The sequence below is a fragment of the Microbispora sp. NPDC049125 genome, from assembly GCF_040802045.1.
Lineage (GTDB): Bacteria > Actinomycetota > Actinomycetes > Streptosporangiales > Streptosporangiaceae > Microbispora.
This window is the reverse complement of record NZ_JBEZDW010000028.1, coordinates 1-57671: the sequence shown is the minus strand read 5'-3', so window position 1 is coordinate 57671 and position 57671 is coordinate 1. Positions and strand designations below refer to the sequence as shown.

Genomic DNA, 57671 nt, shown 5'->3' with positions numbered 1-57671 from the left:
GACGCGATCGTCACCGTCGCGGTCGAGCCGGCCGTCACCGGCGGGCCCGTCGGAGGCGTCCCCGACGCCGTCCCCGTGTTCACGATCGAGCCGGCGGCCACGTCGTCCTGGGTGCTGACGTACGTGCCCGTACATGTCGTCTCCTCCTGCGGAGCCAGCGTCGTCACCGGGCAGGTCACCACCACCGGGCCACCGGAGCCGGACGTCACATCGGTGACCGTCAGATTCGTCAACACCTGGTTGCCCGTGTTCACGACGTCGTACGAGTAGACGATCGTCCGGCCGGCCGAGGTCACCGTGCTCGGAGACGCCGTCTTCAGCATCGCCAGGCCCGGGGCGGACGCGATCGTCACCGTCGCCGTCGAACTCGCCATCACCGGCGGACCCGTCGGCGGCGTCCCCGACGCCGTCCCCGTGTTCACGATCGACCCCGCCGCCACGTCAGCCTGAGTGCTGACGTACGTCCCGGTACACGTCGTGGAGTCCCCCGGCGCCAGCGTCGTGACCGGACAGGTCACCACCACCGGACCACCGGAGCCGGACGTCACATCGGTCACCCCGATGCCGGTCAACGTCTGGTTGCCCGTGTTGACGACGTCGTACGAGTAGGTGATCGTCCGGCCGGCCGCGGTCACCGCACCGGGGAAGGCCGTCTTCAGCAACGCCAGCGCCGGACCCGGCGTTCCAGTGATCGTCGTCGTCGAACTGGCCGTCACCGGCGGACCCGTCGGAGGCGTCCCCGACGCCGTACCCGTGTTCGTGATCGACCCCGCGTCGATGTCCGCCTGGGTGACGGTGTAGGTCCCCGTACACGTCGTCTCTGCCTGCGGAGCCAGTGTCGTGACGGGACATGTCACCACGACCGGCGTCCCCGAACCAGACGACACATCGGTGACCGTCAGGCTCGTCAACGTCTGGTTGCCGGTGTTCCTGACGTCATACGAGTAGGTGATGGTCTGACCGACCGCCGTCATGGCCGACGGGGACGCCGTCTTCAGCATCGCCAGCCCTGGACTGGACACGATGGTCACGGTCGCCGTCGAGCTGGCCGTCACCGGCGGACCGGTTGGCGGCGTCCCCGACGCCGTACCCGTGTTCACGATCGACCCCGCCGCCACGTCAGCCTGAGTGCTGACGTACGTGCCCGTACATGTCGTCTCCTCCTGCGGTGCCAGGGTCGTGACCGGGCAGGTCACCGCCACCGGACCACCGGAGCCGGACGTCACATCGGTGACCGTCAGATTCGTCAACGTCTGGTTGCCCGTGTTCACGACGTCATAGGAGTAGATGATCGTCCGGCCGGCCGAGGTCACCGCGTTCGGAGACGCCGTCTTCAGCATCGCCAGGCCAGGGGCGGGCACGATCGTCACCGTCGCGGTCGAACTGGCCGTCACGGGCGGGCCCGTCGGAGGCGTCCCCGACGCCGTACCGGTGTTGACGATCGATCCGGCGTCCACATCCGCCTGCGTCGAGACGTACGTTCCCGTGCACGTCGTGGAGTCCCCGGGAGCCAGCGTCGTCACCGGGCACGTCACCACCACGGGTCCATCACTGCCGGTCGTCACGTCCGTCACGCCGACGCCGGTCAACACCTGGTTGCCCGTGTTGACGACCTGATAGGAGTAGATGATCGTCCGGCCCGCCGCCGTCACCGTGCCGGGGGACGCCGTCTTCAGCATCGCCAGGCCAGGGGTGGAGGCGATCGTCACCGTCGCGGTCGAACTCGCCGTCACCGGCGGACCCGTCGGAGGCGTCCCCGACGCCGTACCCGTGTTCACGATCGACCCCGCCGCCACGTCAGCCTGCGTCGAGACGTACGTCCCGGTACACGTCGTGGAGTCCCCCGGCGCCAGCGTCGTGACCGGACAGGTCACCGCCACCGGGCCACCGCTGCCGGACGTCACATCGGTCACGCCGATGCCGGTCAACGTCTGATTGCCGGTGTTGACGACCTGGTAGGAGTACGTGATGGTCCGGCCGGCCGCGGTCACCGCGTTCGGAGACGCCGTCTTCAGCATCGCCAGGCCGGGGGCGGCCGCGATCGTCACCGTCGCGGTCGAACTGGCCGTCACCGGCGGACCCGTCGGAGGCGTCCCCGACGCCGTCCCCGTGTTCACGATCGACCCCGCGTCCACATCGGCCTGCGTCGAGACATAGGTCCCGGTGCACGTCGTCGACGCCCCCGGCGCCAGCGTCGTGACCGGACATGTCACCACCACAGGACCGCCACTGCCGGAGGTCACGTCGGTCACGCCGACGCCGGTCAGCACCTGGTTGCCGGTGTTCCTGACGTCATAGGAGTAGACGATCGTCCGCCCGGCCGCCGTCACAGTGCTCGGAGACGCCGTCTTCAACATCGCCAGCCCGGGAGCGGACACGATCGTCACCGTCGCCGTCGAACTCGCCGTCACCGGCGGACCCGTCGGAGGCGTCCCCGACGCCGTCCCCGTGTTCACGATCGACCCGGCCGCCACATCCGCCTGCGTCGACACGTACGTCCCCGTACACGTCGTCGAGGCCCCCGGAGCCAAGGTCGACACCGGGCACGTCACCACCACCGGGCCACCGGAGCCGGACGTCACATCAGTCACGCCGACGCCGGTCAACGTCTGATTGCCCGTGTTGACGACCTGATAGGAGTAGATGATCGTCCGGCCCGCCGCCGTCACCGCGTTCGGAGACGCCGTCTTCAGCAACGCCAGCCCCGGGGCGGCCGCGATCGTCACCGTCGCCGTCGAACTCGCCGTCACCGGCGGACCCGTCGGAGGCGTCCCCGACGCCGTCCCCGTGTTCACGATCGACCCCGCGTCCACATCCGCCTGCGTCGAGACATAGGTCCCGGTACACGTCGTCGACGCCCCCGGCGCCAACGTCGTCACCGGGCACGACACCGCCACCGGGCCACCGGAGCCGGACGTCACATCCGTCACACCCACATTCGTGAGGGTGGTGTCGCCGGTATTCGTGACCCGATAGGAGTAGACGATCGTCCGCCCCGCCGCCACCACCGTGTTCGGGGACGCCGTCTTCAGCATCGCCAGCGACGACGTCTGCACGGGAACCACGGTCGAGGCGATGGCGGAGGACGTCCCACCCTGAGCCGGCGTGTCGGCGCTGGCGTAGGTGACGGTCGCGGTGTCGGTCACCGTCGTGCCGGGCGCCCCCTGTCCGAGCGTGACCCGGAACTTCACGCTGGTGGACTGGCCGACCGCCAACGTGCCGCCGATGAAGGGAGTCGCCCCGGTTCCCAGCTGCGCACGGACCTGGTTGCCGACGAACTCCCCCTGGTCGTCCCCGACGGCGTCCGTCTTGGGCCCGGCGTTCGGCCCCGTGGCGATGGAGATGGTCCCGGGAACGTAGGTGGTGTTGGCGGGGATCGGGTCGGAGAGCACCACTCCCACCGCGTTGTCGTCACCGATGTTGGTCGCGGTGATGGTGTACTCCACCACCGAGCCGGGCACGGGAACGCCGCCACCCAGCACCTGGGCGGTCTTGGTCAGCCGGATGTTCGCCTGGTGAAGGTCGATCTGGGTGTACAGCGCGTGCGGCCAGTACGAATCTCCCTGTGTGCTGAAGATGACCTGGGCCGACGTGTCGTTGTTACGGAACGCCGAGGACGCGTTGACGATGTTGGAGTCGTACCCCAGTGTGTTGGTGTACGTGGGATTCCGGTTGGTCACCTGGTTGCCCAGGGTGGCGATGGTCGAGTTGAAGAAGTTGTTCGCCGGGTGGAGTGCGTCGCTGAGCGTGGTCAAAGGCCCGTTGGTGGTCTTGATGGCCAGGGAGTCACCGACGATCGCGTTGTCACCGTCGTACGCGATGTCGCCCACTTGCGCGTTCACGGTGCCGGTGACCGGCGTCTGGAACCCGGACAGTGTGATCGTGGTGGCCGCCGCTCCGGCCTGCTGAGTCAGGAAGCCGTCGAACACCGAGATGTTCCGCAGCGGCAGGGACGAGTCCCGGTAGGCCACCACCAGCGACCAGCCTCCGAACGCGCCGAGACCGTCGAATCCCCGCGCGGCCTGCACGTTCCCCACCGCGTACGTGCCGCCACCCGCCGACGCCACCAGGGAGGTGACGTCCGCGGAGGCCCCGTACACGATGCCGGTCGGGGTGAAGCCGTCGGGGGTGTCACCGATGTCACCGGCCGAGGCGGTGACCGTCTGATACGCGCCCGCACCCGGGGCCTTGATCAGCACCTGTCCGCGCCGGGCGATGTCGGGGGCGAAGCGGTTGCCCGACGGCAGCCCCGTCGTGTCGGTCGTGGTCTGGCCTCGCGCACCCCAGTACAGCCGCGCGAACGCCACCTGCGCGCCCGCCGGTATCACGAGGTCGGCGGTGCTGGAGTCGAACGTCGCGGCGTCGCTGTCCACGTCGATGAAGGTGGCGGCCACCTCGTTGTTGCCGCTGCCGTCACGGCGCGCGGGGCACGCCGGCACCTGGGGCGGATAGCAGGTGACCACGGCGTTCCCCGCCCGGGTCACCGCCCCCCGGTAGCTGTCCACGTACCGCTGCGAGAACGTGATCGGCGCCCGGCGCGCCGCCGTGTTCGCACTCGATCGAGCGGTCCGGGCCTCGGACTGCCCCTCGAACCGTGTCTCTGACTGTGTCTCGGCTTGGGTCCCGGCTTGGGTCCCGGCTTGGGTCCCACCTCGGGCCCCGGCGGACGACGCGAGCCGAGCGGCCGTACGGTCCACGGCCTCGGACGCCGGCTCAGCCGTGGCATCGGCAGGCGCTCGGCGGTCAGCCGCCGGCGAACCGGTCGCCGAACCGGTCGGCGTACCGGTCGGTGCCGGTGCGGCCTCTGACCCGGCGGCCGAGTCCTGACAGGTCCGCCCCGCCTCGGCGTCGACCACCGGGACGGACATCCGCTCAGCGGGCATCCGGCTGGCGAAGCGGATCGTGGCGCTGTCACCGGCCGCGAGATCGCCCGTCCACCTGAGCAGCGGCTTCTGGAAGGTCAGCTCGCCCGAGGTCGCTCGCGCCTCGCCCAGGATCTGCTGCTGGGGCGCGGCGGACAGATCTTCCGCGAAGCTCGCCCCTTTCGCGTCGATGCTCCCGGTATTGGCAATCTCCGCCGTGACAATCGCCCGGTCGCCATCGCGGCGCACATGGTGGGTCAGCCGTAGTGTCGGACCTGTCCGGCCCGGCCCGCAATCGAGCACGAACGACCGGCCGCCGTTCCCATCGCGAGATTCCGCGGAGGAGGTATGCGCCATTGGCCCCAGGCCGACCGTACATGCGAGGAATCCCGCCAGACTGCTCCGAAAGGAACCGCTGCGCATGAAACCGCGGACCAGCAAACCGACCTCCGTTGGCGTCGCAGTAGACATCACCGAGTTTGCGAAACGGGGGGTTTGCGCTTTCTGTCCACATGATCTTCAGCGGGACGCAGCGAAGAATACCGTTGAGGCCGCCGTCACCCGCTTATGAAATGACCTTGCATATGCCTTATTCCAGCCACGGAAGCCCCAGGCGGTTGCTGGGCGCCGACGTGCGTGTCCTGGAGACGGCGAGGGAAGGGCGTCGCCGCGCACCCAGCGGGCCTGGGGCGACTCGGCCGACTTGACGGCCACGGGAGGACCAGGACGCGAACGGCACTCCGGACAGCCGGCCAGGGGGTCACAAGGCGTCCGCAGGTCGCGGAGTTATCCACAGTTTCCACAGAGTCGTACACAGGTTCGAATGGGGTCTCCGCACGTCAGCGTTCGGCGGCTGGAGCGGTTCGCCGAGAGCGGCGCCCACGCCCCGACCGTCCTGGCCCACCCCGCGTCCTCCGTCCGCTTGACCACTGGCGAACGCGGCGGCCGCCCGGTTGACTGCACGGGTGACCGAACTGCCCGTCCCCGCCGACCTGGCCCACTTGGTGGCCGGAAACTGGGTGCTCGACGGCGACGCGGTGCCGAGAGGGTTGCCGCAACCCGCCGTCGACCTGCTGGTCATGCCTGATGGGGCGTGCCGGCTGGCCGGGCCGGAGACGCGCGGCCGGCAGGGCGCGCTGCCCGAGGGCGGAGCCCTGGTCGGGGTGCGGCTGCGTCCGGGGACGGTGACCGGGCTGTTCGGAGTCGCGGCCGACGAGGTGCCACTGGACGGGGCGCCCATCGAGGCCGTGCGGCTGGACGGGTCGGTGTCCGAGCGGCTGGCGGGGGCGCTGGCACTGGTGCGTACGCGGGCCGGGCGATGCCGGGTCGACGAGCGGGTGCGCGTCGTACTGGCGGCCATGCACGCGGCGCCAGGTGCGCCGGTGGGCCGGCATGCCGCCCAGGCCGGGTTGTCCGAGCGGCAACTACGGCGGCGGTTCGGGGTGGCGGTCGGGCTGCGGCCCAAGTCCTACGTGCGGGTGGTTCGGCTGCACCACGCACTCGCCGCCGCGCACGCCGCGGTGGCCAGGGGCGAACGCCCGGACTGGGCGGACATCGCCGTGCGCAGCGGCTGCTACGACCAGTCGCACCTGCTCGCCGAGTTCCGGGACGCGGTGGGGGCGCCGCCGACGACGTTGCTGCCGGATGTCCGTTTTCTCCAAGCCTCGGCCGGCCAGGACTAACACACTCGCCGCATGGCTGATGACGTCGTCGGGGAGATCCTCGAATGGCACCGGGAGACCGCACGGGACGGCCTCGCCGGGGACGGGGTGCGTTTCGTCGAACCGCTCGGCGCGTGGGTGGTGCACGGCTACACCGAGGTGAGCCGGGTGCTCACCGACCACCGGGTGTTCTCCTCCGACGAGCTGCGCTACAGCGCGCGACCTGTGCCGCACCGGGACAACCCGCTTCTCGGCAGCCTGTCCGCGATCGACCCGCCCCGGCACCACCTGCTGCGCCGGCTGGTCGGCCGCGCCTTCACGCCCCGGGCGATCCAGGCACTGCTCCCTTCGATCATCGACACCGTACGGACGCGGCTAACCGATGTGGACGGTGAGCTGGACGTGATCGGCCGGCTCGGTTACCCGTTGCCGGTGCGCACCATTGCCGCGCTGCTCGGAGTCGAAGCGGACCGGCTACCGGACTTCGTGCGCTGGACCGAGGCGATCACCTCCTTCGCCGGCTCGTTCGCCGAGGACCCGGTGCGCCAGGCCGCGTTCCGCGCCGCACACGCCGAACTGGTCGAGTACTTCCGGGAGGTGTTCGCCGAACACCGCGCCCGGCCCCGCGGCGACGTGATCGACACTCTGCTGGCCGCCGAACCGGACGGCAGCCGGCTCTCGGACGAGGAGTTGCTCGACTTCTGCACACTCCTGCTCGTCAACGGCCACGAGACCACCAAGACCCTGCTGGTCAACACCGTGCTGTGCCTGGCGGCTCACCCGGACGAACTGGCCCGGCTACGCGCCGCCCCCGAACTGGTACCCGATGCCATCGAGGAGGTGCTGCGGTTCCTGCCCCCGGTCGGCGGCACCGACCGGTTCACCACCGGCCCGGCCGGCATCGCCGGGCACACCGTCGAGACCGGCCGGCGGGTGATCGCCATGGTGCTCTCGGCCAACCGGGACCCCAGGGTGTTCGCCGAGCCGGACGACTTCCGGCCCGGCCGAACGCCCAACGAGCACCTTTCCTTCGGCCACGGCGTGCACTTCTGCCTCGGCGCGCACCTGGCCCGGCACGAGGTCGCGGTCGCGGTGCGCGCACTGCTGCGCCGGTTTCCTGGTCCGTGGTCGCTGGGCCGGATCGTGACCGGGCGCACCCCAGTCGGCATCGACGTGCTCGACCTTGTGCTCGTCAGCCCGTGACCCCTGACCTCAACCGACGCGACCGGACGGCAGGCCTCATCAGGTGAGCGGGAGGCCGATCAGGTGGGTGGCGCCGAGGAAGAACGCCGCACGGACCCGGTCGTCGCCCACCAGGTCGCGGACCGCCGTCGCCGAGGCGCCCGCTTCGCCGTAGCCGACCTTCAGGAACGACGGGTCGGGCGTGACGGTCGCGTCCAGTCCGTGGAGCAAGATCTCGACACCGGATCTCACCTCGGTCACGTCCCTGCAGAGCTGGATGTAGACGTCCGTGGCCAGCAGGTCGACGAAGCCCTCGCCGATGATCTGGCCGTGCCGGATCTCCTTGGCCTTCGCGGTGAAGGCCGGATGGGCGAGCCGGTGCATCAGCTCGTGCACGAGGGTCCGGATCAGCCGCCAGCGCCAGTCGGCCTTCGTCCCCCACGAGGGGCTGGGAAAGATCGGCTGGATCGAGATCTTGCCTTCACCTCCCGTGTGCGCCCCGGTCAGCTTGACGAGGGTGCCCACCTTCTTGCTCAGGAGGGCGTCGGTGCTGAGGAGCTCGTCGAGGAGGACGTGCAGCGTTTCCGAGTCGCCGGGGCGGGTGCCGTCGTAGTCGGCCTTGGCGAGCAGCGCCCCCCGTTGCTTGTCCCAGCCGATCGCCTGGGCCCTGTTGAGGAGCCAGTTCAGCCGGTTGGGGTGCTGGTTGGGCAGCTCCCAGGTGCTCTGCAGGCGTTCCGAGTATCGGAAGCCGTCGAAATACGGCCCGTTCTCCCAGGCGTCCGCGTACGGCCGGAGCCGGAGGGCGACGTACTTCTGCAGGAAGTCGGCGATCAGCTGGAGATGGTGGATCGACTCCATCTCCTGCGGGACGCCCCTGGGCCGGACCCAATGGGCGAGCTGCTCGTCCACCACCGCCACCAGCTCGGGGATGAGCTCCTTCGCGAGGACGTCCTTCCGCAGCACCCCCACCTTGGCCGTCCCGTCTTCGCCCTTGTCCGAGCCCGGCGGGTTGTAGATGAGATTCAGGCGGGCGGCCAAGTCCTGCCCGGGCGGGGTGAGCGCCTTGACGACCACGGTCGACACCCAGCCGCCGGCTCGCAGCGCCTCACGTTCGAACGCGTCGTTCTGGGCGCCAGGCATGGCCGTACGCACGGAGGCGCGCCTCATCAGCCGGGCCATCGCGCCGGCGTGGTCGAAGTCGCGAGGCAGGGCGCGCAGGTTCTTGCCGTACAGGAAGACGGCGTGGGCCAGCCACGTGCGATCCTCTTCCCGGAACTCGGCGATGTGAGGCCAGATCTCCGTGTCGTCCGCGGTCAACAGGCGGAAGGTGCTGTTGAAGTAAGCGGGGTACTTGTCCCGGCCGAGGGCGCGCAGTTGGGAGTAGTCGACCGTCGCCTCCACCGTTCCGAAGGCGACCGTGCGCGGCTCGATCGGGGTGCGCACGACATCGTTGGTCAGGGACAATGCGACACTCCAATGACTGAATGTGGCGATGATCTCACCGAGGGTGTGAGCGCCATCGGAGCGTACGTCCGGCTCCGCCGCCCAACAACCCCGCTGTCCGCGATAGGACACGGCGGGGCGCCCGCGTGTCAGATCAGAGCCGGGACCGCCCAAGCCTCGCGTGCTGGGGTCTCCCGGAAGGCTCGCCTTCGACGCTGCGGGCGAGCCTCGCCAGCGCCTGCTCCGAAGGGCTTCCCGGGGCGGCGGACATGAAGAACAGTTGCTGGCCGGATGTCCCGTTGACGGTGAGCGGCTGCAAGGTGAGGGTCAGCTCGCCGACCTCCGGATGGCGGAAGCGCTTGTCCTCGGTCACTCTGGTCCGCACGTCCTGGCGCTCCCACAGCCGGCGAAAGTCGTCACTGTGGCTGGAGATCTCCTCCACCAGCCGATGCAGGCGAGGATCGTCGGGATCCGCCGCCACCGCGCTGCGCAGCTGGGCCGTCTTGGCGATGGCCGCATGCTCCCAGTCGGTGTACACGTGCTTCGCCTCCGGGCTAAGGAAGATCATCCGTAGGCAGTTGTCCATATAGGTCAGCCCTCCGTAGAGAGCGTCGGCCAGCGGGTTGGAGGCCAGGACGTCCAACCGGCGGTCGAGCACGAAGGCCGGCGCGTGGTTCCAGCCCCGCAGCATCCATTGAAGCGGCGGGCTGACCTGCTCGGGCCGATCGGCAGACCCCGGCTGCCGTACGCCGGGGTGGGCGAGTTTTTGCAGGTAGTCGGTGGCGTCGGCGTCCAGGTGCAGGGCTCCGGCCAGCGCGGCGAGCACCTGGTCGGACGGATGACGTTCGCGCCCCTGCTCCAGGCGGGTGTAGTAGTCGAGGCTGACCCCGGCCAGCCAGGCGACCTCCTCCCGGCGCAGGCCGGGCGTCCGGCGAGGGCCGGAGTGGTTCAGCCCCGCCTGCTGGGGAGTGGTGACCTTACGGCGCGCCTGCAGGAACTCTGCGAGAAGCTTGTCGCTGCCCATTTGATGACTGTATGTCGGTATTTGTTGAGGAAGGTGGCAGTCTTCCTCCCAGTCAAAGGCGGCCACCGACCGTTCGGGGCGAGGGGTCAGGAGGCCGTCGCGCGACCCTGGTCGACGAGCGCCGAGCCGAAGACCCACGGGGAGGTCTGGGTGATGAAGTCGCCGGGGAACCCCAGCGTGAACTCGGCGGCCTGCTCCAGGCGGGCGACGCTTTCCGGCGGGAGGGTGAGGTCGACGGCGGCGAGATTGTCGCGGAGCTGGTCGGCGCTGCGGGCCCCGACGATGGGACGGACGGCGCGGGAGCGGCTCGCCGTCCAGGCGATCGCCACCTGTGAGGGCGTGGCACCGAGGTCGTCGGCGACGTCCTGCACGACTTGGGCGACGGCGTGGTCCCGGGCCGACAGCGACTCGGCGTTCAGCCGTCCGCCGGTCGCGGCTGCGTCCTTCCGCGTGTACTTCCCCGAGAGCACCCCACCGCCCAGCGGGCTCCACGCGGTGACGCCCAGCCCGAGCGACTCGGCCATCGGCAGCAGCTCGCGTTCGATGTCGCGCTGCAACAGGCTGTACGGGACCTGGAGGCCGATGAAGGGACTCCAGCCGTGCCACTGCGCCAGCGTGTTGGCCCGGGACACGACCCACGCCGGTGCGTCGGAGATGCCCACATACAGCACCTTGCCCGCCTGGACGGCGTCGTCCAGCGCACGCATGGTCTCCTCGATGGGGGTGTCGCGATCCCACATGTGCACCCAGTACAGATCGAGGTAGTCCGTGCGCAGCCGGCGCAGGCTGGTCTCCAGCGACGCCCGCAGGTTCTTACGGTGGTTCCCGGCGGCGTTGGGGTCGGCGCGATCGCGGGACACGGTGTACTTCGTACCGAGCACGAACGACTCCCGCCGGCCCTCCAGCAGCTCGCCGAGAATCCGCTCGCTGGCTCCGTCACGGTAGTTGACGGCTGTGTCGATCATGTTGCCGCCGGCCTCGGCGTACAGGTCGAGCATCTTGCGGCACTCCGGCAGCGGCGCGCCGACCCCGCCCTGCTCGCCGAAGGTCATCGCGCCGAGGATCAGGTCGGAGACGCGTAGGCCGCTCGCACCCAAAGTCCGATATCTCATGACGTGGACCATACACAATGTATGGACGGTGTGTACAGACGATATGTCCGTACGCGCTGTCGATATGCTGGCCGCATGGGTTCCCGACGGACCGCGCCCGCCGCCCGGCGATCCGGTGCCGCGCCCGCCTCCGCCGAGCTGCGGGAGCGGATCCTGTGCGCGACCCGCGAGCTCCTGCGGCGGCGCCGTTTCGACAGCCTCAGCGTCGCCGACATCCTGACCGCCGCCGAGGTCTCCCGGGCCAGCTTCTACTTCTACTTCCCGAGCAAACAGGCCGTGCTCGGCGAGCTCGTACGCGAAGCCGTGGCGCAGGGGCAGCAGGCGGCGCGCCCCTGGATCGAGGGGCAGCGTGAGCCGGTGGCCGCGCTTCGGGAAGGCGTCAGGGACGGCGCCGCTCTGTGGCGCGCCAACGCGGGCGTTCTCATGGCGATCGTGGAGAGCTGGGGCTCGGACGACGGCCTGCGCGCCCTGTGGCTCGAACAGATGAATCTGTTCACCGAGGCCGCCGCGGCGCGCATCCGGTCCGACCCGCACGCCGGCCGGCGACTCGCCGACGCGGATGTGCGCGCCGTCGCCGCGTCGCTGACCTGGATGGGGGAACGGCTCTACTACCTCGCCGCGGCCGGGGTGCCTCCCTTCGACGACGAGGAGGTCCTCGTCGACACCCTCACGAACGCGTGGACGTCACTCCTCTACGGCCACGCCGCCACCCACCCGGGAACTCCGCCGAGCCAGGCGACGTGACCGTGTCGTCGTCCTTTCGCCGCGCGCAGGCGTCCGTCGCCGGGCACCGTCAGTACGGCCATCCCGGCACGTTGAGACGCACGCTGTAGAGCCCGAAGTTGCCCGTGTCGCCACCGCGCGACGCCGTCCCCGAGGTGATGTAGAGGGTCTGCCCGTCAGAGCCGCCGAACGCCACGTTGGTGGTGCTCGCCCCCGCGGAGATCGTGCCCAGGGCCGCGCCCGAGGGCGAGTACACGTGGACCTTCGCGTCGTTGTACGAGACCTGGTAGAGGTTGCCGGCGCAGTCCATCGTGGCGCCGTCCGAACCCGCGAGCGACACGAAATCGCTGCGGGAGCCTACGCTGCCGTCCGCGTTGACCGGGTACTTGTAGACCTTCCCCGTGGCGTTGCCGCCGACGTAGAGCGTCTTGCCGTCGGGAGAAAGGACGATCCCGTTCGGCTGCCTGATCGTGTCGTCGACCAGCGAGACCACGCCGTTCTTGACCCGGAACACGCCGGTGCGGCCGGACATCTGGTCGGGCCGGTTCCCGCGCTGGAAGTTGGGATCGGTGAAGTAGACGGTGCCGTCGGCGCCCACGGTCAGGTCGTTCGGGGAGTTGAAGGCGAGGCCCTGGTACGTGGAGGCCACCACGCCACGGGTCCTGTCAGGCAGCCGGAACGACGAGACGCTGCGCTGGTCGTGCGTCGCGGCGAGGATGGTGCCGCCGTCCCGGCTGAGCGCCAGGCCGTTGCTGCCGGCGTTGGGGATGAACGTCTCGAAGGTGTTCGGCGGGGTGAAGCGCAGGATGTCCGACGGCTGGACGTTCTGGGCGCCCGTGCCGTCGTGCATGTTCGACAGCAGCAGGGTCTGGGTCGTGGCGTCCCACACCGGGCCTTCGAGGAAGTTGAACCCGTCGCGGATCTTCGTGGCGGTCAGCGTCGCCGACGGCAGCGGGTTGCCGTACGTCGCGCCCGGTGTGCACGGCCCGACGCCCGGACGCGGCGTGGACGGCGTCGGGGTTGGTGTGGGGGTCGGGGTCGGCGTCGGCGTCGGCGTCGGGGTGGGCGTCGGCGTCAGCGTCGGCGTCGGGGTGGGCGTCGGCGTCAGCGTCGGCGTCGGGGTGGGCGTCGGGGTGGGCGTCGGCGTCGGGGTGGGCGTCGGGGGGGCGGCGATGCTCCAGCGCTGGTTCGCGCCGCCGTTGCACGGCCAGATCTGGAGCTGGGTGCCGTCGGCGCTGCTGTTGTTGGCCGCGTCCAGGCACTTGCCGGACTGCGGGTTGACGAGTTGCCCCGAGGTGGCGGTCCAGCGCTGTCCGCCTGTGCCGTTGCAGTCGTAGATCTGCACCTTGGCGCCGTTCGCGGTGGAGTTGCCAGAAACGTCGAGACACTTGCCCAGGGCCCGGAGGGTGCCGTCGGTCCCGGCGGTCCACTGCTGCGCGACGCCGCCATGGCACGTCCACAGTTGCACCCGGGTGCCGTTGGCGCTGCTGCCACCCGCCACGTCGACGCACTTGCCGCCGATACCGGTGATCGGCACACCGGCGGCGGCGGCGGGCGAGATTGGCGCCTGAGCCAGGGCGAAGGCCATCACGACGGCCGCGGCGGCGGACGCGCGGGGGTGTCGCGACAGCGGACCCCGGTGACGCTGCGGTGCGGTCATGGTGGCCTCCAAAAGGGGACGCGGCCGGCCCGGGCGGCGGACGGCCATCGGACTCCGACTATGAAGTCGGCCGCACCGATACCGCAACGACGCCCGCTCGTTACGCGGACGCGCCGAAACGGGTCGCCGTGCCGCGGATCCGCCGGAAGCACACAGCGGGTTCGCGCGCTGTGAAGCTGATCCCGCTCTCCAGGGCCCCTTCCGCCCGTCGCCCGCACCCCACCGTCACCCCCCATCACGCGCCCCGGCCGGAGAGCCGGCCGGCCGGGATGAGTTCGCCTCGCATGTGAAAGATTCAGATCACCTGCCGCGCCTCGGCCGGCATCGCGGTGCCGGGACACCTCCCTTCACACCACGACCTCGTCGAAGCACTGCGGGCCGTCCGGGATGCGGGAGGCCTTCCGGTCTCTGAGAGAGTTTGTCCCAACGGACAGGAGGTGGGCCGGTGGAACCGGACGGGGTGCTGGAGCCGCACAGCCTCGTCGAGCTCTCGATGCGGCGGATCCGCCACGAGATCCTCAGCGGCGCCCTGGCGCCGGGCGAGCGGCTGATCGAGGAGCAGCTCACCCAGCGGTTCGGCACGAGCCGGGCACCGCTGCGCGAGGCGCTGCGCTCGCTGGGGCAGCAGGGCCTGGTCGAGCACCTGCCGAGGCGCGGCGTACGCGTGGCGGAGCTGTCCCGGACGGACGTGGACGAGCTGTTCGGCCTGCGCGACGTGCTGGAGCGTTACGCCGTGCAGACGGCGCTGCCGGGAACGCCCGACCTGGCCGGGCTGGCCGAGGCCCTGGAGGGCATGGCCGCGGCGGTGGAGACCGACGACCCGCTGACCGAGAACGAGGCCCACCGGCGGTTCCACGTCGCGCTGGTCGGGCTGGCCGGCCACCGTCAGCTCCTTCTGGCGTACGAGCCGGTCATCATGAAGTTGCAGCTCTACATGGCCGCGAACCTCCGCAGGGAGGCCGAGCAGCGCGCCCCCTCCGAAGGGGTGCAACGCCATCGGCGGCTGTTCGAGGCCATCGCGTCCGGCGACCCGGCCACCGCCGTCGAGGCTCTCAACAGGCACGGAGCCCGCACCTACATCGGCTGATCTCGCCGCTAACAGAAGCGTAACCGGACGGACCGGCCGCCGACACAATTCTGTCGACAATCGACGAAAGGAGGATCCCAGGAACGGAGTCCACGTGTCCGATCCGCTTCTCGTCGAGGCCGAGCCGTACGCATACGCGTTCGACCCGCGACACACCGCACTGCTGCTCATCGACATGCAACGCGACTTCGTCGAGCCCGGGGGTTTCGGGGAGACCCTGGGCAACGACGTGTCCATGCTCCAGCAGGTGATCGCGCCGCTGCGCGACGTGCTGGACGGCGCCCGCAAGGCCGGGATGACCGTCATCCACACCCGCGAGGGCCACCTGCCCGACCTGTCCGACTGCCCGCCGGCCAAGCTCAACCGCGGCGCGCCCTCGATGCGCATCGGCGATCCCGGCCCGAAGGGACGCATCCTCATCCGCGGCGAGTACGGCCACGACATCATCGACGAGCTGGCCCCCATCGAGGGCGAGATCGTCATCGACAAGCCGGGCAAGGGCGCCTTCTACGCCACCGACCTGGCCCAGGTGCTCCAGGCCGGGGACATCCGCAGCCTCATCGTCACCGGCGTCACGACCGAGGTCTGCGTCCACACCACCGTGCGCGAGGCGAACGACCGGGGCTACGAGTGCCTGGTCCTGTCCGACTGCGTGGGCTCGTACTTCGCGGAGTTCCAGCGGTACGGGCTTCAGATGATCGCCGCCCAGGGCGGCATCTTCGGCTGGGTGGCCCCCTCCGTCAACTATCTCAAGGCCCTCGAAGCGCGGAGCTGAACAATGACCACGACAACTGACCCCGCCACACGGAAACTCCCCTGGTGGGTCAGCGGCGACACCAACGCCTTCTTCGGACTCGGCTTCAACGTGATGGTCAACGTGCTGGTGCTGAGCGGCCTGTGCCTCGGGGTCGTCCACCTGCCCGGCGCGGACGTCTTCGGCGTCATCCTCCCCGCCATGGGCATCCAGCTGCTCATCGGCAACGTCTACTACACCTACCTGGCCCGGCGGCTGGCCCGCCGCGAGGGCCGCGCCGACGTCTGCGCGATGCCGTACGGGCCGAGCGTGCCGCACATGTTCATCGTCGTCTTCGTGATCATGCTGCCGACGTACCTCGCGACCAAGAGCCCCGTGCAGGCCTGGGCGGCCGGGCTGGCCTGGTGCTTCATCATCGGCATCATCGTGCTCATCGGGGCCTTCGTGGGCCCGTACATCCGCCGCTTCACGCCGCGGGCGGCCATGCTGGGCACCTTGGCGGGCATCTCCATCGCCTTCATCTCGATGCGGCCGGCCGCGCAGATGTGGGAGGCGGCCTGGATCGCGCTGCCGGTGCTCGTGATCATCCTGGTCGGCTTCTTCACCGACCTGAAGCTCCCCGGGAACATCCCGGTGGGGCTGGCCGCGCTCCTGGCGGGCACGGCGATCGCCTGGATCGGCGGCTACATGGACCCCGCCGACGTCGGCACCGCCGCGCAGGACATCGCGGTCAGCCTCCCCACGCTGAACATCGGCCGGCTGGTCGACGGGCTCAAGGAGGTCTCGCCGCTGCTGGCCACCGCGATCCCGCTCGGCATCTACAACTTCACCGAGGGCATGAGCAACGTCGAGAGCGCCGCCGCGGCGGGTGACTCGTACAACCTGCGGTCGGTGCTGCTGGCGGACGGCGCCGGCGCGGTGGTCGGCTCGATGCTGGGGTCGCCGTTCCCGCCGGCCGTCTACATCGGCCACCCGGGATGGAAGTCGGCGGGCGGCCGCAGCACCTACTCGATGGCCAGCGGCGTGGTCATCGCGATCTTCTGCTTCCTCGGCATGTTCTCGCTGCTCGGAGCGGTGCTGCCGACACCGGCGATCGTGCCGATCCTGCTCTACATCGGGCTGCTCATCGGCGCCCAGGCGTTCCAGTCGGTTCCGAAGGCGCACGCGGTGGCCGTCGTGATGGCCATCATTCCCAACATCGCCGCGTGGGCGCAGGGATACATGGACAACGCGCTGGCGGCCGCGGGCACCTCGGCGCAGAAGGTGGGGTACGACGCGATCGCGCAGAGCGGCACGGTCTACGAGGGCACGGCTCTGCTGGGCGGCGGGGCGGTGCTGGCCGGGCTGATACTCGGCTCGATCACCGCCTTCATCATCGACCGGTCGTTCGTGTGGGCCGCCGGGTACGCCCTCGGCGGAGCCGCGCTGTCGTTCATCGGCCTGATCCACGGCGCGAAGGTCGAATGGAACGCCAACAGCCAGGTGTCGCTCGGCTACCTGTTCGCCGGGGTGGTCCTGCTCGGCTTCTCCCTGCTCAAGCCCGGTCTGACGAAGACGCCGGAACCCGAGACCAGTCCCGGGCCGGCCGCGGCGGAGGTGCCCGCCGCGTCGTGAACACTTCTCTCGATCTGGACAGCCTGGCCCGCCGCTACCGCGACGGGTCGGGATGCCCGTCCGACGTCGCCGCGGAGGTGCTCGGGCGGATCGCCGCACGCGGCGACGACCACGTGTGGATCACCCTGCGCCCAGCGGCGGACGTGCTCGGCGACGCCGCCGAGCTGGCCCGCCGCTGGCCGGACCCGGATTCCCGGCCGCCGCTCTACGGCATCCCCTTCGGCGTCAAGGACAACGTGGACGTGGCCGGGCTGCCCACCACGGCGGCCTGCCCCGCGTACGCGTACGTCCCGGACAGGAGCGCGCCGCTGGTCGACCGGCTGCTCGCGGCGGGCGCCCTGCTCATCGGCAAGACCAACCTCGACCAGTTCGCCACCGGCCTGTCCGGCACGCGCAGCCCGTACGGCGCGTGCGAGTCGCCTCTCGTCCCCGGCCTCATCTCCGGGGGCTCCAGCTCGGGATCGGCGGTCGCGGTGGCCGCCGGGCTGGTCTCCTTCTCGATCGGCACGGACACGGCGGGCTCCGGCCGGGTGCCCGCCGCCCTCACCGGCACGGTGGGGATCAAGCCCAGCCGGGGCCTGGTCAGCACGCTCGGCCTGGTGCCCGCGTGCGCCTCGCTCGACTGTCCCAGCGTGTTCGCCGGGTCGGTCGCCGACGGGCTCGCCGTGCTGTCGGTCATCGCCGGTCACGAGCCGGCCGACCCCTGGTCGCGTGCGCTCGCCGTGCCGCCGCCGATGCCGCCGGTCGTGAAGTCGCTCCGGGTGGGCGTGCCCCGCCGCCTGGACTTCTTCGGCGACGACCCCGCGGCCGCCGCCTTCGAGGAGGCGGCGGAGCGGCTCACGGGTCTCGGCCACCGGCTGGTGCCCGTCGATCTGGGGCCGTTCCTCGCGGCGGGCCGGCTGCTGTACGACGGTCCCTGGATCGCCGAGCGGCTCGCCGCCTTCGGCGACTTCGCCGCGCGGAACCCCGGTGAGGTGCATCCGGTGACCCGCGAGATCCTGAGCAAGGGCGCCGGGCTCACCGCGGTGGACGCCTTCACGGGGCTGTACCGGCTGCGGGCGCTGCGGGCGGAGACCAGGCGGGCCTGGGCGTCGATGGACGCGCTGGCCGTTCCGACCGTGCCGACGACGTACACGGTCGCGGAGATGCTGGACAGCCCGATCGAACGCAACACCGTCCTCGGCCACTACACCACGTTCACCAACCTGCTGGACCTCGCGGGCGTGTCCGTGCCCGCCGGCACCACGGCGACCGGCCGTCCGCACGGCATCACGCTCCTCGGCCCGGCGGGCTCGGACGCCCTCCTCGCCGGCCTGGCCGCGTCCTTCCACAGCCAGACCGGCGGACCGGCCCTTGCGCCCGCTTCCGCGGATCCGGACGGCGGGCCCGAAGCGGCGCCCGTGCTCGCCGTGGTGGGGGCGCACCGCTCCGGGCAGCCGCTGCACGGCCAGCTCACGTCGCTGGGAGCCACCCTGCTCGGGACCGCCAGGACCGCTCCCCTCTACCGGCTCTACGCCCTGAACGGCGGCGAGCCGGCACGCCCCGGCCTGATCCGCTCGGGCGGCGACGGGGTGTCGGTGGAGGTGGAGCTGTACAGCCTCGGCTCCGCCGCGCTCGGCGCCCTGCTCACCCGGATCGCGCCGCCCCTCGGGCTCGGCTGGGTCGCCCTCGCCGACGGCCGCGAGGTGCACGGCTTCCTCTGCGAGCCGTACGCCGTCGAGAAGGCGGCCGACATCAGCGGCTACGGAAGCTGGCCGGGCTACCTCCTCTCGTGGGAGCGCGACGGCCGGTAGGAGGGGTGGGACGGCGGGCACCCGGCTCCGAAGGCCGGTGGCGCGCGAGCAGTTCTCCGTCAAGCCGCCGGACCCGGAGCTCTGCGACGGTTCATTGGATATCGCGCGCTATGGCCGTCGATGGGCTGGAATAGGTTTCGGGCGAAAATGCTCTCAACCCTTCGGCTTCCAACGTGGCGGGGATCTGTGTGATCAGAATTTTGATTGCCGAGGACATGCTGATGCTCCGCAGGGCGCTGGTGTCGTTGCTGGAGCTGGAGGCCGACTTCAGCGTGGTGGCCGAGGTGGAGGCCGGTGACGCGGTGGAGCAGCGCGCCCTGGCGACCCGGCCCGATGTGGCGGTGCTCGACATCGATCTGCCTGGAATGGATGGGATCTCGGCTGCGGCTCGGCTGCACGAGACGCTGCCGAGCTGCCGTTCGATCATCTTGACGAGCCTCGGCCGGCCGGGGAACCTGCGCCGGGCCCTGGAGGCGCACGCGTCGGGGTTCCTGGTCAAGGATGCCGACCCCCACCAGCTCGTGGCGGCCATCAGGGAGGTGGTCGCGGGTGGCCGGGCCATCGATCCGCAGCTGGCGCTGGCCACCCTGGAGGCCGTCAGCAGCCCGTTGACGGCGCGCGAGAGCGAGGTCCTCCGGCTCGCGGCGGAGGGCGAGGACGTCTCGCAGATCGCGGGCCGCCTGTTCCTGTCCACGGGGACGGTACGCAACTACCTGGCCACCGTGGTCATCAAGCTGGGTGCCCGCAACCGGGTCGACGCCGTGAGGATCGCGCGTCAGTCCGGCTGGCTGTGAACGGCCGCCGCCAGCGGCAGCCGGGCCGCCAGGCGGAACTGCTGGCCGTCCAGCGCCTCGGCGGTGAGATCCCCGCCGAGGGCGGTGACGCGCTCGGTCAGGTTGCGGATGCCGTTGCCGCCCGGATCCCTGTGATCGGCGCTCAGCAGGCCGGCGGAGCCGACGCCGTCGTTCTCCAGAGTCAGGTGGATCGTGCAGTCGTCGGCCCAGGCCGCGATCCGGCAGCGCTGGGCTTTGCTGTGGCGAAGCATGTTGGTGAGGCCCTCACGCAGGATCGTCGCCAGCACCGTGTCGACGGCCGGCTGCAGGGTGCCGGTGTCCACACGGGTGTCGACGGTGATCCCGACCGCGGCCAGCGTCGTCTCGGCCACGTGAACCTCCGCCGCCAGTGACATGGTGCGGTACCCGACGGCCACCGACCGTACGTCCGTGAGCGCCTCCCGCGCCGTGTGCAGGACCTCGGTCAGCTCCTGTTGCGCGCGTTCGGGCTGCACGGGGACGAGGCGATAGGTCAGCTCACATTTCAAAGTGATGGTGGAAAGGCTGTACCCCAGCAGATCGTGCAGGTCGCGGGCGATGCGCAGCCGCTCCTCGGTCACCGCGAGGCGGGCCACTTCCTCACGGGCGTACTGCAGCTCCCGGACCAGGTCCGACAGACGACTCAGCCCGTACACGACCAGGGCGGTCAGCACGGTGGCGATGAGGTTGTACGCCAGATCGCCGATCCGGTAACCGACGAGGAACTGCAGGACCCCGGCGCTCGCCACGACCAGGGCGAAGAGCCCGTAGGCGAGCGAGCCGCCCATCACGAGCAGGACGGACGCGGCGAGGAAACCCGGCATGCCCAGCCACGCGGCTTTGAAGAAGAGGAACGGCACATAGGTGAGCGCCGCCTGGAGTGCCAGAGTCAAGCGTCGGTTCGGGGCCCAGCGCCGGAAGAGGGCGGGAAACGAATGCACGAACTGCAACGACAGGAGAACGGCCAAAGTGATCGTCATCCCGACCAGCGTCCACGGGCTGGGCTGGGCACTGAACGCGTACGTGAGGGCGACAAGGAAGAAACCGATGATCACCGTAGCGGTGATCACCCCCGCCACCCGTGGGGCGAGCGCGGCACCATGCGGGACAAAGGTAGCGTTCATGGGCTCTCCTTCCGAGAATCAGTCACAACCGGCACCAAAGGCGATGCAGGAGCTGAACTGCTCGGTCTCATCCCACTCGGTCCGGTGTTCACCACGGCCGGTTCGCCCGCGTGTGAACGCGCACGACTTCCGGACATGGGATGTCACCCGAACAAGCGACGCCCCCCATGGCTGACCGTTTCGGTACGGGTCGTACCGATTCTCAGGCCCACCAGAATCCGCATCTCCCCGTCGCGCAGACGCCGGTTCCATTGCGCCAACCCGGGAACGGCGAATGCTTTTCTCCTAAGGTGACCCATTCACCGCTGAGGATCAAGGCTTGGCGGGACACTGCATCCTGTCCGCCCGAGGCGGATCGGGACGACTTCAGCTCCGGCCGCGATGGGCCGTCGTCCTCCGGCGGATCTCCTCGGCGCATGACTGCCTCCAGTCATGGTCGTTGACAGATAACAGCAGATCATCGTCCGGTGTCACCCCTGTGGGCAGCGAGCCCAGCACGAACTCGCCGATGCTCGACTCCAGCCGCCAGTCCGTCCCCAGGGCCCGCGCCGACAGGTCGCCGTCCCCGGCGGCGAGTGCGCAGCAACCGAGCCTCATGGCCGTGCACACCAGGTACAGCGTCTGCATGAGCACCCCGACGTCCTTCAGGAGCGCGCTGTACGCCAGCCCTTCGTACTGCCAGTTCATGCGGCGGAACCGCGCGGTGATGACGATCAGTACGGGCGGCTCGGCCGGGAGCCCGGCCGACACCCGCGCGTCGTCGAGCAGCTCGCCCAGCGCCTCCTCGGACGCGCCGGTGGTGTAGAGCGCGTGGGACAGCGGGTCGTAGAAGTAGACGTCCCGCTGGAGGCCGGCGCAGTCGCTCACCGCGAGGTACAGCTCAAGGGCATAGGCCCCCCCGGTGCTGGGGTACGGTCGCGAGCTGCGCGGCACCGGGATCGGATCGCTGGACGCCGCCTTCGTCAGCGATCTGACCCGGGCCGTCCGGTACAGCAGCTCGCCGATCTGGGACAGAGTGAGCTGCCGGTCGCCGAACTCGCGGACGGAACGCCGCGCCTCCAGCACGGCCGTGACCGGCGGGTCGCGGTCCAGCAGCCGCTCCAGGTCGGGGCGGGGCAGCCGGATCACGAGACGGCCTGAGGGCTCCTTGACCGGGGGATCGGGATCGAGCCGCCCGGCATGCGGGAAGGTGGCGCCGAAGGGATCGTCGTGGCGGCCGAGCCTGCTGCGGGAGTGCATCATCAGGGCATGGGGCGACCAGGTGACCAGGGCGGAATCGCGGTCCTCGGCGAACCCCTCTCCGGGGACACCGCTGATCACCATGCCGGCCGCGATGAGATACTCCGCCGCGGCCCGCGTCAGCTCCTTCGAAAGCCCCAGCCTGGCGGAGGCGTCCTCCGGCGAGGACACGGAGCCGAAGCAGCTCACCAGCAGGAACGCCTCGGTGGTGTGGAGGTCGACCCGGTACGCCGACAGCGCCGACTCCACCCGGAGACGGTCGCCCACCATCCGGATCTGGGCGAACCGCGAGAGCCGCAGCGTCGCGCCCGGGTCGAGGGGCACCGGCGAGAAGGACGCCTTGCTTGAGATCGGCGTCGCCGACAGCAGCGGGATGCCGTCGGCGGTGGCCAGGGATCGGACGATCACGTGCTGGAGAGGGTCCAGGTCTGTGCTGTCATAGTCCGCGTTCCGCAACGAGATCGGGCCGAACGACATCCGCTCCAGTGTCGTGCGCAGCGCCGGGCCCGGCTCACAGAAACGCACCTCGCCCCAGCGCGTCGTGATCACCGCTTCGCCCTCGTTGAACTCTATGAGGGTGTCCTCACGGAGCGACCAAAGCTCGACAAAGTGCACGGTTCGGACCTTCCCGAACGTTCGATCACAGGAAAACCGGGATCGGGTTCAGTTCGTCATAGGAGGTGGGCGTGTCCTGCCAGCCGAGACTGACGGGGACGTCGTAGAGACGGCCCGGGGCGAACCGGGTCCAGAAGTGGCGCAGCCCGGGAACGATCACTTTCACCACGGGCAGTTCCAGATCGGGCCGGGTCTGGTCGAGGATCAGCAGCTCCATGCCGTGCCGCCGCACCAGATCGGCGATGGCCGCGACGTCGTCACGCAGGTCGGGCCGCCGGCTGAACGGATGGACGGGAGCCGCAGGACCGGGTGAGGGCAGCAGGTACGGCTGGTTCTCCACTGTCGCGGCACGCCACCATCCGACGGCCGCCGGGTCGTCACACGTGTAATCCGCGCCGTCCCCCACGCCGGCCAGCGGCGGAAGCATCTGGTTCAGCTCGGTCAGCGCGCGGCGAAGCGCGGTCCGGGGGGAGAAGTGCGCGCCGAAGCCCAGAGCGATGTCCTCCGCGGGCTTGTCGGTGCGCCGTGACAGCGCGGCGTACGCGGGGATCCCCAGATCGGTGGTGAGGTCGAGCGCCCATACCTCACGCCCCATCTCCGCGTGCACCTGGCGCAGCCGGTCGATCCAGGGGTCGGCGAGCGCGTCCAGGTCCGCGGCGGGACGGCGTGCGCGGTTGTACCACCACAGCGCGACGGCGTCCCGTTCGACCAGCTCGAAAAAGCCCTGGACGACGGCGTCCTCGACGCTGCTCCCGGCCGCCGTCCCGTTGGAGTTCGCCGAGCAGTAACGCCGTCCCGTCGGCGGGGAGTTGTAGTAGAGCAGAGAGGTCGCGACGAACCGGTGCCGTTCTCCGGTGAGCGACCAGACGGGCGTCCAATCGATCGCCGCGTCCGGGTCGAAGGGATCGCAGACCTGGTGGAACGGCCCGTGCGCGGCGTTCCACCGGTCCCGCCCGGCGAACTGCCGGGAATGGAAGAGCTGCATCGCGTCAGGGTGGACGGCGTCGCCCTCGATCTCCCGATAGGCCGCGCGGACCATCGGCTCATCGCCCTGGAAGAATCCGCTGTGCCGTTCGATGGCCTCACACAACGCGCTGACCTGGGCGTCCAGGGCGGTGGCGCCCTTGCCGGAGCTACGTGCGCGCAACCCGGCCCTGACACCGGCGAGCCCGGAGGCGGTGAAAGCGGGATTGTGACCGGCGTGGAAGCAGTTGAGGAACTCCGGCCCCCGGGGGTCTCGCTTCACCTCCCGGACGACGCCGGTGACGGGGCCGACCAGGTGGCCGTACCGGTCCATCATCTGCTGGGGAGACAGAGCACGGTCGCCGCCCTCGCACGGCTCGGCCTTGGGCCGCGTCCGCGGCACGACGGGCGTGCGCACCGTCGCCGCGACCAGCCCCGGGTCCCCGCACTCGTGACATTGGGGACGGCGGCGGACGGGGTGATGACGGCCGGCCAGGGTGAGGCTGCCCAGCGTCCAGATCGCGTCCTGACCGTCGTAGCGGTGACCGGCGATCCACTTGGCGGCCTCCAGCGCGGCCAGATGCAGCGCGATCATCCGGCTGGGGGCGAGCGCGGCGTCAGGTGCGCGCACCGGCTCCCCGGCGGTGTTCCACAGGTGCATCTCCGCCTGCCGGCCGAGGGAGAGCCGGTGGGCGAGACAGTGCCAGCAGGCGCCGTGCCCAGGGCGGAAGACGGGGCCGATCCATGGATCCGCCCCGCCTGAGCGGACGAGCATCCACGGGCGGCCGAGCGCGCGCTGGGCCGCGTCCACCTCGGCGAGCTCAGGATCGAGGTAGTCCGTGCAGGCGACGACGGTCAGCTCCGCCTCGGCGGGCGCGTCGCACATCCCCAGGCCGGCGGAGCGCAACGCGTCGCGAAGCCCTCCGGCGGCCGCCTCATTCGTCCCGTGGACGGCGACGCCGCCCTCGGCGATGCGCCGCGCGGCACGGTCGCCGTCCATCCCGGCCAGGTCCCAATAGGCTCGCCCGTCGGGGGGCGCGGCGGAGCAGGAACCATGTTCCGTGAGGAGACCGGCCTCGGTGAGCCGCGCGACGATCCGGTCCACGGGAACGCCGGGAGCGTCGGCCGCCAGAAGCTCAAGGTCGCGAGTGCCGTCGAGCAGGGGTGCCAGCGTCGCGACGCCGTGTCCGCGCAACACCGTCACCCCGCGCTCCGATATCAGGTATACGCCTTCCCCCGGAACCGCGATCGGCCGTAGATGCGACCGGAACCGTACTCCGCCGGTGGTCTCGCCGTGCTCCGTACCGCTCACTCCGGTCTCCTCACCTCGTGTCGTCTTCAGCGGTCAGCTCATGGCGAGCACGCGGTCGTTCCAGCAGATGCACGAGGCGGTCATGGACTCCTCGATGGGCAGGTGGGTCAGGTCCTCGACGACGATGTCCTCGATGCCTGCGATGGAGTTGGCGGCCATGTGGAGCTCCTCATCGGCTCGCGGCCCCCCTGCCGGGGACCCTTGTGCCGTCGAGTTTCATCCGGCGGGCGGGTCCGCGACAGTGCCTGGCTACCGATGACCCCGTGAGAAATCCATAGGTCCGGCCGGTGTGGGTCCATGGCGGTTCCGTTAGCCGGCCACTGGTGAGAAGGCCCAGCTCGGAGCCATGCTCGGATCATCAAGTGACGCATCGAGAGGACCCTCCATGGAGATCGGAATGGAGATCGGAGTGCTGGGGCCGCTGACGGCCCGGGTGGGAGGCGTGTCCGTGGTCCCGAGCGCGGGGAAGCCGCGGCAGATCCTGGCCGCACTCGCGCTCAGCCCCGGTGAGGCGGTGACTGTCCCGGCGTTGATGGACGAGATCTGGGGCGACGAGCCGCCCCGCAGCGCCTCATCCACGCTGCAGACCTATATCGCGCAACTCCGCCGCCACCTGGACGCCGCCCTGGAGCGGGAGGGGCGGGCCGCGGAGAACGCCAAAGACATGCTCGTGCACCGGCACGGCGGCTACTTCCTGGACATATCCGCTGAGTGCGTCGACGTCGCCCGGTTCGAACGGCTGGTGCGTTCCGGCCGTGAGGCGTGGGCCGCGGGCGACCGCTGGGGGGCGTCGGCCGGGTTCGCCGAGGCTCTCGCAGTGTGGCGCGGCCCGGCGCTGGTCGACGTCCGGGCCGGGCGGCTGGTGGAGACCCAGCTGCTGCGTCTGGACGAGATGCGCCTGGGCGCCCTGGAGAACCGCATCGCCGCCGACCTCGATCTCGGCCGCCACGCCGAGCTGCTGGGCGAGCTGGCGGCACTGGCCGGGCGGTATCCGACGTATGAGAACTTCCACGCCATGTACATGCTGGCGCTGCACAGGGTCGGGCGGACCTGCGACGCGATCGAGGCGTTCCGGCGACTGCGCGCCGTGCTGGTGGAGGAGCTGGGTGTGGAACCCACCCGGCAGGTCCAGCGGCTGCTCCAGTCAATCCTCGCCGCCGATCCGCAGCTGAGCCGGCCTCGCATGGGAGACCGGCTGGTGGGCTGAGGCGTTCACGCGACGCCCTCTGGCGATCTCGCCGGTGGTCCTTTCGCGTTCTGAGCGCATGAGCAAGGCCACCCAGCTGCGGAAGGGGGACCAGCCGGCCGCGATGCGCCGCAGCGCCGCGATGTCGGCCTCGGGCAGGCCGTAGGCGGCGGCCATCGAGTCGTGCAGGCGCCGTTCGGAGACCGGGAAGTGGTCGGGCGCCCCCGCGCCCCGGACCAGGATGAGGTCGGCGGAGAACGGGCCGATGCCGGGGATGCGGCACAGCCGCGCCAGCGCCTCCTCCGGATCCAGTGAACGCAGCGTCCGCGCGTCCAGCTCACCGGCGAGCGCGGCGCGCGCGACCGCGTGCAGCCTCTCGATCTTGACGTCGGGCAGGCCGCGGACGCCGTCCAGGGCGAGCAGCCGTTCGGGGGCGGGGAACGTCGGCACCGCGACGCCCGCGACGTCGACGGTGACCCCGTGCTCCTGGCTGATCCGGGTACGGATCCCCGCCGCCTGCCTGATCTGGATGCGGTGCCCTATGACGGCCCAGGCGGCGGCCTCGTACGGGGAGTGGAAGCAGACAGGCCGCAGGCCGGGATGGCGCCGCTGCAGCTCGCCGACCACCGGGTCGCGCTCCCCGACCTCGGGGAACGCGACCCCGTCGACGTCCAAGGACAGGATCCGGGCGACCTGGGCCGCGATCTTCTCCGGATCGGCCTGTCCGTGAGGCTCCACGAGCACGTCGGCGCCGTCCTCCACGATCCGGGCGCCACCCGGTCTCCAGTCGGCGTCGTCGGCGAACGCGAACCGCAGGGATTCGTCGTCGCCGGCGACACCGGTGGAACAGGTCACCGGCGCGCCGCCGTGGTTGCGGTAGTCGGCGGGCGCGAAGCCCTTCTGGAAACCGATCGCGGCGGCCAGGGAGAACGGGCCGCGGGGCGTCAGCCGGATCGTCATGGCGTTCCTCTCGCGGAGCGGCGGATGTCAGCCCTTGTCGTGGACGGTGATGGTGTAGCCGTCCGGGTCGACGAAGGCGAAGGTCCTGCCGAAGGGCCCGTCGTACGGATCGACGGCGATCGGCCGGCCCTCCTTCACGACGCGGGCGTGCACGGCGTCGGTGTCGTCGGCGCGCAGCCAGAGAGCCACGCCCCAGCCCAGCTTGTCGACGGCGTCCAGGTCCACCAGCGGAGTGCGGACGGCGAACGGGATGGGCTCGGTGGCGAACACCACCGCGTCGGGGGGCGAGACCGGCGCCCGGACCAGGCCGATCACCTCCGTGTAGAACGCGGCGGACTTCTCCAGGTCACGGACTTGAAGCGCGGCGAAGTCGATGCCCTTGACGTCGGTCATGTCTCTCCTTCTCGTATTTCGTGATCACTTGGACAGGAGCCGGACCGGAAGCCGTTCCAGTCCGTGCATGGTGAGGTTGGCGCGCCACTGCGGCCGATCGGTGGCCAGCTCGATGCGGGGGAACGCGCGGAGCAGCTCGCGGAAGGCGATCCGGCCCTCCAGGCGGGCCAGCCCCGCACCGAGGCAGAAGTGGATCCCGCCCCCGAACGACAGGGGCTTCACCTTGGGCCGGGTGATGTCCAGCCGGTCGGGGTCGGGGAAGCGCTCCGGGTCCCGGTTGGCGGCGCCGAGCAGGACCACCATGGACTCTCCCGCCGGAATGGTGGTGCCCGCGACGTCCAGGTCCTCGAACGCGGTGCGCATGGTCAGCTGGACCGAGCAGTCGTACCGGAGCAGCTCCTCGACGGCGCCCGGCAGCAGCGACTCGTCGGAACGGAGCATCTCCAGCTGCCCGGGAGCGCGCAGCAGGGCCAGCATGCCGTTGCCGATGAGGTTGGTGGTCGTCTCGAAGCCCGCGCCGAACAGGAACTGCACCATGCTGTTCAGCTCCGGCGGAGTGAGCTGATCACCGTTGTCGTCCCGCGCCGTCGCGAGCTGGGAGATGAGGTCGTCCACCGGGCGGGCCCGGCGTTCGGCGATCAACTCGTCGAAGTAGCCGTTCAGCTCGACGGCGGCCTGATCGGCCAGGGCGAGCTGCTCGGCGCTCGGGGCGGGCTCCACGCACAGCACGACCTGCCGGATCAGCCGGTGGAACATCGGCCAGTCGGAGCGCGGCACGCCCAGCAGCGATCCGATGACCGCGACCGGGAGCGGGAAGGCGAGGACCTCCAGCAGATCCACCTCGCCCCCGTCGCGGAGCGGGGCCAGCAGCTCGCCGACCCGCTCTTCGATGGCCGGCTCCCAGCCGGAGACGGCACGCGGGGTGAAGACCTTGCTGACGAGTCCGCGATGCCGGGTGTGGACGGGAGGGTTGGCCCAGATCAGATGGTCGAGCATCCGCGTGAAGCACGGATGCTCCTCCCAGTCCGCCACACCCTGACCGCGGATGAACGCGCGGACGTCCTTGCCGACACCGGGGGCCCGCAGCACACGCTCGGCGTCCGCGTACCGGCTCAGGACCCAGTGGCCGGTGAAGCTGCGGTGGACGGGTGCCGTCTCACGCAGCCGGTGGTAGACGGGATAGGGCTCGCCGGCGACGAGCGGGTCACGGAAGAGTGACGCCATGAGCCGGTCGGCGGGACCGACGGGCGGGGCGACGGTGGTCATCGAAGAACCTCCGGACGTGGCGAGCGTCAATCAATCAGCGTGACTGAACATCAGCATACATGACTGTCATGTTCAGTCCAGTAGTTTGCGGTGAGTCAGGGGAGGACCGCCGTGATGAGCGTCTGCGGCCCTGCCGGGCAGCGGCGGACCACGGGCGAGACGAATCCCGCCTCGGCCAGCCATCCCAGGTACTCGTCCCGGGTGTAGCCGGACCCTTCGCTGGTGAGCAGCATCTGAAGGCTGAAGAACCCGGCGACGGGGTTGTCCATGGGCCGTTCGATGTCGGGCACGAACTCGAAGACGGCGACCACGCCGCCGGGGCGGAGCGCGTCCCGGGCGCGGTCCAGCATCGCCAGCGCCTCGTCCTCCGGGTAACCATGCAGAAGGTTGCTGAGCAGGACCAGATCGTGCGGGCCTCCCCACTCCATGTCGCGCAAGTCGCCGCCGCGGAAGGCGACCCGGCCGCCCAGGCCGGCACCCTCGGCGCTCTCGGTGGTCTCGGTTGCGAACCTGGCCACGTCGGGCCGGTCGAGCCCGACCGCGCGCCCGCCGAGCAGCCGCGCGAGGGCCCTGGTGTAACCGCCGGATCCGCAGCCCACGTCCAGGACCGACGGCTCAGCGGGAAGGCCGGGCAGCGACTCGCGGAGGATGCCGCCCAGCCATGGAGCGGCGGCGGCGGCGAGCTGGTCGAGGTACGGCGTCACCTGCTCCCAGACGGTGCTGCCGTCGTCACCGAACAGGTCGTTGAACGGCCGTCCGCCGCGTACCGCCTCGGTGAGCCGGGGCCACAGCGGGAAGTTGATGACGCGGTGCATGTGGCGCAGGTCGCCCAGGTAGGTGGGGCGGCCCCGGACGAGGAACGCGGCCGAGTCGCCGGGCAGGCGGTACCTGCCGTCCCTGCCTCTGACCACCAGCCCGAGCGCGTTGAGGGCGCTGACGAGCAGTCCCATCGCGCGGACGTCGGTCTCGGTGGCGGCGGCCAGGCCGGTGACGGTCCGCGTGCCCGCGTCGATCCGGGTGAAGATGTCCAGCTCCAGGGCCGCGACCAGGGTGCCGGTCCGGGCGATCCCCCAGGAGTAGTCGAGGATGCGGCCGGGATCCGGCGGCGTGAGGGTGTCGTCGGCCGTTCCGTAGCCCGTGGGGGCGGGAGAGGTGTCGAGTTCGGTCACCGGTCAGTCCTCCGTACGGGTGATGGGGGTGCTCTCCATGACGGCGCGCTGGCCGCCCAGCCCGGAGATCAGCTTGATGAAGTCCTCGCGCTGCTCCAGCTCACGCACCGGGTCGATGAGCTCCTGCGCCCGCTCCCAGTACTCGGTGCGCTTGCGGCGCGCGTCGTAGAAGTAGCGGACGAAGGAGACGACGGTCTCGAAGAAGTCGCGGTAGTCCGATTCGTAGACCTTCTGGTGCGCCTCCTCCCGGTCCGGTTCGGTGAGGATGGCGTCGATGGTGCGGGCGGCCGCCGAGGCGGACTTCATGGCCAGCATGACGCCGGTGGAGAACAGCGGATCCACGAAGGCCGCGGCGTCGCCCGCCATCAGGAAGCCGGGGCCGCTGAAGCGGTCGGAGACGTAGCTCCAGTCCTTGGTGGCGCGGTAGTCGGCGATCCGGGTGGCACCGGCGAGCTGCCGCTTGGCCTCGCGGCTCGTCTCCAGCTTGCTGTGGAAGTACTCGGGGAGGGACATCCCGGACTTGGCGAAGGCGTTGTTCGGGCCGACGAACCCGACGCTGCGGGTGCCGTCGCTGAACGGGATCACCCACACCCAGCCGTCGGGGTGGTACTCGGTCAGGATGTTGCCGCGGTCGTCGCCCTCGAAGAACTCGCCGCCCTGGAAGTAGGTCCACACGGCGATGTTGCGCAGGTCCTCGTGCCAGTGCAGGCCGTCCAGCCGGCGGGCCATCATCTTCGCCTGCCCCGAGGCGTCGAGCACGTACCTGGCGCGCACCTCCTGCGGCTCGCCCTGCTCCCCGAGGGTGTAGCGGACGCCGACGCAGCGGTCACCGTCGTACAACGGCTCGGAGACGGTCGCCTCCTCGATGACGGTGGCGCCCGACCGGCGGGCGTTCTCCAGCAGGACGGTGTCGAACTCGGCCCGCTTGACCTCGTAGGCGTACTTCCACGGGCCGCCGTCCCCGAAGTAGACGGTCCAGAGCTCGCGCTCGGCACCCCACAGCAGGGTGATCCCGAACTTGCGGATGAATCCCGCGGCCTCGACCGTCTCCCGCAGGCCGAGCTCCTCCAGGACCGGCACCACGCCGGGAACCAGGGACTCGCCGACGTGGTAGCGGGGGAACTTCTCCTGCTCCAGGACGAGCACGTCGCGGCCCGCCTTCGCGAGGAGGGCCGCGGCGGTCGAGCCGGCAGGCCCGCCGCCTATGACGATCACATCGTGTTCTGTGGTCATGCAGATCTCCTCCAGGCATGGACACGCTGCTAGCGGCTGTCGGTCGTGTCCTCAGGATCAGATTCGATCTCGGGTCTCCTCAATCGGACGTTTTCACCACACCCAAGCTGATTGTCAGTAAGAGGAATCATCCGTTATGCTGACTATCAGTCTCCCGCTTCCCCTGTGGAGCGCTGCCGTTGAGAGGAGAGAGGTCGCCATGACCGCCGAATCCGATAGCCGCCACGTCAGCACGGCCGACGTCGCGGTGGTGGGGGCCGGACCGGCCGGCCTGTTCGCCGCCTACTACGCGGGACTGCGCGGCCTGCGGGTCGCGGTGCTCGACTCGCTGCCGCATCCCGGCGGCCAGGTGTCCGCCCTCTATCCCGAGAAACAGATCTACGACATCCCCGCACTGCCGGGCGTGCTCGGCCGCGAGCTGATCGCGAACCTGATGGACCAGGTACGGCCGTTCACACCGGAGTGGCTGCTCGGGCACACGGCCGTCACGCTCAACCGCACCGCCGCGGGCGGCGGATGGGTGATCGGCACCGACCACGGCGGCGACGTCCGCTGCGGCGCCGTCGTCATCACCGGCGGGGTCGGCAGCTTCACCCCCCGGCGGCTCCCGGTCGCCGGCCCCTACGAGAACCGGGGCGTCGTCCACCACCTGGAGCGCCTGGAGGATCACCGTGACGAGGACGTGGTGATCGTGGGCGGGGGTGACAGCGCCGTCGACTGGGCTCTCGCGCTGGAGCCCCTCGCCCGGTCCGTGACCCTGGTCCACCGGACCGACCGGTTCCGGGCGCAGGCGCACGGGGTCGAGCTGCTGCACCGGTCCCGGGTCGAGGTGATCACAGGCGCGCAGGTCACGGCCTGCCATGGCGGGCCGCACCTGACCGCGGTCGACATCACCCCGCTCGGCGGGGCCGGACCGCTGCGGCGGCCCGCACGCACGCTGGTGACCGCGCTCGGCTTCACCGCCCGGCTGGGGCCGCTCGCCCAATGGGGCATGGCCCTGTCCGGCAACCGGATCCTGGTCGGCACCGACATGCAGACCGACGTTCCCGGGGTGTTCGCCGCCGGTGACATCGCCACCTACCCCGGCCGGGTCCCCCTGATCGCGGTCGGTTTCGGCGAGGCCGCCACCGCGGTGAACAACGCCGTCGCGGTCGTGCGCCCCGAGCTCGGCAGCGACCCCGGTCACTCGTCCGACAACCCACCGCAGACCGCCGGCGCGTCCCGCCTCGCGGCCTGACCACCATCAGCATCTGGAGATCCCATGAGCTATGTCGTCGGCGAGCCGTGCATCGACGTGATGGACCGCTCGTGCATGGAGGAGTGCCCGGTGGACGCCATCTACCCGGGCGAACGCATGGCCTACATCAACCCCGCCGAATGCATCGGCTGCGGCTCGTGCATGGCGGTCTGCCCCACCCAGGCGATCAGGCCCGCGCGGAAGATGCCCGAGTCGTGGCAGCCCTTCCGCGAGGCGGCGGCCTCGTTGTTCGACGAGCTGGGTGAGACGTTCGGCGCCGGCGCGAGGGACGAGCCGGTTCCCGACCCGCCGATGGTCGCCGGCCGCGTCAAAGCCGGAAGGTGAGGGGCGAGCCATGACCGTTCTCGCCGCCGCCGCTTCGGCCGAGTCCGCCGCCACGGGCACGCTGGCCGCCCTGACCGTCGTCATCCTCGCCGCCGCCTGTTTCAGCCGGGCGGCCAGCCGGCTCCGCCAGCCCATCGTGATCGGGGAGATCGCCGCCGGAATCGCCCTCGGGCCCAGCCTGCTGGGCCTGCTACCCGGCGACATCAGCGCGACGCTGTTCCCGCCCCAGGTCGTCGCGATCCTCGCAAGCATCTCCCAGCTGGCCATCGCCTGCTACATGTTCTGCGTCGGCTACGAGACCGACCTCGGAGAGCTGCGCGCCAGACCCCGGGGAGTCTTCGCCGTCGCCGCGGCGGCCACGGCGGTGCCCCTGGCCGGCGGGTTCGGAGTGGGGCTGCTCCTCCAGCGGCTGCTCGGCCCGGAGAGCGACCCGATGCTTCCCGTGTTCACCGGGATCCTGCTGTCCGTCACGGCGGTGCCGGTGCTCACCCGGATCCTCGACGAACGCGGCCTGCGCCGTACGCCCGCCGGCACGGTGAGCCTCGGCGCCGCCGCCGTCTGCGACATCGCCGCCTGGCTGCTGCTCGCGCTGGCCACCTCGGTCGGCGGGCGGGGGCACAGCGGGTTCGCCCCCCTGGCCACGTGCGCGTTGCTGGCCGGGTTCACCGTGGTCATGTTCACGGTGGGCCGCCGGCTGCTCGGGGAGGCCCTGGCACGTGCCCGGACCCTGCCGGGGATGGCCCTCCTCATGGCGATCCTGCTCGGTTCGACCTGGTTCAGCTCGTGGATCGGCCTGCACGCGGTCTTCGGCGCCCTGCTGTGCGGCGTCGCCGCGCCCCGCCGTCCCGGCGGCGCTCCCGACACCGCCGTCCTGGCCAGGCTGCACGGTGTCGGCGGCCTGCTGCTGCCCGCCTTCTTCGTCGTCGCCGGGCTCGGCGTCCACCTGGACGGCGGCGACTCCACCATGTGGCTCCTGCTGCTCCTGGTCACCGCCGTCGCCGTGACGGTCAAGCTGGTCCCTGCGGCTGTGGCCGCCCGCCTGACCGGGCTGGACCGCCGTCAGAGCCTCGTGGTCGGCGCCCTGATGAACACGCGGGGTCTCACGGAACTGATCGCCATCCAGGTGGCCTACGCCGCCGGGGTCATCGACGGACGGCTCTACACCGTGTTCGTCCTGATGGCTCTCGTCACGACGGCCGCCACGGGCCCCATGCTCGACGCCTTGCGCGCCCGTTCCGCCCCTGCGGCTTCCCGCCCTTCCCTCCGCGAGGAGTTCGCCACCGCCGGGGCGAGACCGCACGCGGTTGGGGATTACTGATTGACAGCTATCCAAATCATCAGCAATACTGATAATCATCGCTTGGACACCACTGAGCGTGGGTCCCTACCACCGAAGGTCGAGATCTATGAAGAACAACTACGCCTTCGTCTTCCCCGGTCAGGGAAGCCAGTACGTCGGAATGGGTGCGGACCTCCATGCCACGGCGCCGCTGCTCGACCGGCTGCTACGCCGGGCCGAGGAGCTCACCGGCCAGGACATCGCCGGTGCGATGCTCACCGGCCCCCAGGAGCGGCTCACCGACACGGTCGCCACCCAGCTCTCGGTGTTCGCCCTGTCCGTCTCCCTCGCCGAGGCTCTCGTCGAACGCGGGGTCCGTCCCGTGGCCGTCGCCGGGCACAGCCTCGGCGAGTACGCCGCGCTGGTCACCGGCGGCTGGCTCGACGTGGACGACGCCCTCACCACCGTCGCGCGCCGGGCGGAGGCCATGCGAGCGTGCTGCGCCGAGACCGAGGGCGCCATGAGCGCGGTGCTCGGCCTCCCGCCGGAGGTCACCACGGAGATTGCCGCCTCCTCGGGAGGCGAAGCCGTGGTCGCCAACGCCAACAGCCCTCGCCAGTCGGTGATCTCCGGGACCGGAGACGCCGTACGCCACCTGAGCTCGGTGGCCCTGGAGCGCGGCGCCAAGGCCGTCGTCCCCCTGGAGGTCGACGGCGCCTTCCATTCCCCCCTCATGACCCCCGCCGAGACCCGGCTCGCCCCCCTCGTCGCCGAGCTGCCGCTGCGGCGGGGAGACGTTCCCCTGATCAGCGGCATCAGCGGTGACATCGTCACCGATCCCGAGGCCTACCGGGCCCTGCTGGCCCGCCAGATCACCTCCACCGTCCGCTGGTCGAAGGTCATGGAGCGGCTGCGCGCCCTCCCGGCCGGCGCATTCCTGGAGGTCGGCCCCGGCCAGGTCCTGCGGGGGCTGTTCCGCCATGCCGACCGCCGGACCCCCGTCACCTGCTGCGGTTCGTACGCCGAGGTGGTCAGCCTCACCGGCGCGTCCGCCCCCCTCGCCGCCTGATCGTCCATCCGAAGGAGACCAGTCCAATGCGTCGCGTCGCCATCACCGGCCTGGGCGTTCTCGCTCCCAACGGCAACGGTGTCAAGAACTTCGCCGAAGGTCTGTGGGAAGGCCGCAACGGCGTTTCCCGGATCCAGTCGTTCGATCCCTCGTCGTTCGGCTCCCAGATCGCCGGGGAGCTGCCTCCGGTCGCCCTCCCCGGCAAGGATCCCATCGAGCCCGACGGGGACACCCGCGTGGTGCGGATGGCCCTCGCCGCCGCGCACGAGGCCATGGCGCACGCCGGCCTGGCCGACACCTCCGAGCTGGACCGGCACCGCTCCGGCGTGGTCATCGCCAACGCGATCGGCGGGACCCGGTTCATGACCGAGCACTTCCCGGACATCACCGAGAACGGCACCGCGCCCATCGACGTGGCCGCCGCCCACCGCCGGCTGCACCTGTCGGCCACGTTCAACACCCCGACCGCCGCCGTCGCCGACGCCTACCGGCTCGGCGGCCCGGCGGTCACCCTCACCACGGGCTGCACCGGCGGGAACGACGCCGTCGGGTTCGCGTTCGACGCCATCAGGCGCGGCGAGGCCGACGTCATGGTGGCCGGAGCCGCAGAGGCGCCGATCACCCCCTTCGTGGTCGCCTGCTTCGACGTCATCGGCGCCCTGTCCGTGCGCAACGACGACCCCGAGCACGCCTCCCGGCCGTTCGACGCCGGGCGCGACGGGTTCGTCCTCGCCGAGGGCGCCGGCATCGCCGTCCTGGAGGAGTGGGAGCACGCGCGCCGCCGAGGGGCGACGATCCTCGGCGAGGTGCTCGGCTTCGGCAGCACGTCCAACGCGTTCCACATGACGGACCTCGCCGACCACGGCACCGACCTGGCCCGGTCGTTCCGGCAGGCCCTGGACGACGCGCGGCTCCCGGCCGGCCGGATCGGGTACGTCAACGCGCACGGCAGCTCCACCCCGCAGAACGACGTCTGCGAGACCAACGCGGTCAAGAAGGTCCTGGGCCCGCGCGCTTACGAGGTGCCGGTCAGCTCCATCAAGTCCATGTGCGGGCACGCGCTCGCGGCGGCCAACGCCCTGGAGTTCGTCGCCTCGACCCTGGTCCTGAACGACCGGATGGTGCCCCCCACCATCAACCACGTCTCGCCGGGCGAGCACTGCGATCTGGACTACGTGCCCAACGTGGCGCGCCCCGCCACCGTGGACGCCGTCGCCAGCCTGTCCAGCGGCTTCGGCGGCATCCACTCCACCGTCATCATCGGCCGAGTCTGAGGAGAACGAACCATGCGAAGGGTTGTCATCACCGGGTTCGGCCTGGTCCTCCCCGGCGCCGCCGACGGCGCCGGATTCTGGGACCTGCTGTGCGCCGGACGCACGGTCACCACACCGATCGACCGGTTCCCTGCGGATCCGTACGCCGGCCGCCACGCGGGGGTCGTGGACGACGCCGCCCTCTCGGCGATCCCGCTGCGCCAGCGGAAGCGGATGGACCGCTTCTGCCAGCTGGCCATGGCCGCGACGAGCAGCGCCCTTGACCACGCGGGCCTGACCACGCCCGCGGACCTCGACCGGATCGGCGTGTACATCGGCAACATGTACGGCGGCTGGGAGATCACCGAGCCCAGCATGCGCAAGCTCTGCCAGATCGGATACACCGGCGTGAGCCCGTACATCGCCTCGGCCTGGTTCCCGACGGCGCCGCAGGGTCAGATCAGCATCGAGTGGGGGCTCAAGGGCTTCAGCAAGACCATCGCGGCCGACACGGCGAGTGCCGCCGTCGCCATCGGCTACGCCGCCCGCGCCATCGCGGAGGGCCGCGCCGACGTGATCCTGGCCGGAGGCGCCGAGGCGCCCGTCACCCCCTACACCTTCACGTTCTGCCACACCAGCGGCCGGTTGACCGGCATCGACTACCGTCCCTTCGCCGACCAGGCCGACGGTTTCCGGGTCGGCGAGGGCGCGGTCGTGTTCGTCCTGGAGTCGGAGGAGTCCGCGCTGGCCCGGGGCGCCGTCCCGCTCGCCGAGGTCGCGGGGTTCGCCGCCGGTCACGCGGTCAGCGAGGAGGTGTTCGGCTCGGCCGGCGCGGACACGCTCGCCCATGTCGCCGCCACCGCGCTGAAGGAGGCCGGCCTGGATCCGGAGGAGCTCGGGATGATCGGGCTGGACGCCCAGGGCTCCTCGGCGGCGGACATCTCGGAGGCGGCCGCGCTCCGCGCCCTCCTCGGCGACGCCGCCGGCCGGGTCCCCTGCACCACGGCGAAGCCGATCACCGGTCACCTGCTGGGCGCCGCTCCCGCCGTGGACGTGCTGAGCGGCCTGCTGTCCATCGCCAACGGCGCCGTCGCGCCGCTCCCCGGCGAGTCCGTCACAGTGCCCGAGCTGGACCTGGTCTCCGGGGGCCCGCGCGACCGCGACGTCGCCAGCGCCCTGATCAACGCCCGCGGAGCCGACGGCACCGTGGCCTCGCTCGTCCTCAAGCGCGTCTGAGACTCCCGCGCACAGACACTCGCATCTGAAATGACCATCACCACGAAGGGAACCACCATGACCACCACGACCGTGACCACCGTTCAGGAGCAGGTGTACGCCGCGTTGACGGAGCTCGGCATCGAAGCCGCCGAGCTCAGCCCCGGCACCCAGCTCCGGGCCGATCTGGACATCGACTCCGCCGAGCTGGTCGAGATCGTCGCCGCGCTGGCCGGCGGCCGCGCCCCCGACGGGAAGGCGCTCAAGGAGGTCCGCACCATCGCCCAGCTCGTCGAGTTCCTCGAGCGCCGGTAAGTCCCACCCATTCCCAGGGCGAGCCCCCGGCCGGGGGCCCCTGGGCACCCGGAGGTATCCCATGCCGTACGCACCGTCCGTGCCACCGTCCGTGCAGACCACCCGGCTGATCGATCTGAGCGTCGTGACCCGGTCGACGCCCAGCGAGGCCACTCCCGTCGAGATCTCCCTGCTGGATCATCGGGCCGGCGCGACCGTGCTCGGTCTGTCCCCAGCGGACTTCCCGGGCGGAATGGCGATCTCCAACGAGACCGTCACCCTCACCACCCATACCGGCACCCACATGGACGCCCCGCTCCATTACGGCCCGCTCTCGGGCGGGAGCCCCGCCAAGAGCATCGACCAGGTGCCTCTTGACTGGTGCTACGGTCCCGGCGTCCGGCTGGACGTACGGCACGTCCCGCCAGGCGAGGCGATCACGGCCGCGCAGGTCGAAGCCGCACTCGACGATGCCGGGCACGATCTCGCCCCCGGCGACATCGTCCTGCTGTGGACCGGCGCGGACCGGCTCTGGGGGTCCCCCGACTACCTGACCACCTACCCCGGCCTGTCCGGGGAGGGCACCGCCTACCTGGTGGAGCGGGGCGTCAAGACGATCGGCATCGACGCCTGGGGGCTGGACCGCCCGATGGCCGCCATGATCGAGGATTATCACCGCACCGGCGACTCCGCCGTGCTGTGGCCCTCACACCTCTACGGGCGCGAGAACGAGTACCTGCAGCTGGAGAAACTGGCGGGGCTGGACGGCCTCCCCGCCGCGACCGGCTACATGATCGCCTGTTTCCCGGTGGCGGTCGGCGGCGCCGGCGCCGGCTGGACACGGGTGGTCGCGCTGGTTCCCGGCGAATGAGGCGAAGCGATGATCTCCGTCAGGCTCGGGATCGACGTCACCGACGCGGCGTCGTGGGCCGTCCGTCTGGCACGTACGCCTGATCTCGGCCGTACCGCCTTCACCTCTGTGGAGCTGGACGAGTCGCAGGGCGACCCCGATCGGCTGTCGGCGGTCTGGGCGGTGAAGGAGGCGGTGGTGAAAGCGCTGGGCACGGGCTTCCACGACATCGGGTGGCGGGGCGTCGAGGTCCACTGCCCCCACGGGCGCCCGGTCGCCGTCCGCCTCACCACCGTCCTCGCCCCCGTCCCCCGCCAGGTGCGGCTGGCCCTGCGGGGTCCCCGGCCGGGGCCCGGCGGGAGCCGGCCGGTGGTCGCGGCGGCGGCCGTGGGCACCGGCCCCGCCAGGATCGCCACCCGGATCGAGCGAATCCCGGGGCTCATGGACGGCCCTCGTCACGGCCGGGCGGAGCGGGCCTCGGCCGCGGTCCGCCGGGCCGCGGAGGCCGCGGCGGCGGACCTTCTGCCGGGCGCCGCCTGGAGCTGGAGCCGGACGCCCGGAGGGGCGCCCGCGCTCCGGACCCGGGACGGCCGTGAGCTCGCGGTGGCGCTCTCACACGGCTCGTCGGTGGTGGCCGCGGCCGTCGCCGATCCGGAGCCGGCCGGCGGCGATCCAGTCGAGCACATTCACCGACAATCGCTTATACTGAACGTCATTGATAGCGATTATTTGCTGGCAGGGGTGAGGGCAGGTGACTGAGCGTGAGTCCGCCGGAACCGGCTGGCTGCTGGAGGTCGCCGCCACGCGCCGGGCGCAGCACCTCAAGGAGGCGCTTCGCCCGTACGGCGTCCGCCCCCGCTGGTACGGCGTCCTGATCGCGCTGGCCGAGGCCGGCCCCCTTCCCCAGCACCAGCTCGGCGAGCTCCTGGGCATCGACAGGACCACCATGGTGGGCCTCGTCGACCGCTTGGAGGAGGAGGGGATGGCCGGGCGGCGGCGCGGCGTCGACGACCGCCGCCGCTACCTCATCGAGCTGACCGAGAAGGGCCGCGCCCGTGCGCGCGAGCTGCTGCTCATAGGCTCGGAGGTGGACGCCGAGCTGCTGTCCGGGCTGACACCGGACGAGCGAGCCGCCCTGGAAGGGCTGCTGGCACGGATCGCCGGTCAGCCCGCCTGATCGCTCCGCCCCGGCGTGCCCGGCCGAAGCTACGATGAGTGGCACCCCGCCGGACCCGCCGAGCGGCGGCCCGTCATGACTCACCGAGGTGCAGATGGAAGCGGAGCCCACGACTCGGCCCACCTTGCGGAAGGACCTGCTCTCGTCCGAGCTGTCGGCGTCCGTCGGTTTCCTGCTCGCCAAGGCGGCCGAGCTCGTCACGGCCGATTTCGAGCACTCGCTGCGGCCCTACGGGATCCGGGCCCGCGACTACGGCGTGATGTCCCTGCTCTACCGGCACGGCGCGCTGTCGCAGCAGCAGATCGGCGAAGCGGTCCAGATCGACCGCACCACGATGGTCTCGGTGATCGACGAGCTGGAGAGCGCCGGCCTGGTGGAGCGGACACGCGACCCTCAGGACCGCAGGCGCTACGCGGTCACACTGACCGACAAGGGCGCCAAGCTCTTCCACGGAGCTCTGGCGCAGGTGAACGACGAGGTTCATGACGCGTTCCTGGCCCGGCTCACGGGAGTGGAGCGGGAGAGTCTGATAGCGATGCTGACCAGGCTGGTCGTCGACGACCGTTAGACGGGGCAGGCGGGACGCGCCGCCGGGACCGGCGCGTAGATGGCGGCGCCGGGACACAGCGCCCTGACCACCGTCCCGCCGTCAGGAGCTGTCCACGACGCGATCAGGGGTTCGTGCCCGAAACGCCGATACGCCTGCTCGACCCAGTCTGACGCGCCTTCCCCCAGGCCGGCGCCCCCGTCCCTGACATGGCCGTGCAGAAGCTCCAGATGCGCCGGCCCGCTGCACCAGGCGGCCAGCACCCGGGCGGTGGGCCATGGAGCGATGCCCGTCTCGCCCGGCGCGCCGCCGGACGCCGAGCGCGCCGTCTGCGCCTTGAGGAACGCGCCGCGAAGTGCCGCACGGGGATCCGGACCGACCGCCGCGCCGAATCCCGCCGCCGCCCCTCCACCGGCGTGGACCACGGCCAGCACCGTGGTGAACGGCAGGTTCGTCCAGGTGTACGCCTCCACTTCGAGGCCCTGCCCGGCCAGCGCCGCGACGGTGTCGTCGGGGAGCAGCGGTCGCGCGGGCAGCCGGGCGAGCACCGGCCGGGGCCGGCGCCACCAGCGCACCACGATGTCGGTGGCCAGCACGTCGGCGACCGCCCGTCCGGCCAGGCCGGCCCCGGGCGTGCCGTGGGCCGTTCCGACCAGTGCCCGGTCCGTCGACAGCGGCGGCAGCACGATCTCGGCCGGCACCGCATAGGGCAGCCCGCTCACCGCACCGATCGCCCGCGTGAGCACCCCTGAGCAGGCGGCCCTGCCGTCCTCGTCCTCGTCGTCGGTATCCGGCGTGAAATCGGCCAGGGAAAGCACCCGGTCGCCGGGCAGGGCGGGCGGGGGCCCGTTCGCCACCGCCCGCTCCAGGCCTCGCATGGTGTGAAGCAGGTCGCGTGCCGCGTTCTGCGCCTCGTCGAAGCTGAAGCCGCAGGCGGTCACCGTGACCTGGGCCGTGCCCACCCGCGCCGTCAGGCGCGCGCGGGGAACCGGCCCGTTCCGACTGCTCACCGAGACCCCTCCTCCTCCCGGGCGGGGACGACCGGTGCGGCCGACATTCCCCGCCGTACGGGTCGATCACCCGACCTGTTCCAGCAACCCCTTGAGCCTGCGCAGCTCTTCCGTCATCGCCGTACGCTGCCCGGCCGCCCGATCCGGCGGGGTTCCGGCGGGCAGCCGCACGGTGAACTCCACCGAAGTGGCCGAACCGCCGAGCTCGGGACTCAGGCGCAGCACGGCCTGCTCCCTGCGGCCGCCGATCAGAGAGGTGATGGAGCGGATCAGCGGGCCGCCGGGCTCGCCCGACGCCTCGATCCACGTCTCGATCGTCCCCATCACGGTCTCGACCTCGTAGTGGTCCCGTCCGGGGATGGGGCTCACCCGGCGGAAGAACCTCGTCCACGCGGGCAGGTTGGGGACCTCGCCGAGGTAGTCGCCGACGTCGGCGGGTGCGCGATCGATTCCGATGGTCGCCACACAGGTGATCATGTCGTCGCCTCCGCCATGAAGTGCGCCGCGAAGCAGTCGAGGATCCGGCCGAGCCGCTGGGCGAACCGGTCGCGATACTCGCCGGACCTCGCCTGGTACGCCGCGTCGTCCTCACCCGGCTCGCGGAGCAGTTCGTACGAGCGCTCCGCGGTGATCTGGCAGTGGTCGCCCTTGGCCGTGAAGCGCCAGGCGCCCCGATGGAACGCCATGGTGGGCGGCGGCTCGGGGCTGACGAACTCGATGTCACCGGAGCCGGTCAGGAACCGGAGCGTACGGACCTGCTCCAGCCGGCCGTCCCGTTCGACCCGCATGGCGAACTCCTGGTGAGCGCCGTCGTCGTAGCCCACATGGACCTCGCTGATCCGGTCCCAGATCCGGTACCAGCCGGTGATGTCCCAGAAGACCTCGGCGGCACGACCGGGTGACGCGGTCACCAGCCGGTCGACCTCAATGCACTCGCTCACCCTCGGCGGCCCTTCTGAAGAGATCCAGGTTGGTACGCAGGAACCCGCGCAGTTTCTCGGCGAAGCGCTGCTCGTCCCCGTCGGGGTCGAGCAGGGTGAACTCACGGCTCGCCGTCACGGTCGTCTTCCCGTTCTCCGGGGTGAAGGTCCACGTTCCCCGCATCGCCGCCAACCCGGGCGGCGGTGTCGTCTGGACGAGCTCCAGCTCGTGCGGGGCCCGGAGGTGACGGACGCCGCTGACGGTCTCCAGCCCGCCGGGCCGCTCCACCGTCATGGAGAACTCCTGCCTGTGCGCGTCCATGTAGTGGACCTCGACGTCCACCACGTCCGGCAGGACGCGTTTCCAGGCGGCGAGGTCGGCGTACAGGCCGTACACGGACTCGGCGGGGGCGTCGACCACCATCTGCTCACAGATCCGCATCGCGCGCCCCCTCCGCGGTGAGCACCTTCCGCCATGACTCCAGGGCGAGCCTGGAGTGGCCGGCGAGCATCTTCTCCACCTGCTGCTCGGTGGACTCGCCCGCCGTGGGCGGATAGACCTCGGCGGCGACGACCGGTTCGAGGTTCCACAGGTGCGAGACCTCCACCAGGCAGCCGCCGTCACTGTCGGGCAGGAACCGCCAGAATCCCGCGTGGTGGCGCAGGAACCTCGGCGGCAGCGGCTGGAAGAAGTCGATCCGCCGGTAGCGGCAGTTGCGGATGGACCTGACCCGCAGCGGAGATCCGTCGGTCTCCGAGGCCACGGTCATCCAGAACTCCTGGTACTGCCCGTCGTCGTAGATCACGTCGATCTCCTCGACGTGCGGAAGGTACCGGGGCCAGTCGGTGACCCTGAACAGGGCGTCGTAGACCCGGTCGACCGGGCGGGGGATCGCGAGGGTCTCCACGCAGCGGAAGTCGTAGGTGCCGACGGCGTTCTCATGGACCGCCGGACTCTCAGTGGGACTGGTCGTCATGGCCACGTTCTCCTCGGTAGGCACACGGAGCGAGAGCACTCCACCGTCTCAGCGGCCAGTCTCACCGACGGTCACCCGGAGACGACATTCCCGGAAATATGCATCCAGCCGAAAACCCAGTCGTGCCCTTGCGTAGCGATCCCGGCGCTCCGGCGAGACTCATGCCGGACTACGGCGGCCCTATCTATGGTCCGGATATCGCCAGAAAGCGGAGGAAAGACACAGGGGGAGATCCATGCCAGCGTCGATCCGACGGGCGGACCCGCCCGGAGCACCCGCACCGCCACCGGAGACGCCGTTCGTCCGGCACCGCGTCGTGCCGGGCGGCAGCACGCTCAGCTGGACGGTGACCGGTGCCAGACAGGCGCCACTGCTCGTCCTGCCGGGATGGACCAGCAACCTGACCGTGGACTGGGGCGATGGGCCGGTCGGCAGGTTCAACCGCGCGCTCTCCGAACGCTTCCGGCTGATCCGCTTCGACCCGCCGGGAATCGGGCTCTCCAGTGCCGGCACTCCGGACTTCACTCTCGACGGCCAGGTGGCCCACGCCTCGGCGGTGATCGACTCGGCGTGCGTCACCGAGGTGTCCCTGCTGGCGACCGGCTTCGCCGGCCCCGTCGCCCTCGCCCTCGCCGCGCGCCGTCCCGAGCTGGTCAAGAAGGTGGTGCTGTTCGGCACGGCCGCGTCCTTCCTGGCCGACGACGATCACCCGGACGGCATCGCCCCGGGGCTGCCCGACGCGATCGAACGGCTGGTACGCGCCGACTGGCGGCTCGGCTCGCGGATCATCGCCGAGATGCTCCTGCCGGGTGTCACCCCGCAGGAGGCGCTCTGGTACAGCGAGTACCAGCGGATCTGCGCCACCGCCGACGTCGCCGGTCAGATGCTGCGGGCGGGCTGCGCGCTTGAGGCCGAAGACCTGCTCGGCGAGGTCCGCGCGCCGGTGCTCGCCCTGCGGGGGCAGGACTCCTACCTGACCACCGCGTCGGTCCTGCGCCGGCTCGTCAGGGCCGTCCCCGACGGCCGTTCACGCACCCTTCCCGGCTCCGCGGCGTTGCCGTACTTCGACGCCGAGGGGACCGTGGTCGCGGAGATCGAGGCGTTCCTCAACCCCGCGCACAGCCAGCTCACCATGAGGGAGCTGACCGTCCTTGCCCGCCTGCGCGAAGGCCTGTCCAACCGGGCCATCGCCCGGGAGCTCGGCATCTCCGAGCACACCGCGGCCCGTCATCTGGCCAATGTCAACGTCAAGCTCGGCGTGAACAGCCGGGGAGCGGCCGTCGCCCGTGCCATGGAGCTGTCACTGCTGTGACTCGCGTCCAGGCCGACTCGTCCTGACCACCCAGGAGGCATCCGTGACCCTTTCCCAATCAGAGCTCCTGCTGCTGGAGCAGCTGGAACACCCGCCGCTTCCCACGCCGCCGCCGTCGCGGGATCTCCGGACGCTCACGGCCGAGCTGCGGCGCCGCCGCGACAGCGCGCGTTCCGGCCCCGACGCCAGATCCACCGAGGCCCAGCGCAAGCGGGGCAAGCTGACCGTCAGGGAACGCCTGGAGCTGCTGTTCGACCCGGGGACGTTCACCGAGGTGGAGATGCTGCGCCGGCACGAGGCGACGGGCTTCGGCCTGGAGCGCCGCAAACCGTACACCGACGGCGTGGTCACCGGCTGGGGCACCGTGTTCGGCCGGACGGTGTTCGTGTTCGCGCACGACTTCAGGATCTTCGGCGGCGCCCTGGGCAAGGCGCACGCCGAGAAGATCCACAAGATCATGGACATGGCGCTGGCCGCCGGGGCGCCACTGGTGTCCCTCAACGACGGGGCAGGCGCCCGCATCCAGGAGGGTGTGTCCGCACTGGCCGGATACGGAGGGATCTTCGCTCGCAACACCCGTGCGTCGGGGGTCATCCCGCAGATCAGCGTGATGCTCGGGCCCTGCGCGGGAGGCGCGGCGTACTCGCCCGCCCTGACCGACTTCGTCTTCATGGTCCGCGAGACCGCGCAGATGTTCATCACCGGGCCCGACGTCGTACGGGCGGTGACCGGCGAGGAGATCACCCATAACGGGCTCGGCGGCGCCGACGTGCACGCCGAGGTCTCCGGCGTGGCCCATTTCGCGTACGACGACGAGGAGAGCTGCCTGCAGGACGTCAGATACCTGCTGTCGCTGCTGCCCGCCAATAACAGGGAGCTGCCTCCGGAGGCCGCCCCCTCCGATCCGGCCGACCGCGCGTGCGACTCCTTTCCCGACCTGGTGCCCGTCGAAGGCAACCGCCCGTACGACATGCGCCGCGTCATCGAGGAGATCGTCGACGACGGCGAGCACATGGAGGTGCACGAGCGCTGGGCCACCAGCGTCATCTGCACCCTGGCCCGCATCGACGGCCGGCCGGTCGGCATCGTCGCCAACCAGCCGTGCTCACTCGCCGGAGTCCTCGACATCAACTCCTCGGAGAAGGCCGCCCGTTTCGTCCAGATGTGCGATGCGTTCAACTTCCCGCTGGTGACGTTGGTCGACGTCCCCGGATTCCTCCCCGGCGTCGACCAGGAGCACGGCGGCATCATCCGGCATGGCGCCAAGCTCCTCTACGCGTACTGCAACGCGACCGTGCCGCGCATATCGCTGGTGCTGCGCAAGGCGTACGGCGGCGCCTACATCGTCATGGACTCGCGGTCCATCGGCGCCGACCTGTCCTTCGCGTGGCCGTCCAACGAGATCGCCGTGATGGGCGCCGAGGGTGCGGCCAACGTGGTTTTCCGCCGCCAGATCGCCGCCGCCGACGACCCGGACGGCACCCGCGCCCGCCTCGTCGAGGAGTACAGGACCGAGCTGATGCACCCTTACTACGCCGCGGAGCGCGGCCTGGTCGACGACGTCATCGACCCGGCCGAGACCCGCCGCGTCCTGGCCGGCTCCCTGAGGATGCTGCGGAGCAAGCAGCAGGTCCTCCCCTCTCGTAAGCACGGGAACCCGCCCACATGAACGTGCAGGTGGTGCGTGGCGCCCCGGACCCTCTCGAACTGACGGCCCTGACCGTCGTCCTGGCCGTCCTGGCGGCCGGCACACCTGAACAGGAGGCCCTCCCGGCGACCCGTGCCGACTGGCGGCACGGCGAGCCCCACCCCGTCAACGCCCCGTGGCGAGACCGACTCTGAACCGGAAAGAGCGAACGATGTCCATTCAGGCAACGCCCACCCGCCGGGCACCGGCGGCGACACGCACCCGGACGCCGGGCCCTCCGCCGGCCAAGCCGCTCCTGGCACTCGTCCTGTTCCCGATCATCGCCGTCTGCGTCGTGTGGACATTCGCGTGGCCCACGGCGCGCACCGCTCCCCACGATCTCCCCATCGGCGTCGTGGGCTCCGCCACCGACACCGCCGCGGTGCGACAGCGCCTGGCCGCCACCGGCGACGCCTTCGCCGCCCGCGCCTTCCCGGACGAGAACGCCGCCAGGAAGGCGATCGGCGACCGGGAGATCTACGGCGCCGTCGTCGCCGGCTCCGGCGGCACGACCGTCCTCACCGCTCCGGCCGCCTCCCCCGCGGTGGCGAGGCTTCTGACCCAGGTCTTCGCCCCCGCCGCCGGCCAGACCGCCACGCGGAGCGTCGTCCCTCTGCCCAGGAACGATCCGAACGGCGCCGCCCTGCCGTCTCTGATCGTGCCCCTCGTCCTGTCCGGTATCGTCGGCGGCGTCCTGGGGCTCCTGATGGTCCGCCGCCTCCGCCAGCGCCTCCTGGTGCTCGTGGCGGGCTCGGCCGCCGCCGGCCTGCTCTGCGCCGCCCTCGTCCAAGGGTGGCTCGAACTCCTCAACGGCAGTCAGCCGGCCAACGCCGGGACGCTCGCGCTGACCGTGCTGTCCATCGCGTCTCCCCTCGCCGGGCTGAGCTCTCTCATCGGCCCCCGAGGCATCGGCATGGCGGCGGTCGTCTTCGCCGTCGCCGGGAACGCCTTCTCCGGCGTCGCCTCCGCCCCGGATCTGCTCCCCGTCCCCGTCGGTGCGATAGGCGCGCTCCTCCCGCCGGGCGCCGGTGTGGGCCTCCTCCGATCCACCGCCTACTTCGACGGCGCGGGAGCCCTCGGCCACCTGGCGGTCCTGGTCGGCTGGTCGCTCCTGGGCCTCGTGCTCCTGTGCGTCTCCGCCGCGAAATCCAGGCCGGCCCCGGTCGCACAGGACTGACCGGCCTGCCGGTCCCCGGGCGGACAGCACTAGCCGAGCCGTACGGTGACCGTCTCCGAGCCGCCCTCCCTGTCCGCCAGCCCCTCGAACGTCAGCGTGAGCGTGGCACCGATGACCGCGCTCACCAGGAGCGGGGAGCCGTGGAGCACCTCGGCCACCGGCCTGTCCCACGTCACGGTGAGCTCGCTCAGGTCGCGCCGGGGATCAGAAACGGTCAGCGTGGCCGTGCCGTCGCCGCTCTCTCTGGCGAGAACCGCGCACGGGGCGGAGGCGGCCAGGCCGCCGGCGGCGCCGTCGTTCCAGAAGTTGACGGCGGTGATGCCGAGCGACGGGACGTGGACGCCCTGCCGTCTCGCGGTGTTGTCGAGCACGCGCGCCCAGCCGGGGTCGGCGGCGCGGTCCCGGGTTCGCGCCATGCCGGCCCCTGGCATGAGCGTGTACGTGTAGCAGGCCGAGCAGGGGTCGACACCGTGGTCGATCCACAGAGTCACGTAGCTCCGTGTCACCGAGCCCGCGGTGCGCTCCTCGCGCAGGCTGCGCAGGCCCGCGCCGCCGGGCAGGATGTAGCCGCCGTGCCCCTCCAGGTGGGCCCAGCCCGCCGCCGCGTCCATGGTGAGGGCCGCGCCGGTCCTTCGGTTGTCGACGACGGTCTCGACCGGCACGCCATCCTCGCTGGTGATCCCGGCGCCGAGGCAGATCACCGCGTCGTCGAGGAAGACCCACGACTTGAAGCACTCCATCGTGCTGTCCATGCCGTACAGGTGCTGGCCGGCGATCGCGTACGTGCCGTCGGTGGCGCCGCCCACCCAGCGGGCGGGCGTACAGGTGTCACCCCATGCCTCACCGGCGCCGTCGGCCAGCCTCCGGGTGGAGACGGTCGTGCCGGGCAGGCGGTAGGGGTCGACAGTGGGCCAGAAGGAGTCGGAGTACTGGTCGCCGTGGCCGCCGGCCCACCAATAGAGCATTCCCGAGCCGGTGTGCCAGCCGCGGCGGTTCTCGCCGTTGCCGTGCTCGTAGTGGCCGATCCGGTCGGACGCCATGCTGAGCCCCGCGCACCAGCCAGGACGGCGATGGACGGCACGGGCGCTCATCGCCAGCAGTCGGTGCCCCACCGGTTCTCCCGCCGCCGGGATCGCGTCGTCCTCCAGGACCGCGGCGAGACGTGCGTGGAACCCCAGGTCACCGTCCTCGGCCGCCTCCAGCATGGGGACGCAGGTGTCCCGCAGCGCCCAGCCCTTGACCATGGCCTGCCAGCGGGCCCGCTCGGCTGCCGACGCGGCGTCCCCGAGCAGCAGGATCGCGGCGGCGATCTCGCGACCCCTCCTGTGGTCGCCGTACGGCTCCCGGTTGACGCCGCGGCCCCTGACGAGGTCCATGCAGAAGCCGTCGTGGACGACCGGCGCGAACGACCTGGCGACGCCGTCGAAGACCACCTGCCTGTCCGGGTCGACGATCTCCCAGGGCGAGCCGCGCAACACCGCGAACATCGTCGCCAGCCCGGACAGCAGCGACACTCCGTACGCGCCCTGATAGGGGACGGACGTGTGCTGGATGAACGAGCCGTCCCGGTAGAACCCGTCGCCCTCTCGCACGTAGGGGAAGACCGGGGAGAGCGCGGAGACGGCCAGCGCGGCCTTCGCCGGATCGGAACCGGCGATGGCGCGCAGCAGCGTCACCAGGCACAGGTCCACACGGTTGGCCCCGGTGCTGGTGCCGCTGTAGTCGTCCAGCACGCACTCGGGGACGAAGTGGTCCACCGCGTCCAGAAGCGCCGTGCTCTGAGGGCCGTTCAGGTGCGGGCCGATCAGCACGGCCGCGTCGAGCAGCGCCTTGGGGACGCCGATCTGCCAGTGCCACCAGTTGCCGGTCTGCTCGGCGTCAGCGGCGTACACCCGCCGCCTGTAGTGGTCCACTCCGGTGGCGACGGCCGCGCCCAGGCTCGCGTCCCCGGTCACGCCGGTTCCCGGCAGGACGTACGCGCGGGCCATGGCCCGCAGCCGCGCGGGGGTGGCGACGAACGAGGGGAACTGCTGGTCGGGCCAGAGCGAGGCGTCGCCCGGCGCCATGGCGTCCCGGTACCGCGCCGCCGCCGTCCCCAGCTTCGCCAGGCGGGTCAGGTACGGCTCGGCCGCCGCGTCGAAGCCCGGCTCCACCGTCACTTCGCGCCATCGGCGGCGCAGCAACGCGAACGCGTCTGCGAAGGCATCCACGTCGGCGTCCCCATCGGCATCCAGGCCGGTGTCCAGGTCGGCGTCCAGGTCGGCATCCAGGAAGGCGTCCACGGAGGAATGGTCCCGCGTATGTGGCGAACACGCCGGGAACAGCGCCCCGGCCGTGGCGAGGCCGCCGAGCCGGAGAAACAAACGCCGAGAATGCCCACTCACGAGGGAATTATCGGGTGAAATTTACATTTGCTCTATAGCGCTGGATAACGGGCTTACCTGGTGTTGCGTACGACTCAGGCCGCCTCGGCGAACCCGGAGCCCCCCGCCCGCCTGTGGAATCTGTCAGAAAAGTCGTAATTTACGTCCGCCGTCACCATCCAGAAAAGGAGTCTGTCGTGCGGAAATGGCTGTTTGCCGCCTGTGTGGCCGTGCTGCTCCCGACGACGGCGACCTCGGTCGCCTCCGCGGAGAAGGTGGCGGAACCGGCCGGGCACGGGCCCGCGACCTGCGGCGGAGCCGGACTGCTGTTCTGTGAGGACTTCCAGGCGCTGCCCACGGGCGGCGCGAGCAGCCTCCGCTGGGGTGTGGACACCAAACACGGCACCCTGGCCGTGGAGCGCGGCGGACGCCAGGGCCAGAAGGTGCTGCACGTGCACACCGAGGGCAACGGGCGCGCCTTCCTGAAGGTGGACGACTTCGCGCCGCCCGGCAACAGCTTCTTCGGCCGGGTGCGGCTGCGCGTCAAGGCGTTCCCCACCGCGCCGGATTGGGCGCACTACACGCTGATCGAGGCGACGGGCGACGGCCCCGAGGTCGTCCGCCCCCTCGGCGGCCAGTACGTCCCCGAGGTGGCCGGGGGTGTCGCGCTCTGGGGCGTCGGCGCGGACGGCGGCCCCACCGGCGACTGGACGAACTGGCGGGAGTCCGCCCCGTCGCGTGCGGGGGTCTGGCAGTGCGTGGAGTGGCAGATGGACGCCGCCGACAACAGGATCTCGGTGTGGCTGGACGGCGTGGCCAAGCCCGACCTGACCGTGTCGACCCACGACCACGGGGGCAACGACGCCGACTTCCTCTTCCCCCGCTTCGACACGGTCAAGCTCGGATGGCAGCTCTACCAGGCGAACCCCTCCCCTGCCGCGTACGACCTGTGGATGGACGACATCGCGTTGAGCACCCGGCGCCTGGGCTGCGGCGCCTGATCCGGCCCCGTTCGAGCAGTCGGCCGTGGCCATCTCACCTTCCCCGACAGCGCGATGATCCGTCAGGTCAGGTTTGGCCGTCTTCGGGGCGGACCGGCGCCGGTTGGGCCGACTGCTCGCTCTGAGCCGGTGCCGCAGGGCCGGCGGTGCCCTCTTTCACCGCTTCGCGCAGTCGTTCGTAGCTGACGCCGAGGTTGATCAGGACATCATGCGCAACGCCCTCGCCGACCGTGAGCAGGCCGAGGGCCAGGTGCTCGCCGCCGACCGTCGCCTGGTTCATCAGCAGCGCCTCGCGCAGCGCGTGCTGCAACCCGCGCAGTGACAACCGGGTGAACGGCGTCTCGTCCGGTAGCGGCTCGCCTTGCGGCGCCCCGACCCGTCCGTCCACGGCACCGCGGATCGTCGCCGTGTCGGCGCCGCAGCGGGCCAGCGCCTGTGCCGCCGCCTGATCCGGTTGCCCGGCCAGCCCGAGCAGCAGGTGTTCGGTGCCAAGGTAGGTCTTGCGCCGGGCCCGGGCGGCCTCGCGGGCGAGCGTGACCGCCTTTTTCAAGTCGGCGCTCGCCCGGTCCCAGAACCCGTCCTGGCCTCGCCCGCGCATGCCCGCGTCGCTGGGGATGAACCGCTTCTGCACCGCCTGTCGGCTGACCCCCAGCCTGGCGCCGATCTCGGCCCACGACACGCCGTCGCGGCGAGCCTCGTCGACGTAGTAGCCGATCAGGTTCTCGCCGAGCTCGCCGAGGCGGTTCGCCAGGCCGACCGCGAGCGTGAGCCGGTCCAGGGCGGGTCCGTCGTCCAGAACGGAGCGGACCTGCGCGATCAGGGACTCGAGGGTGGGAGCTGAAGGCATCATGCAGGCAACCGTAGGTTGCCTGCATGCCTATGTCAACCAACAGTTGCCTAGCCCGCTGTGGCTACCTGGAGTTGCAGGTCAGCTCAGTCCGCCCGGCGCGGCGGCGACGACGGGGCTCTCGGCCGCGCCGAACCACCTGGACAGAGCCGCGTGGAGGGCCTCCCGTTCGCCGGAGTCCGGACGGGGCGAGGACGAGGCCCACGCGATGTAGCAGTCCGGCCGCAGCAGCAGGGCGGTGACCGGGGTGGTGCTCCCCCCGGCTGTCGCGGTGCCGGCGGGGCGCGCCGTGACGGTGTCCACCCGGTCGCGCCACCCGGACAGCTCCTCGGCGAGCGCCCCGTCCTCGGTCAGGTCGAGCAGCAGCGGCCGGGCGTCCCTGGTCAGCTCGGCGAGCCGGACCGGTCCGTCCTCCGCGGCCAGGAGCAGGTCAGGGGCCCACCGGCCGATCAGCGGGTGTGCGTCGCCCGTTCCCATGTCGTAGCGGATGTCCGCGCCGGACATCATGTCGGCGATGCGCTGGATGTTGCCCCGGTCACGGAGCAGCTCGCCGAACAGCTCCCGCAGCGCGGTGACCTCGCCGCCCGGGGCGATCAGCGCCGACTGCGCCTGGGTGTGCATGACCACCCGGCTGCTGGCCGGCCGCCGTTCGGTCTCGTAGCTGTCCAGCAGTCCGGGCGGGGCCCATCCACGGATCTCGGCCGCGAGCTTCCAGCCCAGGTTGACCGCGTCCTGCAGACCGAGGTTGAGGCCCGGCCCGCCGATCGCGGAGTGCACGTGGGCGGCGTCGCCGACCAGAAGCACCCGGCCGTCGCGGAACCGCTCGGCCAGCCGCGTGTTGACGCCGGACAGGCGGCGCATCAGGTGGGGGCCCTCGCCCTCGGGCGGGCCGAGGGGAACGTCGGCGCCGAGCACCCGGCCGGCGCTCTCCCGGAGCTCCTCGATGGTCAGCGTGGACTCGACGGCCGCCGCGGCGGGGTCCCACTCGGTGGTGCTCACCAGGGGTGAGCCCGTGGAGAAGGGGGCGAAGACGAACAGCCCGCGCTCGGTGCGGTGGTGCATGAACGGCGGGATCAGTCCGTAGCCGGGGACGTTCAGGCCGCCGGTCGCGGGATCCACCATCGCGGCGGGCACGGTGACGTGGGCCGACCGGGAGACCGTCGTGTCCCTGGTCACGCCGGGGAAGCCGATCCCGGCCAGCTTGCGCGTGACGCTGCGGCCCCCGTCGGCGCCGACGAGGTAGGGGACGCGCAGCCGGTAAGGGCCGTCCGGCCCGGTGACGTCGGCGGTGACCGCGTCGTCGTCCTGGGAAAGCCCGGTCAGCTCGTGCCCGCGGCGGATCTCGACGCCGAGCTCGACGGCGCGCTCCTCCAGCACCTGCTCGACGCGGCGCTGCGGCACCATCATGGCGTACAGCGGATTGTCGTCGAGGACGCTCAGGTCGAGCGGCATCGCGCCGAACACGAAGCCCGGTGCCGGCCGCGGCGGTTTCGAGTCGCCGGTGAGGCGCTCGTACAGGCCCCGGCGGTCGAGCATCCGCACCACCTGGCCGACCATGCCGTTGGCACGTTGCTCGGTTGTGCGTTCCCGCAGGCGCTCCAGCACCAGCGGTTGGACTCCGGCCATTTTCAGCTCGCAGGCCAGCATCAGCCCGTTCGGGCCGGCTCCGGCGATGACGACGTCAGCAGGCATGGCGGTCCCTCCAGAGGACTCGGGAAAAAGGGCATGGCGGGTCGACCGGCCTGCGCTCAACGCGCGGCGGCGTACACGCCGGACTTACGGAACGGTGATCGGCGGAACGGTGATCAGGGGAATGGTGATCAGGGGAATGGTGATCAGGGGACGGGAAGTCCTGCGGCGAGCTGGTGGAGCGCGTCGCGGAGCAGCGGGACGATCGCCACGGGCGGATCGGCGTGCAACCAGTGATCCGTGACGACCGTGATGGCGGCCCAGACGGCTCCGGCCACCAGCCGCGGATACAGGTCCCGCTCGACGTCGGTGCCCGTGCGCTCGGCGACCGCCGCCGCCAGCTCGAACTCGGCGAGCGCGCCGGCCTTCATGAACTCGCCCTGCAGAGCGGGTTCGGTCATCATCAGGCGGAGGCCGGTGATCCACTGCTGGTCGGACGTACCGGCCCCTCTGGTCTCCTGGGTCAGCCCGAACCGCGCCATGACCGCGTTGGCGACGGCCTCCCACAGCGGCTCGGAGGCCGGGCGGGCGCGCAACTCCTCCGCGATCATCCTGGCGCGGTCGAGATGCCGGGCGGCGACCGCCTCCGCCTTGCTGGAGAAGTAGTTGTTGAAGGTGCGGGGGGAGACACCGGCTTCGGCGGCGATGTCCTCCACCCGGACGGCGTCGAATCCCCGCTCCACGGTGAGACGGATGGCCGCCCAGCCCAGCGCGATGCGTGTCTCCAGCTTCTTGCGCTCGCGCAGACCTGCGGGCTTACCCGCCTCGATGCTCACAGGTACATACTCACTGATTTTTGCGGGATGCGCAAGATTGCGTGCCACGCAACTTTTTAAAGGTCGACGACGACGTCGCCTTCAGGACGGGAGCAGCAGATCAGGGCGTTGCCCTGCGCGGGCGGCTCCACCGGCTCCGGTGCGTACGCGACCGTGCCCGACAGCAGGCCGCTCTCGCAGTTGTGGCACACGCCCGTACGGCATGACCAGCGGGTGGGTACGTCACATGCCTCGGCGAGCTCCAGCAGGCTCGCGTAGGCGGAGTCCCAGGGCACAGTCAGGCCGCTGCGGGCGAACGCGACTGACGGCCCGGTCCCGGCCTGGCCTGGCGGGAGGTGGACGGGCCCGGCGACGACGCCGGTGACGCCGGGCGTGAGAGCCGGCCCCGCCCCGAACACCTCCGTGTGGACGCGGGCGGGGGCGAGAGTGGACCCGGCGAGCGCGGCGGGCAGCTCCCGCATGAAAGACGGAGGTCCGCACAGGTAGACGTCGGCGCCATGTGGGACTCCGAGGTCGCCGAGCAGGTCGGCCGACAGCCGTCCGGCGGTCCCGTAGTCGACGCCCTGGCGGTCGCCGGGGGCCGGGCGGCTGTAACAGATCCGCTCCCGCGCGTTCGGCAGCGCGGCCAGCAGCTCACGGCTCTCCCGGGCGAAGGGGTGCTCGCCGCCGTCGCGGGTGCCGTACAGCCACCACACCTCGCGGGTGGAACGCTCGGCGGCGAGCGCGTGCAGCATGGCGAGGACCGGGGTGGCGCCGATGCCCGCCGACAGCAGGACGACCGGGTTGCCGCCGGGCTTCAGGGTGAAGGAGCCTCGGGGCGCCGCGACGTCCAGCACGTCGCCGGCGCGCACGTGAGCGCGGAGGTGCCCGCTGGCGGCGCCGTACGGCTCCTGCTTCACGCTGATGCGGTAGCGGGCGGCTCCCGGGGGGCCGGACATCGAGTAGCTGCGTATGAGCGGCGCGGCGGCGGCGTCCGGGCGCAACCGGAGGGTGACGAACTGGCCGGGCAGCGCGGCCGGCAGCTTTGTCCCGTCGGCGGCGGCCAGAGTCAGCGAGAACACGCTCGCGCTTTCGGCGTCGACGCGTACGACCTCCAACGGCCGGAACCCGGCCCACGCGGGTGGCGGACCGGCAGCCGTGAGCCCCGCGTTACCCGATGGCCCCCTCGCGTCGCCCACCCTGAGCCCCGCGTCGTCCCCCGGCCGCCCCGGAGTGTCCGCCTGGTCGAGCAGCGCCTGGAAAGAGGCTTTCCAGGCAGGGCTGAGAGCGGGGATGCGCAACGCGCGGGCGAGCCGGTCGCGGGGATGACCGGGCAGGTAGAGCAGGGCGTCGACCTCCGCTACGGTCATGCCCTCCGGACCGGCGGCGACCTTGACGATCTCGTCCCCCGCCTCCACCCGTCCCTCGGTGAGGACGCGGAGGTAGAACCCGGGACGCCGGTGCGAGACGAGCAGAGCGGCCATCTGGGGCTCCCCCAGCCGCAGACCCACCCGGTAGCAGGTCACGCGCGGCTGGGTGACCTCGAACACCGCCTCCCCGATCCGGTACCGGTCGCCGACGCACACCTCGTCGTCCGGCAGCCCGTCGACGGTGAAGTTCTCCCCGAACGCGCCGTACCCGAGGTCGTCGCGCCCGAAGTGCTCCCGCCAGTGGCGATAGGAGCCGGTCTGGTAGACCAGTACGGCGCGGTGCTCGCCGCCGTGCCCTTGCAGGTCTCCCTGGCCGTCCCCGTCGATATTCAGCCGGCGCACCATCCGGGGACCCGTGACGGGCTGCTTCCACACTCCCGTGTGCACCGTCCTGCCCTGCCAGGCGACGTCCTTCGGCATGCCTACGTTGACCGCCAGCAGCTTGGCCATGTGTCCCCTCCTCAGATGACGGCTCGCGCCCACGCCGTTCTGAGAGATATTGGAATCCCAGCCAAGCTATCGCAGTCATCGCCGCACGTCGGAGCGGGTCCGCACTCCTCCTCAGTTCCGCCAGGGGCCCCGGCTTTCCGTACCACTGGTGCCTGGATGCGATCAGCTCTTCTTCAAGGACCAGACGCCGTCCGCCTTGATGGTGACGAGAATCGTTCCGTCGGGCAGCGGCACCTCACCGTGCCAACTGCCGATCTCGTTGACGAGGTTCTCCTCACCGTTCTCCGTGTATGCGTCGACGATGAAGTTCGAGCTTCCCGAGTGGCGCGCGTTCACCGTCGTGAGCCCGGAGCTGCGCGGGTCGAGCCGCACCACGTCGTCACTGCGTCCGTCAACAGCGGCTCCAGACCATACCCGGGTCATCGACAGAGGCTCGAGTGTCACCGTCCACGAACCGTCCGCCTGGATCTTCAGCGCCGCCGTCTCGGACCCGTCCTCCTCGTTGAGGAGCACGGTCCCCTTGTATGTGCCGATCTCGTTGACGATGGCCGACTGAGCGGCACCTCGGGGGTCGAGAGGTTCGACGATGAAGTTCGACGTCCCCCGGTGAGTGAAGGAAACGAGCCATACGTTCGTCCAGTCGCTCTTGCGTAGCTTGAGCACTTTCGCACTCACTCCCCGGTAACTGCGCGGTGCGGGCTCCGGGGCGGGAGCTTGAGACGGCTCCGCCTCAGCGGCGGTTTCGTCCGTGGCAGGAGTCGCTTCCGTCGACTGGGGTCGCGCGCCGGTGGTGTCACCGGTCTGTGAGAGGCGATGAGCGTCGCCGGTGGGCTGGCCGGCGAGCGTTCCGGCGACGGCCACGCATCCGACGAGGAGGACGAACGGGAGGGTGATGACAAGAAGCCAGAAGACCACTCCCTTGCCTTTCCTGGGAGGGGGCGGGGGGCTGCCAGCCGTTGGGCTGCTGCGGCGCCTGCTGTCGTGCTGGTGGGCCGTAGGGCAGGCCTGACTGCTGTGACATACGCGACTCCAGAGGCTCGACTGCTCTGGGTAAGGGGACGGACACGGCAGACAGACGGTTGTCTCTCGAAATTGGAACGTTACACCGCCGTCGCTTTCCTCCACGAACAGGTGCTTTCGGTGAGCTAGTCGATATGAATCCGCCTATGGGCTACGTACGCCCCGTGGGACCGCGTCCAGCGGAATGGCAATGACGTGATGGTCACCGCGGTGTCGGCCGAAGGCTTAGCAGGCGAAGCTCACGGGTGCCTGACGGACTGCTCACCTCCGAACCAGGTGACGGCCACGTGCCGGTGCGGCTGCCTTAGGCCGCGCCTGGACGCCCTTCGGAGTTGGGGGCGGTGCCGGTGTCCGGCGTCTTCCTGGCCGGTGTTGATCCGCGGTGGTGTGGATGTGCCGCCGTTCCTCGGGGCTGGGCAATGCGGTCGGCGGACAGCGAGCGCAACCCCGCCGGATTAGCGGGTGTGCCGCGTTGGCGGTGTACAGGTTCATCGTTTGTGGAGGTGGCGTTTGGGGTGGTGGAGGAGGGTCCAGGTGCCGTCGGGGTTGCGGTGGGTGGTGTAGCGGTGGGGGTGGTGGA

Annotated in this window: 50 protein-coding genes (1 of these 50 running past the window's edge); 25 read left to right on the top strand and 25 right to left on the bottom strand. The window is 71.0% G+C overall.

The window, feature by feature from the left end; all coding sequences use genetic code 11:
- On the bottom strand, positions 1 to 5111 hold the 5' portion of the coding sequence (locus AB0B72_RS27935; protein WP_367742023.1) for a hypothetical protein. It extends 3991 nt beyond the left edge of the window; only the first 5111 of its 9102 coding nucleotides appear in the window; its start codon is at positions 5109 to 5111; its stop codon lies off the left edge, out of view.
- 716 nt (positions 5112 to 5827) lie between these two features.
- Here AB0B72_RS27935 and AB0B72_RS27930 point away from each other — a divergent pair.
- Positions 5828 to 6544, top strand: a complete 717-nt coding sequence (locus tag AB0B72_RS27930; RefSeq protein WP_367742022.1) for a helix-turn-helix domain-containing protein — start codon at positions 5828 to 5830, stop codon at positions 6542 to 6544.
- A 12-nt stretch (positions 6545 to 6556) separates the two neighbouring features.
- A complete protein-coding gene (locus tag AB0B72_RS27925) occupies positions 6557 to 7726 on the top strand; it encodes a cytochrome P450 (RefSeq protein WP_367742021.1) in 1170 nt (389 codons plus the stop codon).
- Between the two features lie 39 nt (positions 7727 to 7765).
- Here AB0B72_RS27925 and AB0B72_RS27920 read toward each other — a convergent pair whose 3' ends face one another.
- The 3 genes from AB0B72_RS27920 to AB0B72_RS27910 all read right to left on the bottom strand — a co-directional run bounded on the left by AB0B72_RS27920 (position 7766) and on the right by AB0B72_RS27910 (position 11284).
- A complete protein-coding gene (locus tag AB0B72_RS27920; protein ID WP_367742019.1) occupies positions 7766 to 9169 on the bottom strand; it encodes a hypothetical protein in 1404 nt (467 codons plus the stop codon).
- 133 nt (positions 9170 to 9302) lie between these two features.
- Positions 9303 to 10172, bottom strand: a complete 870-nt coding sequence (locus tag AB0B72_RS27915) for a helix-turn-helix transcriptional regulator (RefSeq protein WP_367742018.1) — start codon at positions 10170 to 10172, stop codon at positions 9303 to 9305.
- Positions 10173 to 10258: 86 nt separating this feature from the next.
- Positions 10259 to 11284: an aldo/keto reductase gene (locus AB0B72_RS27910; RefSeq protein WP_367742017.1), complete on the bottom strand. Its 1026-nt coding sequence runs from the start codon at positions 11282 to 11284 to the stop codon at positions 10259 to 10261.
- A gap of 75 nt (positions 11285 to 11359) precedes the next feature.
- On the opposite strand from AB0B72_RS27910, the gene AB0B72_RS27905 reads away from it, so the two are divergent.
- Positions 11360 to 12028: a TetR/AcrR family transcriptional regulator gene (locus AB0B72_RS27905; protein WP_367742015.1), complete on the top strand. Its 669-nt coding sequence runs from the start codon at positions 11360 to 11362 to the stop codon at positions 12026 to 12028.
- Between the two features lie 49 nt (positions 12029 to 12077).
- Here the strand turns inward: AB0B72_RS27905 and AB0B72_RS27900 are convergent, their stop codons facing one another.
- Complete coding sequence (locus AB0B72_RS27900) at positions 12078 to 13667, bottom strand: SMP-30/gluconolactonase/LRE family protein (RefSeq protein WP_367742014.1); 1590 nt, start codon at positions 13665 to 13667, stop codon at positions 12078 to 12080.
- A 445-nt stretch (positions 13668 to 14112) separates the two neighbouring features.
- Between AB0B72_RS27900 and AB0B72_RS27895 the strand changes: the two genes are divergently transcribed.
- From AB0B72_RS27895 to AB0B72_RS27875, 5 genes are all read left to right on the top strand, one after another.
- Positions 14113 to 14754 carry a GntR family transcriptional regulator gene (locus AB0B72_RS27895; RefSeq protein ID WP_367742013.1) on the top strand — a complete coding sequence of 214 codons (642 nt, stop codon included), beginning with the start codon at positions 14113 to 14115 and terminating at the stop codon, positions 14752 to 14754.
- A gap of 94 nt (positions 14755 to 14848) precedes the next feature.
- On the top strand, positions 14849 to 15529 hold the full coding sequence (locus tag AB0B72_RS27890) for a cysteine hydrolase family protein (protein ID WP_367742011.1): 681 nt from the start codon (positions 14849 to 14851) through the stop codon (positions 15527 to 15529).
- A gap of 3 nt (positions 15530 to 15532) precedes the next feature.
- Positions 15533 to 17122 carry a hypothetical protein gene (locus tag AB0B72_RS27885; RefSeq protein ID WP_367742010.1) on the top strand — a complete coding sequence of 530 codons (1590 nt, stop codon included), beginning with the start codon at positions 15533 to 15535 and terminating at the stop codon, positions 17120 to 17122.
- Entirely contained in the window at positions 17119 to 18915 is a 1797-nt protein-coding gene (atzF, locus tag AB0B72_RS27880; protein WP_367742009.1) for an allophanate hydrolase, read from the top strand. Before AB0B72_RS27885 ends, atzF begins: the two co-directional genes overlap by 4 nt.
- Before the next feature lie 188 nt (positions 18916 to 19103).
- On the top strand, positions 19104 to 19709 hold the full coding sequence (locus AB0B72_RS27875; RefSeq protein WP_367742007.1) for a DNA-binding response regulator: 606 nt from the start codon (positions 19104 to 19106) through the stop codon (positions 19707 to 19709).
- On the opposite strand, the gene AB0B72_RS27870 is transcribed toward AB0B72_RS27875, so the two are convergent.
- From AB0B72_RS27870 to AB0B72_RS27855, 4 genes are all read right to left on the bottom strand, one after another.
- Positions 19691 to 20851 (bottom strand): histidine kinase, encoded by a 1161-nt coding sequence (locus tag AB0B72_RS27870; RefSeq protein ID WP_367742006.1) that lies wholly within the window; start codon positions 20849 to 20851, stop codon positions 19691 to 19693. The genes AB0B72_RS27875 and AB0B72_RS27870 overlap by 19 nt on opposite strands.
- 366 nt (positions 20852 to 21217) lie before the next feature.
- Positions 21218 to 22705, bottom strand: a complete 1488-nt coding sequence (locus AB0B72_RS27865) for a SagB family peptide dehydrogenase (protein ID WP_367742005.1) — start codon at positions 22703 to 22705, stop codon at positions 21218 to 21220.
- Between the two features lie 25 nt (positions 22706 to 22730).
- Positions 22731 to 24872, bottom strand: a complete 2142-nt coding sequence (locus AB0B72_RS27860; protein WP_367742004.1) for a TOMM precursor leader peptide-binding protein — start codon at positions 24870 to 24872, stop codon at positions 22731 to 22733.
- A gap of 141 nt (positions 24873 to 25013) precedes the next feature.
- Entirely contained in the window at positions 25014 to 25139 is a 126-nt protein-coding gene (locus AB0B72_RS27855) for a hypothetical protein (protein WP_367742003.1), read from the bottom strand.
- 226 nt (positions 25140 to 25365) lie between these two features.
- Between AB0B72_RS27855 and AB0B72_RS27850 the strand changes: the two genes are divergently transcribed.
- Complete coding sequence (locus tag AB0B72_RS27850; protein ID WP_367742002.1) at positions 25366 to 26187, top strand: BTAD domain-containing putative transcriptional regulator; 822 nt, start codon at positions 25366 to 25368, stop codon at positions 26185 to 26187.
- Here AB0B72_RS27850 and AB0B72_RS27845 read toward each other — a convergent pair.
- From AB0B72_RS27845 to AB0B72_RS27825, 5 genes are all read right to left on the bottom strand, one after another.
- The gene (locus tag AB0B72_RS27845) at positions 26125 to 27126 is read right to left on the bottom strand and encodes a DNA-3-methyladenine glycosylase (RefSeq protein WP_367742001.1); all 1002 of its coding nucleotides are present in this window, start codon (positions 27124 to 27126) and stop codon (positions 26125 to 26127) included. The genes AB0B72_RS27850 and AB0B72_RS27845 overlap by 63 nt on opposite strands.
- Before the next feature lie 27 nt (positions 27127 to 27153).
- Positions 27154 to 27519: a VOC family protein gene (locus tag AB0B72_RS27840; RefSeq protein ID WP_367742000.1), complete on the bottom strand. Its 366-nt coding sequence runs from the start codon at positions 27517 to 27519 to the stop codon at positions 27154 to 27156.
- A gap of 24 nt (positions 27520 to 27543) precedes the next feature.
- The gene (locus tag AB0B72_RS27835) at positions 27544 to 28785 is read right to left on the bottom strand and encodes a cytochrome P450 (RefSeq protein WP_367741998.1); all 1242 of its coding nucleotides are present in this window, start codon (positions 28783 to 28785) and stop codon (positions 27544 to 27546) included.
- A gap of 95 nt (positions 28786 to 28880) precedes the next feature.
- Positions 28881 to 29954 carry a methyltransferase gene (locus AB0B72_RS27830; RefSeq protein ID WP_367741997.1) on the bottom strand — a complete coding sequence of 358 codons (1074 nt, stop codon included), beginning with the start codon at positions 29952 to 29954 and terminating at the stop codon, positions 28881 to 28883.
- A 3-nt stretch (positions 29955 to 29957) separates the two neighbouring features.
- Positions 29958 to 31187 (bottom strand): NAD(P)/FAD-dependent oxidoreductase, encoded by a 1230-nt coding sequence (locus tag AB0B72_RS27825; protein WP_367741996.1) that lies wholly within the window; start codon positions 31185 to 31187, stop codon positions 29958 to 29960.
- 199 nt (positions 31188 to 31386) lie between these two features.
- Between AB0B72_RS27825 and AB0B72_RS27820 the strand changes: the two genes are divergently transcribed.
- From AB0B72_RS27820 to AB0B72_RS27770, 11 genes are all read left to right on the top strand, one after another.
- Positions 31387 to 32424 carry an NAD(P)/FAD-dependent oxidoreductase gene (locus AB0B72_RS27820; protein WP_367741995.1) on the top strand — a complete coding sequence of 346 codons (1038 nt, stop codon included), beginning with the start codon at positions 31387 to 31389 and terminating at the stop codon, positions 32422 to 32424.
- Between the two features lie 24 nt (positions 32425 to 32448).
- Entirely contained in the window at positions 32449 to 32769 is a 321-nt protein-coding gene (locus AB0B72_RS27815; RefSeq protein ID WP_367741993.1) for an indolepyruvate ferredoxin oxidoreductase subunit alpha, read from the top strand.
- Positions 32770 to 32779: 10 nt separating this feature from the next.
- Positions 32780 to 34087, top strand: coding sequence for a cation:proton antiporter (locus AB0B72_RS27810; RefSeq protein WP_367741992.1), 1308 nt, complete (start codon positions 32780 to 32782; stop codon positions 34085 to 34087).
- 88 nt (positions 34088 to 34175) lie between these two features.
- Positions 34176 to 35117, top strand: coding sequence for an ACP S-malonyltransferase (locus AB0B72_RS27805; protein WP_367741991.1), 942 nt, complete (start codon positions 34176 to 34178; stop codon positions 35115 to 35117).
- A gap of 26 nt (positions 35118 to 35143) precedes the next feature.
- Positions 35144 to 36391 (top strand): beta-ketoacyl synthase, encoded by a 1248-nt coding sequence (locus AB0B72_RS27800; RefSeq protein ID WP_367741990.1) that lies wholly within the window; start codon positions 35144 to 35146, stop codon positions 36389 to 36391.
- Positions 36392 to 36403: 12 nt separating this feature from the next.
- Positions 36404 to 37606, top strand: coding sequence for a beta-ketoacyl synthase (locus AB0B72_RS27795; RefSeq protein WP_367741989.1), 1203 nt, complete (start codon positions 36404 to 36406; stop codon positions 37604 to 37606).
- A gap of 57 nt (positions 37607 to 37663) precedes the next feature.
- Positions 37664 to 37900, top strand: coding sequence for an acyl carrier protein (locus AB0B72_RS27790; protein WP_367741988.1), 237 nt, complete (start codon positions 37664 to 37666; stop codon positions 37898 to 37900).
- Positions 37901 to 37979: 79 nt separating this feature from the next.
- Positions 37980 to 38750: a cyclase family protein gene (locus AB0B72_RS27785; protein WP_367741986.1), complete on the top strand. Its 771-nt coding sequence runs from the start codon at positions 37980 to 37982 to the stop codon at positions 38748 to 38750.
- Between the two features lie 9 nt (positions 38751 to 38759).
- Complete coding sequence (locus AB0B72_RS27780) at positions 38760 to 39488, top strand: 4'-phosphopantetheinyl transferase superfamily protein (protein WP_367741985.1); 729 nt, start codon at positions 38760 to 38762, stop codon at positions 39486 to 39488.
- Entirely contained in the window at positions 39481 to 39906 is a 426-nt protein-coding gene (locus AB0B72_RS27775; protein WP_367741984.1) for a MarR family winged helix-turn-helix transcriptional regulator, read from the top strand. The genes AB0B72_RS27780 and AB0B72_RS27775 overlap by 8 nt, the downstream gene beginning before the upstream one ends.
- Before the next feature lie 94 nt (positions 39907 to 40000).
- Positions 40001 to 40474, top strand: a complete 474-nt coding sequence (locus tag AB0B72_RS27770; RefSeq protein WP_367741983.1) for a MarR family winged helix-turn-helix transcriptional regulator — start codon at positions 40001 to 40003, stop codon at positions 40472 to 40474.
- Here AB0B72_RS27770 and AB0B72_RS27765 read toward each other — a convergent pair.
- From AB0B72_RS27765 to AB0B72_RS27745, 5 genes are all read right to left on the bottom strand, one after another.
- A complete protein-coding gene (locus tag AB0B72_RS27765; RefSeq protein WP_367741982.1) occupies positions 40471 to 41463 on the bottom strand; it encodes a YcaO-like family protein in 993 nt (330 codons plus the stop codon). The genes AB0B72_RS27770 and AB0B72_RS27765 overlap by 4 nt on opposite strands.
- A gap of 66 nt (positions 41464 to 41529) precedes the next feature.
- Entirely contained in the window at positions 41530 to 41928 is a 399-nt protein-coding gene (locus tag AB0B72_RS27760) for a hypothetical protein (protein WP_367741981.1), read from the bottom strand.
- Between the two features lie 8 nt (positions 41929 to 41936).
- A complete protein-coding gene (locus tag AB0B72_RS27755; protein ID WP_367741979.1) occupies positions 41937 to 42404 on the bottom strand; it encodes a hypothetical protein in 468 nt (155 codons plus the stop codon).
- Positions 42388 to 42825 (bottom strand): SRPBCC family protein, encoded by a 438-nt coding sequence (locus AB0B72_RS27750; protein ID WP_367741978.1) that lies wholly within the window; start codon positions 42823 to 42825, stop codon positions 42388 to 42390. Before AB0B72_RS27750 ends, AB0B72_RS27755 begins: the two co-directional genes overlap by 17 nt.
- Positions 42812 to 43360, bottom strand: coding sequence for an SRPBCC family protein (locus AB0B72_RS27745; RefSeq protein WP_367741977.1), 549 nt, complete (start codon positions 43358 to 43360; stop codon positions 42812 to 42814). The genes AB0B72_RS27750 and AB0B72_RS27745 overlap by 14 nt, the downstream gene beginning before the upstream one ends.
- A 235-nt stretch (positions 43361 to 43595) precedes the next feature.
- Between AB0B72_RS27745 and AB0B72_RS27740 the strand changes: the two genes are divergently transcribed.
- The 4 genes from AB0B72_RS27740 to AB0B72_RS27725 all read left to right on the top strand — a co-directional run bounded on the left by AB0B72_RS27740 (position 43596) and on the right by AB0B72_RS27725 (position 47536).
- On the top strand, positions 43596 to 44672 hold the full coding sequence (locus tag AB0B72_RS27740) for an alpha/beta fold hydrolase (protein ID WP_367741975.1): 1077 nt from the start codon (positions 43596 to 43598) through the stop codon (positions 44670 to 44672).
- A gap of 145 nt (positions 44673 to 44817) precedes the next feature.
- Positions 44818 to 46341 carry an acyl-CoA carboxylase subunit beta gene (locus AB0B72_RS27735; protein WP_367742078.1) on the top strand — a complete coding sequence of 508 codons (1524 nt, stop codon included), beginning with the start codon at positions 44818 to 44820 and terminating at the stop codon, positions 46339 to 46341.
- A complete protein-coding gene (locus tag AB0B72_RS27730; RefSeq protein ID WP_367741974.1) occupies positions 46338 to 46514 on the top strand; it encodes an acyl-CoA carboxylase subunit epsilon in 177 nt (58 codons plus the stop codon). The genes AB0B72_RS27735 and AB0B72_RS27730 overlap by 4 nt, the downstream gene beginning before the upstream one ends.
- A 17-nt stretch (positions 46515 to 46531) precedes the next feature.
- Positions 46532 to 47536, top strand: a complete 1005-nt coding sequence (locus AB0B72_RS27725; protein WP_367741973.1) for a hypothetical protein — start codon at positions 46532 to 46534, stop codon at positions 47534 to 47536.
- Positions 47537 to 47565: 29 nt separating this feature from the next.
- On the opposite strand, the gene AB0B72_RS27720 is transcribed toward AB0B72_RS27725, so the two are convergent.
- The gene (locus AB0B72_RS27720; protein WP_367741972.1) at positions 47566 to 49818 is read right to left on the bottom strand and encodes a polysaccharide lyase 8 family protein; all 2253 of its coding nucleotides are present in this window, start codon (positions 49816 to 49818) and stop codon (positions 47566 to 47568) included.
- A 278-nt stretch (positions 49819 to 50096) separates the two neighbouring features.
- Between AB0B72_RS27720 and AB0B72_RS27715 the strand changes: the two genes are divergently transcribed.
- Complete coding sequence (locus AB0B72_RS27715) at positions 50097 to 50900, top strand: hypothetical protein (RefSeq protein ID WP_367741971.1); 804 nt, start codon at positions 50097 to 50099, stop codon at positions 50898 to 50900.
- Between the two features lie 67 nt (positions 50901 to 50967).
- Here the strand turns inward: AB0B72_RS27715 and AB0B72_RS27710 are convergent, their stop codons facing one another.
- The 5 genes from AB0B72_RS27710 to AB0B72_RS27690 all read right to left on the bottom strand — a co-directional run bounded on the left by AB0B72_RS27710 (position 50968) and on the right by AB0B72_RS27690 (position 56932).
- Positions 50968 to 51750, bottom strand: coding sequence for a Clp protease N-terminal domain-containing protein (locus tag AB0B72_RS27710; RefSeq protein ID WP_367741970.1), 783 nt, complete (start codon positions 51748 to 51750; stop codon positions 50968 to 50970).
- 78 nt (positions 51751 to 51828) lie between these two features.
- Complete coding sequence (locus AB0B72_RS27705) at positions 51829 to 53439, bottom strand: FAD-dependent monooxygenase (protein ID WP_367741968.1); 1611 nt, start codon at positions 53437 to 53439, stop codon at positions 51829 to 51831.
- Between the two features lie 143 nt (positions 53440 to 53582).
- The gene (locus AB0B72_RS27700) at positions 53583 to 54212 is read right to left on the bottom strand and encodes a TetR family transcriptional regulator (RefSeq protein WP_367741967.1); all 630 of its coding nucleotides are present in this window, start codon (positions 54210 to 54212) and stop codon (positions 53583 to 53585) included.
- A gap of 56 nt (positions 54213 to 54268) precedes the next feature.
- Positions 54269 to 56071 (bottom strand): MOSC domain-containing protein, encoded by a 1803-nt coding sequence (locus AB0B72_RS27695; protein ID WP_367741965.1) that lies wholly within the window; start codon positions 56069 to 56071, stop codon positions 54269 to 54271.
- 162 nt (positions 56072 to 56233) lie between these two features.
- Entirely contained in the window at positions 56234 to 56932 is a 699-nt protein-coding gene (locus tag AB0B72_RS27690; RefSeq protein ID WP_367741964.1) for a hypothetical protein, read from the bottom strand.
- Between the last annotated feature and the right edge of the window lie 739 nt (positions 56933 to 57671).

What these genes read in the sequence shown, in the direction of transcription:
- AB0B72_RS27925 (WP_367742021.1), top strand. Translation starts at nt 6,557, where the DNA reads ATGGCTGATGACGTCGTCGGGGAGATCCTCGAATGGCACCGGGAGACC.
- AB0B72_RS27915 (WP_367742018.1), bottom strand. Translation starts at nt 10,172, where the DNA reads ATGGGCAGCGACAAGCTTCTCGCAGAGTTCCTGCAGGCGCGCCGTAAG.
- AB0B72_RS27910 (WP_367742017.1), bottom strand. Translation starts at nt 11,284, where the DNA reads ATGAGATATCGGACTTTGGGTGCGAGCGGCCTACGCGTCTCCGACCTG.
- AB0B72_RS27905 (WP_367742015.1), top strand. Translation starts at nt 11,360, where the DNA reads ATGGGTTCCCGACGGACCGCGCCCGCCGCCCGGCGATCCGGTGCCGCG.
- AB0B72_RS27900 (WP_367742014.1), bottom strand. Translation starts at nt 13,667, where the DNA reads ATGACCGCACCGCAGCGTCACCGGGGTCCGCTGTCGCGACACCCCCGC.
- AB0B72_RS27885 (WP_367742010.1), top strand. Translation starts at nt 15,533, where the DNA reads ATGACCACGACAACTGACCCCGCCACACGGAAACTCCCCTGGTGGGTC.
- AB0B72_RS27870 (WP_367742006.1), bottom strand. Translation starts at nt 20,851, where the DNA reads ATGAACGCTACCTTTGTCCCGCATGGTGCCGCGCTCGCCCCACGGGTG.
- AB0B72_RS27855 (WP_367742003.1), bottom strand. Translation starts at nt 25,139, where the DNA reads ATGGCCGCCAACTCCATCGCAGGCATCGAGGACATCGTCGTCGAGGAC.
- AB0B72_RS27850 (WP_367742002.1), top strand. Translation starts at nt 25,366, where the DNA reads ATGGAGATCGGAATGGAGATCGGAGTGCTGGGGCCGCTGACGGCCCGG.
- AB0B72_RS27845 (WP_367742001.1), bottom strand. Translation starts at nt 27,126, where the DNA reads ATGACGATCCGGCTGACGCCCCGCGGCCCGTTCTCCCTGGCCGCCGCG.
- AB0B72_RS27840 (WP_367742000.1), bottom strand. Translation starts at nt 27,519, where the DNA reads ATGACCGACGTCAAGGGCATCGACTTCGCCGCGCTTCAAGTCCGTGAC.
- AB0B72_RS27835 (WP_367741998.1), bottom strand. Translation starts at nt 28,785, where the DNA reads ATGACCACCGTCGCCCCGCCCGTCGGTCCCGCCGACCGGCTCATGGCG.
- AB0B72_RS27825 (WP_367741996.1), bottom strand. Translation starts at nt 31,187, where the DNA reads ATGACCACAGAACACGATGTGATCGTCATAGGCGGCGGGCCTGCCGGC.
- AB0B72_RS27820 (WP_367741995.1), top strand. Translation starts at nt 31,387, where the DNA reads ATGACCGCCGAATCCGATAGCCGCCACGTCAGCACGGCCGACGTCGCG.
- AB0B72_RS27815 (WP_367741993.1), top strand. Translation starts at nt 32,449, where the DNA reads ATGAGCTATGTCGTCGGCGAGCCGTGCATCGACGTGATGGACCGCTCG.
- AB0B72_RS27810 (WP_367741992.1), top strand. Translation starts at nt 32,780, where the DNA reads ATGACCGTTCTCGCCGCCGCCGCTTCGGCCGAGTCCGCCGCCACGGGC.
- AB0B72_RS27805 (WP_367741991.1), top strand. Translation starts at nt 34,176, where the DNA reads ATGAAGAACAACTACGCCTTCGTCTTCCCCGGTCAGGGAAGCCAGTAC.
- AB0B72_RS27800 (WP_367741990.1), top strand. Translation starts at nt 35,144, where the DNA reads ATGCGTCGCGTCGCCATCACCGGCCTGGGCGTTCTCGCTCCCAACGGC.
- AB0B72_RS27795 (WP_367741989.1), top strand. Translation starts at nt 36,404, where the DNA reads ATGCGAAGGGTTGTCATCACCGGGTTCGGCCTGGTCCTCCCCGGCGCC.
- AB0B72_RS27790 (WP_367741988.1), top strand. Translation starts at nt 37,664, where the DNA reads ATGACCACCACGACCGTGACCACCGTTCAGGAGCAGGTGTACGCCGCG.
- AB0B72_RS27780 (WP_367741985.1), top strand. Translation starts at nt 38,760, where the DNA reads ATGATCTCCGTCAGGCTCGGGATCGACGTCACCGACGCGGCGTCGTGG.
- AB0B72_RS27770 (WP_367741983.1), top strand. Translation starts at nt 40,001, where the DNA reads ATGGAAGCGGAGCCCACGACTCGGCCCACCTTGCGGAAGGACCTGCTC.
- AB0B72_RS27750 (WP_367741978.1), bottom strand. Translation starts at nt 42,825, where the DNA reads ATGCGGATCTGTGAGCAGATGGTGGTCGACGCCCCCGCCGAGTCCGTG.
- AB0B72_RS27745 (WP_367741977.1), bottom strand. Translation starts at nt 43,360, where the DNA reads ATGACGACCAGTCCCACTGAGAGTCCGGCGGTCCATGAGAACGCCGTC.
- AB0B72_RS27740 (WP_367741975.1), top strand. Translation starts at nt 43,596, where the DNA reads ATGCCAGCGTCGATCCGACGGGCGGACCCGCCCGGAGCACCCGCACCG.
- AB0B72_RS27730 (WP_367741974.1), top strand. Translation starts at nt 46,338, where the DNA reads ATGAACGTGCAGGTGGTGCGTGGCGCCCCGGACCCTCTCGAACTGACG.
- AB0B72_RS27725 (WP_367741973.1), top strand. Translation starts at nt 46,532, where the DNA reads ATGTCCATTCAGGCAACGCCCACCCGCCGGGCACCGGCGGCGACACGC.
- AB0B72_RS27710 (WP_367741970.1), bottom strand. Translation starts at nt 51,750, where the DNA reads ATGATGCCTTCAGCTCCCACCCTCGAGTCCCTGATCGCGCAGGTCCGC.
- AB0B72_RS27705 (WP_367741968.1), bottom strand. Translation starts at nt 53,439, where the DNA reads ATGCCTGCTGACGTCGTCATCGCCGGAGCCGGCCCGAACGGGCTGATG.
- AB0B72_RS27695 (WP_367741965.1), bottom strand. Translation starts at nt 56,071, where the DNA reads ATGGCCAAGCTGCTGGCGGTCAACGTAGGCATGCCGAAGGACGTCGCC.